Genomic DNA, 56,179 nt, shown 5'->3' on the forward strand with positions numbered 1-56,179 from the left:
GATCCAGCGCGGCGCGGCGGGCCTCGATGTCGTCGATCGGACGGCGGGCGCTGCTGGCGGGCGCGGCGTCGCGGGCCGGTGTTTCCCGGGAGGCGCCGTTCTGGTCGGCGGAAAGGGCGCGGATGCGTTCGCCCAGCCTGTCGAGGGAATCGATGATCCGCCCCACGGCCGGCTCGGCGGGTCGCGGTGCGGCGGCCTGGCCGAAGGCGGCGCTGGCGCCCTCCTGCGAGGTCGCCGCACGCATCATGCCGCTGCCACCATCCGTGTAGCTGCCCTGATACGGCGCGGATCGCGAGTTCATCCCGTCTCTCCCCATGGCGCAAGGCCTGTCCGGCACGCGCCGGACCAATCCCGCCGGGACCGTCCCCTGACGGCCCGCCGGCGCACCGGCCGCCGAGCGGATGCTGCCGGACGACAGACCGACCGGGCCGATGCTTCACCCTCGACTTTCGCCAAACAGGGTAAACGAGTGGTAAACATTTCCGGGCCATTGTCGCATTCCGGTAAGAACCATGAAGATTTCCTTCCTTTTCTGCCTCATCCCGGCCGCCGCCCAGCCGAACAACCCGGGCTGATGGACTGGACGTTGACGCAAACGTAAGCTATGCCAGTCGCTTCACGCCAATGCCGCCGGCCGCACGGCCGGTCGGCCGCAAGGGATGTGTTGCGACGATGACGGAAAAGCTTTCGATCGCCCAGGCATCGGCGATCGCCGCGGAGGACTTCGCGGGCGAGGGGGACGACACCTCGAAGTCCAACATGTTCACCATCGGTGATCTGGCCCGCGAGTTCGGCGTGACGCTGCGCACGCTGCGCTTCTACGAGGACAAGAACCTGATCACGCCGCATCGCGACGGCCTGAACCGGCTCTACACCCGCCGCGACCGCGCGCGCCTCAAACTGGTGCTGATGGGCAAGCGCGTGGGGTTTTCCTTGAGTGAGATCAAGGACATGCTCGACCTCTACGACTTGCGTGACGGTCAGGTCACCCAGCTCAAGGTCGCGCTCGGCAAGTTCAACGAGCAGATCTCGATCCTCGAGCGCCAGAAGAAGGACATCGAGCAGGCGCTGACCGAACTGCGGCGCACCGTGGCGGTGGTCTCCGGTCTCCTGAAGGAAAAGGAACAGGCCGGCGCCACCTGACGACGGTGGCACCGGCCGCGTGACGCTGCCGGACCGGATCTGCCGTCTTGACGTTTACGCAAGCGTCATCATCTGCGTGAAAGGCTTTCGTTGCAGAATGCAACGATCGCCGCCGCCAGAATGCAGATCCGCCGCCCCCGGCGTCGAAACGAAAGGTCCGGAGCGTCCCATGCCCTCCTATCGTATTCCCGCCGCCGACGTCCGGTTCCTGCTCGCCGATGTCCTGCGCCTCCCGGACCATGCGGACCTGCCGGGTTTTGCGGATCTCGCGCCCGACACCGTCGACGCGATCCTGTCGGCCAGCGGGCGCTTCTGCGAGGAGGTGCTGCTGCCGCTGAATCTCTCCGGCGACGCCGAGGGCTGCCTGCGCCAGGCCGACGGATCGGTGACCACGCCCACCGGCTTTCGCAAGGCCTTTGCGGAGTACCGCGCACAGGGATGGATGGGCCTGTCGACCGACCCGGACCATGGTGGCAGCGGCCTGCCCTATCTGATGACCGTCGTCCTCAACGAGTTCGCCAGTTCGGCCAACATGGCGTTTGCCACCTATACCGGCCTGACCCAGGGCGCCATCGCCACGCTGGCGCGCCACGGGTCGGACGCGCAGAAGGCCGCCTATCTGCCGAAGATGGTCGACGGTGCCTGGACCGGCACGATGAACCTCACCGAGCCCCATTGCGGCACCGATCTCGGCCTGATCCGCATGAAGGCGGTGCCGCGCGACGACGGGACGTTCGCGCTGACCGGCACCAAGATCTTCATTTCCGGCGGCGAGCACGACCTTGCCGAGAACATCGTCCATCTGGTGCTGGCCCGCATCGAGGGCGCGCCGGAGGGCACCCGCGGCATCTCCATGTTCGTCGTCCCGAAACACCTGCCGGGGCCGGACGGGGAGCCGGGCGCCCGCAACGCCGTCTCCTGCGGATCGCTGGAGGACAAGATGGGCCTCCACGCCAGCGCCACCTGCGTGATGAACTATGACGGCGCCATCGGCTCCCTGGTCGGTGAGCCCGGCGCGGGCCTTCGGACCATGTTCACGATGATGAACGAGGCCCGGCTCGGGGTGGCGGTGCAGGGGCTGGCGATCTCGGAGATCGCCGGCCAGAACGCCGCCCTCTGGGCCCGCGAGCGGCTGCAGGGCCGGGCGATCACGGGTGCTGCCGCGCCCGAGCGGCCCGCCGATCCGATCATCGTCCACGCCGACGTGCGCCGGATGCTGATGACGATCCGCGCCACCACCGAGGCCGGCCGCGCCCTCCTGCTGTGGACCGCGCTGCAGTCGGACATCGCCGCGCGGTCGCCGGACCCGAAGACCGCCGCTCGCGCCGGCGACATGCTCGGCCTGCTGACGCCGGTGGTGAAGGGCGTCCTCACCGACCGCGGCTTCGAGAATGCCGTGACCGCCCAGCAGGTGTTCGGCGGCCATGGCTACATCACCGCCTCGGGCATGGAGCAGTTCGTGCGCGATGCCCGGGTCGCCATGATCTACGAGGGCGCCAACGGCATCCAGGCGCTCGACCTCGTCGGCCGCAAGCTGCCGAAGGACGGCGGCCGGGCGATCATGGCCGTCCTCGCCGAACTCGGGCTCGCCATCGCGGCGGCCAGGGACGACGAAACCCTCGCCCCCCTTGCCGCGGCGCTTGCGCGCGGCGTGCAGGATCTTCAGGCGGCCACCATGTGGTTCATGGCCAACGCCATGAAGAAGCCCGACAATGCGGCGGCGGGCGCCACCGACTACATGCATCTCTTCGGCCTCGTCGCCTTCGGCTGGATGTGGCTGAAGATGGCGCGGGCGGCAACGGAGCATCTTGCGGCCGGCGAGGGCGACCGGGCCTTCTACGAGGCGAAGATCCTCACCGCCCGCTTCTTCATGGAGCGGCTTCTGCCGGAGACGGCCCTGCGCCGGACCCGGATCGAAAGCGGCGCGGCGGCGACGATGGCGCTGCCCGCCGACCTGTTCTGAACGCGTCTTGAGGCGCGCCGCGGAGGAAAGCATGGCCGAGGCCTTCATCTACGATCACGTGCGCACCCCGCGCGGCCGCGGCCGCAAGGACGGCGCGCTCCACGAGGTCTCGTCCGTGAAGCTGGCCGCCGCGCCGCTGGCAGCGCTGGAACGGCGCAGCGGCCTCGACACCCGGCTCATCGACGACGTGATCCTCGGCTGCGTCGATCCGGTCGGCGAGGCCGGGGGCGACATCGGCCGCGCGGCGGTGTTTGCCGCCGGCTGGGCGATCGAGGTGCCCGGCATGCAGATCAACCGCTTCTGCGCCTCCGGCCTCGACGCGGTGAACCTTGCGGCTGCCGGCATCATGTCCGGCCAGAGCGATCTCGTGGTGGCCGGCGGGGTGGAATCGATGAGCCGCGTCGGCCTTGGAGCCTCGGGCGGGGCGTGGCCGATGGACCCGGCCGTGGCTCTCCCGTCCTATTTCATGCCGCAGGGCGTCTCGGCCGACCTCATCGCCACCAAATACGGATTCTCGCGCGACGACGTCGACGCCTACGCCGTGGAGAGCCAGCGGCGGGCCGCGGCCAGCTGGGCGGAGGGCCGCTTTGCCCGCGCCGTGGAGCCGGTGCGCGACGGCAACGGTCTCATGATCCTCGACCGCGACGAGCACATGCGCCCCGGCACCGACATGCAGAGCCTTGCCGCGCTGAAGCCCGCCTTTGCCATCTTCGGCGAAATGGGCGGCTTCGACGCGGTGGCGATCGCCGCCCATCCGGAGGTCGAGCGGGTCGAGCATGTCCACCACGCCGGCAATTCGTCGGGCATCGTCGACGGCGCCGCCGCCGTCCTCGTCGGTTCGAAGGAGGCGGGTGCCGCAGCCGGGCTCCGGCCGCGCGCGCGCATCCGCGCCTTTGCCAGCATCGGCTCCGATCCGGCCTTGATGCTGACCGGCCCGGTCGACGTCACCGAGAAGCTGCTGCGCCGCGCCGGGTTGACCATCGGCGACATCGATCTCTTCGAGGTCAACGAGGCCTTTGCCGCCGTCGTCCTGCGCTTCATGCAGCATTTCGAGGTCGATCCGGGCCGGGTCAACGTCGCCGGCGGCGCCATCGCCCTCGGCCATCCGCTCGGCGCGACCGGGGCGATGATCCTCGGCACGGTGCTCGACGAACTGGAGGCGCGCGATCTCGGCGTGGCCCTCGTCACGCTCTGCATCGGCGCGGGCATGGGCACGGCGACGCTGATCGAGCGGGTCTGAAGGAGATGGCGATGACGTACACCCACTTCACCTTCGAGGCCGGCGCCGACGGCATTGCCCTCCTCGTCTGGGACTCGCCCGGCCGGTCGATGAATGTCTTCACCGCCGAGGTGATGGACGAGATCGAGGCCGTGCTCGCCGCGATCTCGGCGGACGACGCGGTGACGGGCGTCGTCGTCACTTCAGCCAAGAGGGATTTTTCCGGCGGCGCCGATCTCAAGATGGTCGAGGCGCTGCTCGCCGACTATGCCCACCTCAAGGACGCCGACCCTGAGGCCGCGATGCAGCGGTTGTTCGTGGAAGGCGCGCGCATGTCGCGCCTGTGGCGCAGCATCGAGACCTGCGGCAAGCCGTGGGTGGCGGCCATCAACGGCACCTGCCTTGGCGGCGCCTTCGAACTGGCGCTCGCCTGCCATGGCCGGATCGCCGCCGAGGGCGACTTCCGGGTCGGCCTGCCCGAGGTGAAGATCGGCCTCTTCCCCGGTGCCGGCGGCACCCAGCGGGTGATGCGCATGGCCGAGCCGCAGGCGGGTCTCACCTTCCTGCTGCAGGGCCAGACCGTGGCGCCGAAGAAGGCACTCGCGCTGAGGCTGCTCGACAAGGTGGTGCCCGCGGCCAGCCTCGTCGCCGAGGCCCGGGCGATGATCGCCGCCGGCCTTTCGGCGAAGAAGCCCTGGGACAGTGACGGCTTTCGCGCGCCCGGCGGCGCGGTCTACTCCCCGGCCGGCTTCCAGGTCTGGCCGGCCGCCAATGCGCTCTATCGCCGCGAGACCCACGACAATTATCCGGGCGCCCGCGGCGCGCTGGCCGCCGCCTTCGAGGGCCTGCAGCTGCCGATGGATCTCGCCCTGAAGGTCGAGGCGCGGCATTTCGCCGGGGTTCTGGCCTCCCCCGAGGCACAGGCGATGATCCGTTCGCTGTTCGTCTCGATGCAGGATCTCGGCAAGGGCGCCCGCCGCCCCGTCGCCGAGCCGCCCGCCACGCCGCGCAAGGTCGCATTCTCGGCGCCGGCTTCATGGGCGCCGGCATCGCCTATGTGACGGCGGCGGCCGGGATCGAGGTCGCGATGATCGACCGGGACGCCGACAGCGCGCGGAAGGGCCACGCGCTCTGCGAGAAGCTCGTGGCCGACCGGGTGCGCAAGGGCCGCGCGAGCCCGGCCGACCGCGACGCGCTGCTGGGTCGGATCACCGCCGGCGACGACTACGCCGCGCTCACCGGCTGCGATCTCGTGATCGAGGCGGTCTTCGAGGACCGGGGCGTGAAGCGCGCGGCCATGGACAAGGCCGCTGCCGTGCTCGGGCCGGACACGGTGTTTGCCTCCAACACCTCCACCTTGCCGATCACCTCGCTGGCGGAGGGCTGGCGCGCGCCGGAGGACTTCATCGGCATCCACTTCTTCTCGCCGGTCGAGAAGATGATGCTGGTCGAGGTGATCCTCGGGGCGAAGACCGGCGACCGGGCGCTCGCCGTGGCGCTCGACTATGTGCGGGCGCTGCGCAGGACGCCGATCGTCGTCAACGACAGCCGCGGCTTCTACGCCAACCGCTGCGTGACGCGCTATCTGCTGGAGGCGCATCTGATGCTGGCCGAGGGCGTGCCGCCGGCGATGATCGAGAATGTCGCGCGGATGGCCGGCATGCCGGTCGGCCCGCTCGCCCTCAACGACGAGATCGCCCTCGATCTTGCCTGGAAGATCCTGCAGGCGGCGAAAGCCGATCTCGGCGACGACGCCGTCGATCCGCGGCAGGAGGCCCTGCTGCGCGAGATGGTGGTGGCGCGCGGCCGGCTCGGCCGCAAGAGCGGCGCCGGCTTCTACGACTATCCGGACAAGGGCCAGAAGCGGCTCTGGCCGGGCCTTGCCGAGGTGGTCGGCCCGTCCCGCCCGGCGGATGAATTCGACGTGGCCGAGCTGAAACGGCGGCTTCTCGTGACCCAGGCGCTGGAGGCGGCGCGCTGCGTGGAGGAGGGCGTCGTGACCGACATGCGCGAGGCCGACGTCGGCGCGATCCTCGGCTTCGGCTTTGCCCCTTTCACCGGCGGTACGCTGTCCTACATCGACGGCATGGGCACGCCGGCCTTCGTCGCGCTCTGCGACCGGCTCGCCGAGGCCCATGGCGCGCGCTTTGCCCCGCCCGCCCTCCTGCGCGAGATGGCGGCGCGCGGCGAGAGCTTTTACGGTCGCTTTCCCCCGTCGGTCCGGGCGGCGGCGTGAGCGGTGCATGGCGGCCGAAGGGCGTTCGCGCTAGACTTGCCGCCCGCCTGACCGCGCAGACGGGGGCCGCTTCGGGAGGAGCAGATCGATGAAGACGCCGACGATCGCCGCGCAGACGCTTGTCGTCGCGATGACATTCGTCGCCGGCGTGAGCGCCGCGCAGGCGCAGGAGGCTCCGGGCTATCGCTTTGCCAGGCCGCCCGAAGCCCAGAAGCCTGTCGCCCCGGCCGCGCCCGTTCCCACCCTCGCCGAGCAGGCCGAGCGGCGGACCCGGGCGCTGGCCGCCGATCTCGACGCGCCCGGCGCCGCAGCGCCGTCCTTGCCAGGGATCTCGCCGCGGTGACCGAACGGCTTCGCGCGATCGAGGCCGGCATGGCCGGGCGCGACACGGCGATGGCCGAACTCCGGAGCCAGGTCGAAGCCGCCGAGACGGAGGCCAGGACCGCGCGGGCGTCAGTCGCCATCCTCACCGGCGAGCTGGAGCGGGCACGGGCGGCGATGGACGCCGATCGCACCACGCGCGACGCGGCCGCGGAGGCGCGGATCGACGAGTTGGAAGGCCGGATCGCGGCGCTGGAGGCGCGCCTTGCCGAGGTCGAGCGGCCACCCGAACCCGCCCCGGAACCGACGCCCCCGCTCGCCGAAGCCCCGCCGGAAGAGGCCCCGCGCCTGCCGGGCGCGGAGGAGCTGGACCGCGCCCTCGATTTGGCCGACCAGGCCTTCCGCCGCTTCTTCGGCATGGTCGAGGACCTGAAGCGCGATTACGACGAGCAGCGGATCTGACGGCGCGGCCTTACCCGTGGTCGGGCCCCAGCAGCCACCAGGCGCAAAGGCCCGCCGCGGCAATCCAGATCAGCACCACCGCGACCGCCCCCGCCCGGCTTCCGGGCCGCGTGGTGATCGCGTCGGCTTCGCCGCGCAGACGCGCCATCGTCGGCGGTGGGACCAGCCGGACCACGGCGAGGATGCCGAGGGGGACGAGGATCACGTCGTCGAGATAGCCGAGGATCGGGATGAAGTCGGGCACGAGGTCGAGGGGCGAGAGGGCATAGGCGGCGACGATGGCCGCGAGCAGCTTGGCAACCAGCGGCACATGCGGGTCACGCGCCGCCAGCCACAGCGCAACGACATCGCGCTTGATGCGTCGCGCCCAGTCGCGGGCTCTGCGGAGCAACGGCCTCATCCCTCGGCGCCCAGCCCCTTCAGGAAGGCGGCCATCCGCCCAAGGCTGGCGGTGGTCGCCGGGCTGTCGAAATACTGGAACACATGCGCGCCGCCGGGGGTGACGTCGAGGTCCGCCGCATTGCCGGCGGCCAGCCAGCGCCCGGCCATGAACAGGCTGTCGTCGAGCAGCGCGTCGGCGGTGCCGACCGAGAACAGCGCCGGCGGCAGGCCGCCAAGGTCGGCGTGGATCGGCGAGATGTCCGGATCGGCCCGGTCGGCGCCGTCGCCGAGGAAGCTGCGGGCGAACAGCTCCACATCCCGCGTCGTCAGGATCAGCGGCGTCGGCCCGTAGCGGCGGGCGCTGGGCGTGAGAGCAAGGTCATAGCAGCCGGCGACGAGGTTGGCGCCGTGGAACGGCTGGATGCCGTGGCGGTCGCGCAGCCTGAGCAGGGTGACGACGGCAAGATGGGCGCCGGCGCTCTCGCCGCCGATCGCCAGCCGCCGCGTGCCGAAGCGGGCGGTGCATTCGGCCAGCAGCCACAGCGCCGCGGCCTCGCAGTCGTCGGGGCCGGCCGGATAGGGATGCTCGGGCGCGAGCCGGTAGTCGACCGAGACGACGGCGTAGCCGGACAGGTCCACCAGTGGCGTGAGGATCTGGTCCTGCTGGTCGTGGGCGCCGAGCGTCCAGCCGCCGCCGTGGAAATGCAGGTAGACGCCGGCGGGCGCCGCGTCCGTCGGCGCGATCACCCTGGCCGGAACCAGGCCGTCCCGGCCGGGGATCTGGATGTCGACGGCGCGCGGGTCGCGCGGCGCGAGCGGAAACGGACCCTTGCCGGCGGCCCGGGCCGCCCGCAGGTCGGCGGGCGGGAACGCCCACTTGTCGGGCAGGGCGCCGAGCGCCGCGATGATCCGGTGATTGAGAGCCTGGGTCTCGGGCGCGATGGCCTCTGGCCGGAACAGGGCCGGATCGATGGTGAACACGGTCGGATCTCCGCTGGAAGGCATGCTTCTGCTATAGCCGATCCGGGGTGCGCAGGGCCACGGGCCGATCCGCCTCTTGCCCTCTTTGTCTCGGGCGCCCGTTGCCTCAGGTCCCCCGGCGAACGCCGTCCGCCTCCGGCCGCCGCGGGCGGCGGAACGAGCGGCCGATGGCGAAGGCGCCGGTCCAGCCGGCGGCAAAGCCGGCCGCCGCGATCGCGAGCCCGGCCGGCGTGGTCGGCACGGCCGGGGCGAAATCATCCCAGGTCTTCGAAAGGAGTTCGGGATCGGGATAGGCGACGAGTGCGGCAACCCGGCCGATCGGCCCGGCATCCTGCATCGCCGCGCGCTGGCGCTGAAGATCCTCGTAGCGATCCACCGCATAGACCGTCGAGCGCCCGGCCGCATCCTCGACGCTCGCGCCGTCGCGCTGCAGCCGGGCCAGAGCGGCGGCGCGGTCGGCGCCCTCGGCCTCGACCGCGTCGTAGAAGTTCTGGGCGATGGGCCGCAGCGCGTCGATCGCGCCGCCGATCCGCTGGAAATACTGTTGCGAGAATTCCGGCGACTGGGCGAAGCCGACGGCGACGAAGACGCCGGCAAGGATTCTCGGCAGCCCGGCAAGCATGGACATCCTCCGACAGATTGAGTGTGCAGGATAACACGCGCGGCGCGCCGAAGGTCCGTTGCATCGCCGACTGGCCGCGGGTCGCGGCCGCATCGGGCCAGGATCGGCAGATTCCGCCGTCAAAACATGTGCAAACCGCAGGGTGGGCGTTGCACTTCCCCGCGTGGCCCTGTCAATTCCGGAAGGCGCGGGAAAATCACCTGTGCCGCAGCGTTGCCGGCCGGGCGCCGGCCGCCGTCACGGTCCGGTCAAGTCAGGAAGGCGTTCCATGTTCCAGGAATTCAAGAAATTCGCCCTCCGGGGCAACGTGATCGACCTTGCGGTCGGCATCATCATCGGCGCGGCCTTCAGCGCCATCGTCTCGTCGCTGGTCGACGACGTGATCATGCCGCCGGTCGGCGTGATCCTCGGCAACGTCGACTTCTCGGACCTGTTCGTCGTCCTGCGCGAGGGCACGACCCCCGGCCCCTATCTCACCCTTGTCGCGGCCAAGGCGCGGGCGCGGCCACCTGGAACCTCGGCCTGTTCATCAATGCGATCGTCAAGTTCATGATCGTCGCCTTCGCCCTGTTCCTCGTGGTGCGCGGCATGAACAAGCTGCAGCGCAAGGAAGAGCAGGCACCGTCGGCTCCGCCGCCGCCCACCAAGGAGGAAGTGCTGCTCACGGAGATCCGGGACATCCTCGCGCGGCGGTGACCTGTGCAGGTCGGCCGGGGGGCGCGCGCGCCGGAAGTTCCTGCACGGCGCTCCTTCCTGTATCCGCCCGCTTCTGCTAGTCAGGATTGCAGAGGGTCGGTGGCCGGCCTCGCCGGTTGGGCCGGCCGGCCTCCCCCTCCAGCGCAGCCATGAACGGCAAGGCATGTTGCCGTCGAGGACGTCATGAGTCAGGACTTCGCGAGCAATCTGCGTCAGGCCGCGGTGGATGCGCCGCCGAGCGGCATCGTCGAGGTGATGAACCACGGCTTCGGCCGGCCCGGCCTCGTCGCGCTCTGGGCCGGCGAGGGCGACCTGCCGACCCCGGCCTTCATCTGCGAGGCGGCGACCCGGTCGCTCGTCGCCGGCGAGACCTTCTACACCCGCCAGACGGGCATTCCCGAATTGCGCGAGGCGCTCGCCCGCTATCACGACCGCAACTGGGGCGCGCTTGCCGGCAGGCCGTTCGATCCGGAGCGGTTCATCGTCACTGCGTCGGGCATGCAGGCGATCCAGATCGCCATTGCCGCGATCGCCGGCGCCGGCGACGAGATCCTCGTGCCGACGCCGGCCTGGCCCAACGTGGCGGGGGCGCTGGCGGTGGCCGGCGGGCGGCCGGTCGAGGTGCCGATGACCTGCGGTCCTGGCGGGTGGCATCTCGATCTTGACCTTCTTGCCGCGGCGATCACCCCGGCAACCCGGGCGATCTTCGTCAATTCCCCGTCCAATCCGACCGGCTGGACCGCGGATCTCGCCACGCTGCAGGCCCTCCTCGATCTGGCGCGCGCGCGCGGCCTGTGGATCCTCGCCGACGAGGTCTATGCCCGCTTCGTCTACGACGGCAGTCGCCGGGCGCCGTCCTTCTACGACCTGATCGAGGCCGACGACCGGGTGATCTTCGTCAACACCCTGTCGAAGAACTGGGCGATGACCGGCTGGCGGGTGGGGTGGATCTCCGCGCCACCGCAGCTGGCGGGGCTGCTGGCCAATCTCGTGCAGTATTCGACCTCGGGCGTTGCGGTGTTCCTGCAGCGGGCGGCGGCGGCCGCGCTCGACCGGGGGGATGCCTTCATCGACCATCAGGTCGCCCGGGCCCGCCGCGGCCGCGACATCATCCATGCGGCGCTGACGGGCAGCGGCCGGGTGCATGATGCGCCGCCGCCCGGCGCCTTCTACTACTTCTTCGCGATCGATGGCGAGCCGGACACCCGCCGGCTCGGTCTGCGCCTCGTCGACGAGGCCAACGTCGGCCTCGCGCCCGGCACGGCCTTCGGCGCGGCCGGCGCCGGCTACATGCGGCTCTGCTTTGCGCGCGGCGAGGAGAGCCTGACGCTGGCGGCCGGCCGTCTGCGCACCTGGCTGGATGCGGGCGGGCGGACGTCGACATAGGATCGCGGACGGCGGCAGAACCGCCGCCGGACGAGCCGGAATGCCGGCAGGAGTGGCGAGACGATGCGGGACAGGGCGGTCGAGGGAGACGACAGCGGAGCGGGCGAGCCCGGCCCCGGGTCCACCGTGTCCGGCGCCCGCTTTGCCAGCGTGCTCGACACCGCGGTCGACGGCATCGTCGTGATCGACGACCGGGCGCGGATCCTCGCCTTCAACAAGTCCTGCGAGAAGATGTTCGGCTATGCCGCGGCGGACGTGATCGGCGAGAACGTCAAGATCATCATGCCGCCGTCCTTCTCCGTCCATCACGACGGCTATCTCAACCATTATCTCGCCACCGGCGAGCGGCGGATCATCGGCATCGGCCGCGAGGTGACCGGCCAGCACCGCGACGGCACGGAATTTCCGGTGGAGCTCTCCGTCGGCGAGGCCGAGACGCCGGAGGGCCGCCAGTTCATCGGCATCCTGCGCGACCTGCGCAGCCGCAAGGCGGTGGAGCAGCGGCTGATCGAGCTGCAGGCGCAGGTGGTCCACATGGCCCGGCTGTCGGCCATGGACGAGATGGGCGCGGCGATGGCCCACGAACTCAACCAGCCACTGACCGCGCTCATGCTCTATCTGCAGGCGGTCACCCGGCAGGCGCGCCAGGCCGGCACGGCCATGTCGCCGACGCTGGTGCAGATCCTCGAGAAGGCGCTGCGCGAGGCCGAGCGCGCGGCCGGCATCATCGAGCGGATGCGCAACTTCGTGGAGCGGCGCGAGCCGGAGCGCCAGCCGGTGGATCTGGTCGCGGCCGTCGCCGAGGCGCTGGACCTGATCATGGTGGTCGCCCAGGGGTCGACGGTGCCGGTGCATTTCGTGCCGCCGGACGCGCCGGTGATGGTGGATGTCGATCCGATCCAGATCCAGCAGATCGTGGTCAATCTGGTGCGCAACGCCGTCGAGGTCGCGCGCAACATGGCCGACAAGTGGGTTCGGGTCGAGCTGGAGGCGGACGAGGAGCAGGCGCGGGTGATCGTCACCGATTCCGGGCCGGGCATCCCGAAGGACGTGGCGCGGACCATGTTCCGCACCTTCGCCACGACCAAGAAGACCGGCATGGGGCTGGGCCTCGCCATCTCGCGCTCGATCGCGCAGAATCACGGTGGTGATCTCACCGTCGTCCCGGGCGGCAACGGCACGGGTGCGCGCTTCGTGCTGCATCTGCCGCGCCCGGACAAGAAGGCGGACGGCAGGGACGACAAGCCGCCGGGTGCCGCGTGAGCGGCCGGCGAGACTGACAGAGAGGACTGGGAGATGACCGCAGAGGCAAGGGACAGCGTCTTCATCGTCGATGATGACCCGGCGGTACGCGATGCGCTGTCGGTGGTGCTCGAGCTGGAGGGGTTCGACACGCGCGGATTCGACGGCGCGGAACCCTTCATCGAGGCCCTCAAGATCCAGCAGCCATCCTGCGTGCTGCTCGACGTGCACATGCCCGGCCGCTCCGGCCTCGACGTGCTGAAGGCGATCGACGTGGCGCATTTTCCGGCGCCCGTGTTCATCATCTCCGGCCAGGGCGACATTCCGATGGCGGTCAACGCCATCAAGCTCGGGGCCTTCGACTTCATCGAGAAGCCCTTCGACGCTGACTTCGTCGTCGGCCGGATCCGCGAGGCGCTGGCCGCCTTCCGCCAGGAGCCTTCGGGGGTGCCGGCGGCCGTGTTTCCCGGCAGCGAGACCCTGACCCCGCGCGAGCGCGACGTGCTGGCCGAGATCACCGCGGGCGCCTCCAACAAGGAGGCCGGCCGCCGGCTCGGCATCTCGCCGCGCACCATCGAGGTGCACCGTGCCCGGATCATGGAAAAGCTCGGCGCGCGCAACGCCGCCGATCTGGTGCGGATCGTCCTGACCTCCGGCGCCTGATGCCCTGGCCGTGACATCACGCCTCGATACGCGGTCTCACGGATAACGCCGGCCCGGCGGACGATGCACATTCGTGCCAGGTTCGCCGAACGGGCGGCCGGGTCGAAGGGTACGTCCTGTGAGGATCATCGTCATCGAGGATGATGCGGCCGTGGCAGACGCCCTCGCAGCCCTTCTGGCCGAGGCCGGATGCGACATCCGCGTCTACGGGTCGGCGGAGACCTTCATGGCCAGCGGGCCGCCGGTGGACGGCGACGTGGTGGTGGTCGACCTCGGCCTGCCCGGCATCTCCGGCCGCGACGTCATCCGCTGGCTCGGCGGACTTGCCGCCCGGCCGCGGGTGGTGGTGATTTCCGGCAAGGCCGAACGCGACCTCACCCGCGAACTGCAGGGCCTCGCCTTCGACGGCGTGCTGCGCAAGCCACCCTCGGTCAACTGGCTGCCCGAGATCGTTCCGGACCGCACCGCGACGCCATGACACAGGCCGGAGCCCGGGGCGTCCGCCGGCGAGTCTGCTGATAAAACGATTTACATATCCGTGGGTTAGCCTCCGTATTCCCCCTTACGTAATGGGCCCGGCTTTCGCGACGGACGCAGTTGTCTAGGGTGACGGGCGGAGGGAGCGGGCACCGGGACGGACGGGACCCCGCCTCACGCCCTCCACGACGGTTACCGGCGGGCGGACGGCCCACATGTCGGCAAGCGTCGATCTCGAGGAGGGACAGATGCTTCAGCGCTTCGCCGATGACCACACGAATTCGTCTTCCCAGGACGCCCGCGCCTTGCCGACGGGACCGGCCGCTATGCCGGCACGCACCGCCGGCCGGTGCCGCCCGACGAGGCCTGGAACCGCATGCGCAGCGCGGCCACCACCCGGGTCCAGAGCTTTGCCAACCACGAGACCGTCTTCCACGAGGACGACGCGGCCGATCGCATGTTCGAGGTCGTGGAGGGCAGCGTGATGCTCTTCCGGCTGCTCGCCGACGGACGGCGTCAGGTGGTCGACATCCTGTCGGCCGGCGACCTCGTCGGCATCTCGCTGACCGGGCTCTACGACTGCTCCGCCGAGGCGATCGGCGAGACCCGTCTGCGCATCCTCGACCGCCGCCAGATCGACGGCGACGCCGAACTGCAGCTCCACGTCAACCGCTGCCTGATGTCGCGCATCGAGACGCTGCATTCCCATGCGGTGCTGCTCGGCCGCAAGTCGGCCGCCGAGCGGGTCGCAAGCTTCCTGATGCGCTTCGTGCCGGGTCGCGGCGTCGTCGGCTGCGCCGGCCCCGCGGAGGGAGATGACTCGCGCGTCGTCGTGCTGCGCATGACGCGCCAGGAAATCGCCGACTATCTCGGGCTCACCATCGAGACCGTCAGCCGCGTCCTGTCGGACATGAAGCGGCGCGGCGTGATCTCGATCGAGAAGAACGACCACATCCGCCTTGCCAGCATCTGCCGCGTCTGCAAGCTGACCGGCATCCACTGACGCCGGCTCAGAAGCCCCGCGTGACCGTTCCGGTCACGGCCATGCCGGTGCTCTGCGCGCCGTGAACGCCGGACGCGGTCGCCGCCGGAGCGGCCTCGACCGCCCGGGCCGCCGTTCCCATCCAGCTCATCGCCAGCGCCGCGGCCGCCGCAATGGCGATCGCCGAGGCCAGTTCGCGGATCCGGCGAAGTTGCTTGGTGCGGGCTGCGTCCTGCTGCGTCGCGTCGCTCATCCTGCCGGTCTCCTGAAGGTTTCACGCTTTCGCACGGTCACGCCGGCCGGGGCCGGGCCGCGCGGGCGGCTGTGTCGTCAGGCAAACTGAGCAAACACGGTAAACAAAAGGTTAACGCGCCGAAGTCTGCCCATTCTCTGCGCAAGGCGGGCGCCGGCGCGGTGTCATGTTCGCGTCGTTTCCGTCATCCCCGCGTCAAGCGCGGACCCGGCGAGCGGCAGGGGAAAACGTTGCGGTGAGAGCCAGGGACGCACTTTGAGATGCCTTGACCCCATCCGATCCCTCGCCCGGGGAGGGCTGGATCCCCGCTTGACGCGGGGATGACGATCGAGAGGGGAATGTTCACGGCGGCTCAGGTCGCCACCGAATGCCGGGCGATCCCCGGAGCCCTGCCGGAACCGCCGCCGGCACCTGTGCCGAGATAGGCATCGAAGGCGCTGGCGACGACGCGCGCGAGTTCATGGGGCGAGTGGGTGATCGCGACCCGGTCGCGCGACACCTCGACACTGCCGAAGTCGGCCAGCGGCGCCAGCCGGGCGAGGCTCTGGTCGAAGTAATCGACATCGACGCCATGGGCGGCGCGCAGCCCGGCCAGATCCGCCTTGAAGCTGCAGAGGATCTGCTCGATCACGGCGGCGCGCAGCCGATCGTCGGCCGTCAGCCGGAGGCCCTTGACGATCGCCGGCCGTCCGGCCGTGATCGCGCTCTCCCACGCGCTCATGTCGGTGGCGTTCTGCACGTAGCCGGCGGGCGTGCGGCCGATCGACGACAGGCCGAGGCCGATCAGCGTCATCGCCCGGTCGGTGGTGTAGCCCTGGAAATTGCGGCGCAGGCGGCCATCCCGGGCGGCCAGCGCCAGGCTGTCGTCGGGCCGCGCGAAATGGTCGATGCCGATCGCGTCATAGCCGAAGGCATCGATCGTGGTCCGCGCGATCGCCGCCAGCTGGCGCCTCTGGGTCGCCCCCGGCAGGGCGCTCTCGTCGATCAACCGCTGATTGGCCTTGAACCACGGCACATGGGCGTAGCCGAACAGCGACATCCGCGCCGGGGCAAGGCCCGAAGCCATCATCGCCGTGCGCCGGATCGAGGTCTCGGTCTGGCCCGGCAGGCCGTACATCAGGTCGAGATTGATCCCGTCGATCCGGGCGCTGCGCAGCGCCGAGACGGCGGCCTCGACCACCTCGAGCGGCTGGATGCGGCCGATCTGCGCCTGCACCGCCGGATCGAGATCCTGCACGCCGAGGCTGGCGCGGTTGACGCCGAGGCCGGCAAGATGCCGCGCGCCCTCGCGGGTCACATGGCGCGGATCGAGCTCGATCGCGTGTTCGGCGTCCGGCAGGATCCGGAACAGCCGGTGGAGATCGCCGACGATCATGGAAAACTCCGCCGGCGGCAGCAGGTTGGGCGTGCCGCCGCCCCAGTGGATGTGGCTGACCTCGACGCTGCGAGATGATCGGCGACGAGCGCGATCTCCTGCCGCAGCAGCGCCGCGTAGCGGGCCATCGGCGCGTCGCGCCGACTCGCCTTCGTGGTGCAGCCGCAATAGTGGCAGATGCTGCGGCAGAAGGGGACGTGGAGATAGAGCGAGACCGGACCGGTCGTCGCTGCGGCATCGAGCCAGGCGAGATAGTCGTCCGGGCCGACGGCGGCCGAAAAATGCGGCGCCGTCGGATAGGACGTGTAGCGCGGCAGGTTGCGGTCGAGGAAGGGGGTGAGGCGATGGTCGAGCATGGGGCGATCCTGTCACCACCCGGCGAAGGCCACCTTGATCTTCCTCAAGCCGGCAAGAAAAGCGTCGAACCAGGGTCCGGCGCCCGGTCTGCGTGACGCGCAGGGCAGATCTGCGAGCAATTGCAATCGGCTCGCCTTCGCGCTAACCGGCGCATCGGGGCGAGACAACGACGGTTGCGGATTCGCGGTCGGGTCATCGAGCCGGTCGCGCCGGGGCGGAGGCGAGGAGAAGAACAACATGCCATCGCCGTCCGGCGCCCTCTGGCGGCTTGCCCTTGCCCTGTGCGCCGGGGCTCTCGGCGGCACCCTGTTCGCCCTGATCGGCCTGCCGGCGCCGTGGCTGTCGGGATCGATGCTCGCCGTCGGCGCGCTCGCCCTGTCCGGCTTCCGGGCGAGGATGCCGACCCCGGCGCGCAATGCCGTGTTCATCCTGCTCGGCACCTCGATGGGCAGTGGCGTCACGCCGGACCTCGTCGGCGATGTCGCGCTCTGGCCGTTCAGCCTGGTCATTCTCACGGTCACCGTCGCGGCCATCGGCACCGCCACCTATCTCTGGCTGCGCCGGGCGAGCGGCTGGGACGCGCCCTCCGCCTTCTTTGCCGCCGTCCCCGGCGCGCTGTCCTATGTGCTGGTGCTGGCCGAGGAGAGCCGGGCCGATGTCGCCCGGGTCGCCCTGTCGCAGACGATCCGGGTCTTCCTGCTGGTGGCCGTGCTGCCGGGCCTCGTCACGGCGCTCGAAGGCGTGGTCGGAGGGGCGCGCGTCGTTCCGGTCCGCGCGGCGGCCGGGGGCCTCGATCTGGCGCTGATGGCGGCGGCGGGGCTTGTGGCCGGTCTTGCGGGCCTGAAGGCGCGGCTGCCGGCCGGCGCGCTGGTCGGCGCCTTTGCCGCCAGCGCGGCCTTGCACGGCTTCGACATCGTCCACGGCGTGCTGCCGCCGGGTGTTCTCATTGCCGGCTTCGTCTTCCTCGGCACCTTCATGGGCCTGCGCTTTTCCGGCACGCGCTGGCGCGATCTCTTCGCCGGGCTTGCCCCGGCCCTCGGCGCCTTTGCCGTCGGCGCCGCGGTGTCGGTCGCGGGCGCCGGTCTTGTCTCGCTGCTGCTCGGCCTGCCCTTCGGCCAGTCGCTGGTCGCCTTTGCGCCGGGCGGCCTCGAGGCGATGATGATCCTCGCCTTCACCCTCGGCTTCACCCCGCCTATGTCGCGACCCATCAACTCATCCGCTTCCTCGTGATGATGCTGGTGTTGCCGGCGGTCGCCCGCCTCGTCCTCGGGCGCGACTGGAACCAGCGCCCCCGCGCTTAGTCAGGCCTCCCGTCGCCCGATTGATCCACGTCAAGGCGGCTCTCGCCGTTCCCCCCTAGTCATGAACCGGATGCGCGGGCACTCGCCCGGCGCGACCCTTTCGGTTTCACACGACTTCGGGGCCTACCATGACAGCTTCAGGATCGGGACGGTCGATGTCCCTCGAGGAGACGGGCTTCACCCTGTTTCTCGGCCTGGTCGCACTCGCCTGCCTGTTCATCGCCGGCAAGGCGGTCGATCCGGTGATGGCCTTCCACGCCATGATCGGTGCGATCTCCACCGGCGCCGGCGCCACCTTCCTCGTCCACCGGGCGATGAACGGCGCCGTGCCGGCGCCGGCCGAGATCGGCGGCAAGCCCAACTACAACTTCGGTCCGGTCAAGTTCGGGTCGATCATGGCGATGTTCTGGGGCGTCGCCGGCTTTCTCGTCGGCGTGATCATCGCCAGCCAGCTTGCCTTCCCGGCGCTGAACCTCGACCTGCCGTGGACAAGCTTCGGCCGCCTGCGCCCGCTCCACACCTCGGCGGTGATCTTCGCCTTCGGCGGCAACGTGCTGCTGGCCACCTCGCTCTACGTGGTGCAGCGCACCTGCCAGGTGCGCATGCCCGGCACGGTGACGCGTGGTTCGTGATGATCGGCTACAACGTCTTCATCCTGATCGCCGGCACCGGCTACCTGCTGGGCGCCACCCAGTCCAAGGAATATGCCGAGCCGGAATGGTACGCCGACCTGTGGCTGACCGTGGTCTGGGTCGCCTACCTGCTGGTCTTCCTCGCCACCGTCTGGCGGCGCAAGGAACCCCATCTCTACGTGGCCAACTGGTTCTACCTCGCCTTCATCGTCACGATCGCGATGCTGCACATCGTCAACAACCTGGCGATGCCGGTCACCCCCTTCGGCATCAAGTCCTATCCGATCTTCTCGGGCGTGCAGGACGCGCTGGTGCAGTGGTGGTACGGCCACAATGCGGTGGGCTTCTTCCTCACCGCCGGCTTCCTCGCCATCATGTACTACTTCATTCCGAAGCGGGCGAACCGGCCGGTCTATTCCTACCGCCTGTCGATCGTGCACTTCTGGGCGCTGATCTTCATCTACATCTGGGCCGGTCCCCACCACCTCCACTACACGGCCCTGCCGGAATGGGCCTCCACCCTCGGCATGACCTTCTCGATCATCCTGTGGATGCCCTCCTGGGGCGGCATGATCAACGGCCTGATGACCCTGTCGGGGGCCTGGGACAAGCTGCGGACCGATCCGGTGCTGCGGATGATGGTGGTGTCGGTCGCCTTCTACGGCATGTCGACCTTCGAAGGTCCGCTGATGTCGGTGAAGGCGGTCAACAGCCTCAGCCACTACACCGACTGGACCATCGGCCACGTGCATTCCGGCGCGCTCGGCTGGGTCGCCTACATCTCCTTCGGCGCGCTCTACTGCCTGTTCCCCTGGCTGTGGAAGAAGAAGCTCTACTCGCTGAAGCTCGTGGACTGGCACTTCTGGATCTCGACCCTCGGCATCGTGCTCTACATCACCTCCATGTGGGTGTCGGGCATCATGCAGGGCCTGATGTGGCGCGCCTACACCGAACTCGGCTTCCTCGAATACTCGTTCATCGAGACCGTCGAGGCGATGCACCCCTACTACATCATCCGTGCTCTCGGCGGCGTCCTGTTCCTCGCCGGCTCGCTGATCATGGTCTTCAACCTCTGGATGACCGTCGCCCGTGGCGAGGAGGCCCAGACCTCCACCACCGGCCTTGCGGCCATTCCCGCCGAGTGAGGCACCTGCCATGTCCCTTTTTGCCAAGCACCAGGTCCTCGAGAAGAACTCGATCCTGCTCCTCGTCGGCATCCTCATCGCGGTGGCCATCGGCGGCCTCGTGGAGATCGTGCCGCTGTTCTACCTGAAGTCGACGATCGAGAAGGTGGAGGGCGTCAGGCCCTACACCCCGCTCGAGCTCGCCGGCCGCAACATCTACATCCGCGAGGGCTGCTATCTCTGTCACAGCCAGATGATCCGGCCCATGCGCGACGAGATCGAGCGTTACGGGCATTTCTCGCTCGCCGCGGAATCCGTCTACGACCACCCCTTCCAGTGGGGCTCCAAGCGCACCGGTCCGGACCTCGCCCGCGTCGGCGGCAAGTATTCCGACGAATGGCACCGCGATCACCTGATCAACCCGCGCCAGGTGGTGCCGGCCTCGATCATGCCGGGCTATCCCTTCCTCGCGACCACGCCGCTGAAGGACGAGAGCATCGCCGACGACCTCGTCGCCAACGCGGCCGTCGGCGTGCCCTACAGCCCCGAGATGATCGAGAACGCGCGGCTGGACGTCTACGCCCAGGTCAACCCCGACGGCGACCGGCTCGACGACTTCCTCGCCCGCTATCCGAAGGCGGTGGTCCGCAACTTCGACGGCAACGCGGCCAAGGTCACCGAGCTCGACGCGCTGATCGCCTACCTGCAGATCCTCGGCACGCTCGTGGACTTCTCGGTCTACGACGACAAGGCCAACCTGCGCTGAGGGAGAGGAACCATGTCCACCTACGATCAATTCGCCGGCTTCGCCCAGACCTGGGGCCTCCTCTACTTCTTCCTGATCTTCACGGGCGTCGTGATCTACGCGCTCTGGCCGAGAAACCGGAAGACCTTCGAGGCCGCCGCCCGCATTCCGCTCAGTGAGGATTGAGCCATGGCTCATCATGACGATATCGACGAGGTCTCCGGCGTCTCCACCACCGGACACGAGTGGGACGGGATCCGGGAGCTCAACAACCCGCTGCCGAAGTGGTGGCTCTACGTCTTCTACGCCTCGATTGTGTGGTCGGTCGGCTACTACTTCGTCTACCCGTCCTGGCCGATGGTCACGGACTACACCCGCGGCTTCCTCGGCTATTCCCAGCGCGAGGCGGCGCTGGCCGACCACGCCGCCGGGATCGAGACGCGAATGGCGGCCGGTGCCGGCCTGTCGGACGCCAGCATCGCCGAGATCCAGGCGACACCGGAGCTGCTGACCTTCGCCATGGCCAACGGCAAGGCGGCCTTCGGCGACAACTGCGCGCCCTGCCACGGCTCGGGCGCCACCGGCTCGAAGGGCTATCCCAACCTGCAGGACGACGACTGGCTCTGGGGTGGCTCGCTGGAGGCGATCGAACAGACGATCGCCGTCGGCATCCGTTCCACCAGCGACGACACCCGCCTCAGCGACATGCCGGCCTTCGGGCGCGACGAGCTGCTGGACAAGGACCAGATCCGGCTGGTGGCCAACTACGTGCGCTCGCTGTCGGGCCTCGAGACCGCGGCCGACCTCGATCTCGCCGCCGGCGGCCAGGTCTATGCGGAAAACTGCGCCGCCTGCCACGGCGAGACCGGCGAGGGCAACCCGGAGCTCGGCGCGCCGCGCCTCTCCGACGCGATCTGGCTCTACGGCTCCGACCAGGCGACGATCGTCGAGACCGTCACCAACTCCCGGATGGGCGTGATGCCCACCTGGACCGGCAAGCTGGACCCGATCACCATCAAGTCGCTGGCGGTCTACGTCCACAATCTTGGTGGTGGTCAGTGACGGCGCCACAGCGCTTGATTCGCCCGGCCGTCTGATCGGGCGGCTCCTTCCGGAGGCACTCAGCCCCGAAAGGCAACTCGACGCCGGCGCCCCGCGCCGGCGTTTCCTTTTCCGCGCCTCCTCAATCCGCCGGCATGGCGCGGTCGGGATAAAACAGCTCGAAATCCGCGCGGTAGCGGGCGAGCACCAGGTCGGCGAGGCCGGGGTCGGCGGCGTAGAGGGCGGCGACCGGGGGGCGCAGACCGGAGGTCTTGACCAGCGTGTTGGCGAGCGCGCCGAGGCGCGGCCCGCCTCTTGCGGCAATCGCGGTGCGGATCGCGGTCCAGTCGGCGTCCAGCGTCTCGACCCGGCCGACGAGATCGGGCACCAGCCGGCCCTTCTCGGAGAGGATGCGGCTCTGGCTGCAGAGGTGGATGTCGATCAGGTCGTCGCCGACCACGGCCGTGCGCTCCACGAAAGCGCGAAAGCTCATGGTCTTGGAATAGCCCGTCCGCCGCATGGCGCCGGGAAGCTCGTCGCGGGCGATGATCTTGTCGTAATAGGCCGAGACCACCCGGGCGAAGGGATTGCGCACCACGGTGAAGGACGTGAAGCCGGGGTAGACCCTGAGGAACCGCCCGCAGGTGGTCATCTCGGCCCTGGCGCCGAATTCCCGGCGCCAGAAGCGGTCGCGGTTGATGTTGGGAACGGACGGATAGGCGGCAAAGGCCGGGTCCGTCACCTCGCCGGCGGTCATCAGGTGGTGCAGCGCCTGCTTGATCGACGAGTTGGCGGCCTTCGGCACCCGCACATAGGCGAGCCGCCACGGCTTCAGCACGATCACCGACCGCATCCGGTGCGGATGCCGCAGATAGGTGAGCACCCTCGCGCCGAGGGTGCCGATCTCGTCGAACATGCGGACCAACCTCGGCACGCGCCGCAGCGCCGGAAAGGACGAAAACGCCTTTCGCGTTGTCGCCGATCGATCCGCCCGGTGCAAGCATCCCGGTTGCGCCGCACACGGGGAAAGGGGAAAGCCTCTCTCCCGACCGGGCGGCCCGCAGGTCATGCCGTGGGCCGGCGGCTCGGGAACCGGTTCCTCAGCCCGACGCCGGCGCCCCGCCATCCTTCGGCAGGAAGGCCATCGCCACGCCGTTCATGCAGTAGCGCTTGCCGGTCGGCGGCGGCCCGTCGTCGAAGACATGGCCGAGATGGCCGCCGCAGCGCCGGCAGTGCACCTCGGTCCGGCGCATGAACAGACTGTCGTCGGCCCGTGTGCCGACGGCGCCGGCGATCGGGGCGTAGAAGCTCGGCCAGCCGGTGCCGCTGTCGTATTTGGTCGCGGATTCGAACAGCGGCAGGTCGCAGCCGGCGCAGACGAAGGTGCCGGCGCGCTTCTCGTCGTCCAGCGGGCTCGATCCGGGCCGCTCGGTGTCGTGGCCGCGCAGGACCCGGTATTGCGCCGGCGTCAGCAGGCGGCGCCACTCCTCCTCGCTGCGCGTCACCTCGAAACCGCCGGCCACTGCCGGCGTGCTGCCGGCAAGGCGCCATCCGGCGCCGGCCAGCCCGAAGGCGAGTGCCGTGCCGCCGGCCAGCGCGAACAGCCCGCGCCGCGAAACCCTGTCGTCCATGACGTCGTCTCCTCGTTCCCTGCGGGTGCGTCAGCTGCGCCCGTCACCTTGTTTCGTGGCCGCAGCCTGCGCCCGGCCGGGCCATCGTGCCAGACACGTCTTTTCACGTCGTCGTGAGGGTCCTGCGGTCCGGGCTTTGATCTGGCGCAAGGCGGAGCGGCGCAATTGCGGGCAGGGTGCGAGCCTGCCGGGGAAGGGACGGGCTTGTCCGGCGCGACAGACGTGCTGCGATCCGAGGAGGGTCGACCCATGAACATGCATCCATCGCCGGCGGAGGAGGATGTCCTCTACGCCAGTGCCAAGAAGATCTATCCGATGGCGGTCCACGGCCGGCTGCGGAAGATCAAGTGGGCGGTCCTCGCGATCACGCTCGGCATCTACTACTTCCTGCCCTTCATCCGCTGGGATCGCGGGCCGCACGCGCCCGACCAGGCGGTGCTGATCGACCTGGCCGGGCGGCGCGCCTATTTCTTCTTCATCGAGATCTGGCCGCAGGAGGTCTACTATCTCACCGGCCTGCTGATCCTCGCCTCGCTGGCGCTGTTCCTGATGAACGCGCTCGCCGGCCGCATCTGGTGCGGCTACCTCTGTCCGCAGACGGTCTGGACCGACCTGTTCCTCGCCGTGGAACGCTTCGTGGAGGGCGATCGCCGCGAGCGGATGATCTTCGACAAGGCGCCATGGACCCTCGCCAAGGCGGCGCGGCGGGTGACCAAGCATTTCCTCTGGCTGATGATCGCCTGGTGGACCGGCGGTGCTGGGTGCTCTACTTCGCCGACGCGCCGACGCTGGTGGCGGACCTGGCCACCGGCGCAGCGCCCTTCTCGGCCTATCTGTGGATCGGGATCCTCACCTTCACGACCTACGTGCTCGCCGGCCACATGCGCGAGCAGGTCTGCCTCTACATGTGTCCGTGGCCGCGCATCCAGGCCGCCCTCACCGACGAATGGGCGCTCAACGTCACCTATCGCGCCGACCGCGGCGAGCCGCGCATGTCGGTCAAGGCGGCGAAGAAGGCGGAGGATCTCGGTCTGCCGGCCGGCGACTGCGTGGACTGCCTGCAGTGCGTCGCCGCCTGCCCGACCGGGGTCGACATCCGCGACGGCATGCAGCTCGGCTGCATCCAGTGCGGCCTGTGCATCGACGCCTGCGACACGGTGATGACCAAGCTCGGCCGCGAGGACGGGCTGATCGCCTATGACACCGACATGAACATCGAGCGCCGCGAGCAGGGCCTGTCACCGGTCTATCGCCTGGTGCGGCCGCGCACGGTGCTCTACACGGCACTGATCGTCGTGGTCGGCGCGGTGATGGTCTACGCCCTTGCCACCCGCGGCTTCACCGGCGTCAACGTCCTCCACGACCGCAACCCGATCTTCGTCACCCTGTCCGATGGCGGCGTGCGCAACGGCTACACCATCCGCATCCTCAACAAGCGGCCGATCGAGCGGCACTATTCGCTGCTGATCGAGGGCCTGCCGGAAGATGCCACGGTGGATGCGGTCGGCCATCCGATCATGGTCGCCGGCAAGCCGATGATCACGGTCGGCCCGGACACGACGGAGGAGATCCGCGTGCTGATCGCCGTGCCGGCGGACAGCGGCCTGACGAAGTCTTCCGACATCGTCTTCCGCGTCGTCGATACCGCCAGCGGCGAGAGCGCCACGGCCAGCGACTTCTTCCGCATCGAGTGACGCCGCCGGAGGCGGGGCCCTGGTCCCGTCTCCGGTCTCCCGCACGCCAACGAGGACACGGACATGGCTCCCCTTGCCATCGACCCCACCGATCACGACGACGGCGTCACCGGGCGCCGCTTCACCGGCTGGCACGTGCTCGCCTGCTTTGCCGCCTTCTTCTTCATCGTCTTTGCCGCCAACGGTGCGCTGGTCTACATGGCGGTCTCGACCTTCTCCGGGGTCGAGGTCGCCAGCTCCTTCAAGGCCGGCCAGGAATTCCCGGAGGAACTCGCGCAGGCCCGCGCCCAGGCCGGCCGCGACTGGCATGTGGACGTGCGCCCCGTGCTCGGCGCCGACGGCCGGCTCGAGCTGACCGCGCAGTTCGCCGACCACGACGGCGCCGCGCTCTACGGACTGGAGGTCACGGCGCTGCTCGGACATCTCGCCGACCGGCGCCTCGACCTGACGCTGGTGCTCGAGCCGGTCGGCGGCGGCCGCTATGCCGCGTCGGCCGAACAGGTGCCGGCAGGCGCCCGCGAACTGGTGATCGAGGCGCATCGTGGCGGCGCGCGGCAGTTCCTCAGCCGCGGCAAGCTGTTCCTCAAGGCGGACGGCGGCTGACATGACCACCGTTCTCGACCTTGCGGCGCCGATGCGCTCGACCCCGGCTGCGGCCGGCACGGTCGCCCGCGACTGGACGGCCTTCGCCGCCACCGACGCCTCCGGCGTCTGCCGCATGGAATTCGCCCTGGAGGGGATCACCTGCGCGGCCTGCATGACCGAGATCGAGCAGGCGTTGCGGCCGCTCGCCGGTGTCGAGACCGCGCGGGTCAATCTCTCCAACCGCCGTCTGGCGCTCGCCTGGAGGCCGGACGCGATCTCACCGGATACCGTGCTCGCCCGCCTTGCGGCGCTCGGCTACCCGGCCCGTCCCTTCGATCCGGCGCTCGCCACCGGCGGCAGCAGCGCCGAGCAGCGCCGGCTGCTGCGCGCCATCGGCGTCGCCGGCTTTGCCGTGATGAACGTGATGCTGCTGTCGATCTCGATCTGGTCCGGCAACGTCACCGACATCACCCCCGAGACCCGCGACTTCTTCCACTGGGTGTCGGCGCTGATCGCGATGCCGGCGGTCGCCTATGCCGGCCAGCCGTTCTTCTCCAGCGCGCTGAGTGCCCTCCGCCACGGCCGGGTCAACATGGACGTGCCGATCTCGCTCGGCGTGCTGCTGGCGGTCGGCCTCTCCTTCGTCTCGACCCTGACCCACGGCACGGAAGCCTATTTCGACAGCGCGCTGATGCTGCTGTTCTTCCTGCTCACCGGCCGCTTCCTCGACGAGAACATGCGCCGGCGCACCGCCGTGGAGGCCGAGACGCTGGCCGCGCTCCGGGCCGACACGGCGATCCGCCTCGGCGCGGACGGCAGCCTCGCGGACGTGCCGGTCTCGGCGATCCGTCCGGGCGAGCGCGTGCTGGTCCGTCCGGGCGAGCGTGTCCCGGTCGACGGCATCGTCCTCACCGGCGCCTCGGAGATCGACGTCGCCCTCGTCACCGGCGAGACCCTGCCCGAGGCGGTGGCGCCCGGCGCGGCGGTGCATGCCGGCACGCTCAACATCTCCGGCGTCCTTGTCGTCCGCGTCAGCGCCGGCGCCGCCGACACGCGGCTTGCCGAGATCGAGCGGCTGCTCGCCAACGCGGCGGCGGCGAAGTCGGCGACCATGCGGCTGGCCGACCGGGTCGCCCGTGCCTATGCGCCGGTGGTCCATGCCGTCGCGCTGTCCACCTTCGTCGGCTGGACGCTCGCCGGCACCTCCTGGACCGAGGCGCTGGTGATCGCGATCGCGGTGCTGATCATCACCTGTCCCTGCGCGCTGGCGCTCGCCGTCCCGGCCGTGCAGGTGGTCACCGCCGGCCTCCTGTTCCGCGCCGGGGTGCTGCTCAATGCCGGCGACGCCATCGAGCGGCTGGCCGCGGTCGACACCGTCGTCTTCGACAAGACCGGCACGCTGACGCTGCCGGATGCGGATCTCGCCGGCGCCCTTGATCCGGACGCGGTCCTGCGGGCCGGGGACCTCGCCGGTGCCAGCCGCCATCCGCTGGCGGCCGCCCTCTACCGGGCGAGCGGCATCGGCGCGCCCCTCGAGGACCTGCGCGAGGTGCCCGGCTGCGGCGTCGAGACCTCGGCCGGCCCCGGGCGCCGGCTCGGCAGCCCGGCCTTCTGCGGCGTGGCCGAGGCGGATCTCGCGGCCTTCCGCGATGCCCATCCGGGCGCCTCGGTGATCGCCTATGCGGAGGAGGGGCGCGCGCCCGTGCTGTTCGCCTTCGCCCAGCGGCTGCGTCCCGGCGCGGCTGCCGTGATCGCGGCGCTCCGGGCCGAGGGCATCGCCGTGGAAATCCTCTCCGGCGACACGGTGGCCGCCGTGGCCCGCACGGCCGCCGACCTCGGCCTCGACACCTTCACCGGCGCCGCCGACCCGGCCGCCAAGATCGCCCGGCTGGCCGCCCTGAAGGCGCAGGGCCGGCGGGTGCTGATGGTCGGCGACGGGCTCAACGACGCGCCCGCGCTCGCAGCCGCCCATGTCTCCATGGCCCCGGCCTCCGGCGCCTCGCTGGCCAAGGTCTCGGCCGACGCGGTGTTCCTCGGGGAGGGGCTTGGCGCCGTGCCCGAAAGCCTGCGCCTGTCGCGGGCGGCGCTGCGCGCCATGCGGCAGAATCTCGCCATTGCGCTGGTCTACAATCTGGTGGCGGTGCCCGTTGCCATCGCCGGCCACGTCACGCCGCTGATCGCGGCGCTTGCCATGTCCGGGTCGTCGCTGATCGTGACCGTCAACGCCCTGCGCCTGCGCCTTGCCCGCCGGCGCGGCGCGGTGCAGGGGCAGCACAGCCCGGCCGGGGCCACGCCCCCCGGCGCAACGGAGGCCGCCGCATGAGCGTGCTCGTCTACCTGGTGCCGATCGCCCTCCTGCTCGGCCTTTCCGGCCTCGTCGCCTTCCTCTGGTCGCTGAGGAGCGGCCAGTATGACGATCTCGAGGGCGCCGGCTGGCGCATCCTCGACGACGGCGACGTTTGACGTACCGGGATTGGTTCAGCCGCCGAGCGTGCGTTCCAGCACCCGCAGCCAGTTGCCGCTGCAGATCTTGGCGAGCAGCGCTTCGCCATAGCCGTGGTCACGCATCGCCCGCACCAGCACCGGCAGGCCGGCGGCGTCGCCGATCGCCTGCGGCACCTCGGCGCCGTCGAAATCGGAGCCGAGGCCGACATGGTCCTCGCCGGCCACCGCGATCAGGTGGTCGAGATGGCGCAGCATCACGTCGACGCCGGTCGCCTCGTCCATCTGCCCGTCCGGCCGCAGGAAGGCGGTGGCGAAGTTGAGGCCGACGAGACCGCCCGACGCGCGGATCGCATCAAGTTGCGCGTCCGTCAGGTTGCGGGCATGCGGGCAGACCGCGTGGGCGTTGGAATGGGTGGCCACCAGCGGCGCATTGGACAGCCGCGCCACGTCGTCGAAGCCCGCGGCATTCAGATGCGACAGGTCGAGCAGGATCCTGAGTTCGTTGCAGCGCGCAACCAGCGCCTTGCCGGCCGGCGTCAGCCCCGGCCCGATGTCGGGGCCGGAGGGAAAGCGGAACGGCACGCCGTGGCCGAACACGGTCGGCCGGCTCCACACCGGCCCGAGCGAGCGCAGCCCGGCGGCGTGCAGCACGTCCAGCATCCGCAGTTCCGGGTCGATCGCCTCGGCGCCCTCGATGTGGAGGACGGCGGCCAGCGCGCCGCGCGCCATGGTCTCGCGGATCTCGCCCGCCGTGCGGCAGATCTTCACCGCGCCCGCCGAGGCGCGCTCGATCCGCAGCATCAGCGAGATCATGCGGATGACGTAGCCGCGCGCCGCCTCCGGGTCGAGCGGTGGCGGCAGCGGCAGGTCGTAGCGCGTGCCCGACATGCTGCCGGAAAAGCCCGCCCCGTGGCGCGGCGAGGGGCTGTAGCAGGCGAAGATCGCGCCGCGCAGGCCGCCGCGGATCGCGCGCGGCAGGTCGATGTGGCCGAGACCGTCGCCGCCGATGAAATCACCCACCGCGTCGTTCGTCACTTTCTCGATGAGGCGCAGGAGCGTGTCGTTGTGGCCATCGAAAACGGCGTGAGACGAGGGACCGGTCATGGATCGTCCTTGGCGAGGGCAGGCGGTGTTCGCCGGGGCCGGCCGGGGCCGGCGCCAACAAAAAGCCCCGGGCGGGGCCGGGGCAATTTGATCGTTGTTCGCAGGCGAAGGAAAGCGGGAAATTCAGCCGCCGGCCGCCCGGAAGATCTGCTGGCGCACGGTGCCGTCTTCCATCGGAACCGGCGTGTCGAGCGGCAGGTCCAGCGCGTGCCACACGTCGGTCAGCGCGTCGGCCAGATGCTCGATCAGCCCGTCCTCGTGGAAGGGCGTCGGGGTGATGCGCAGCCGCTCCGTGCCGCGCGGCACGGTCGGGTAGTTGATCGGCTGGATGTAGATGCCGTGCTTTTCGAGCAGCATGTCCGAGGCGCGCTTGCACTTGTCCGGATCGCCGACCAGCAGCGGCACGATATGCGTCTCGCTCGGCATCACCGGCAGGCCGGCGGAGGCGAGCACGGCCTTGGTGCGCTCGGCCTGGCGCTGGTGGCGCGCGCGCTCCTCGCTGCTCGCCTTGAGATGGCGGATCGAGGCCTTGGCCGCCGCGCAGATCGCGGGGGGGAGCGAGGTGGTGAAGATGAAGCCCGGCGCATAGGAGCGCACCGCGTCGATCAGCGCGGCCTTGCCGGTGATGTAGCCGCCGACGACGCCGTAAGCCTTGGCCAGCGTGCCCTCGATCACGTCGATGCGGTCCATCACGCCGTCGCGCTCGCAGATGCCGGCGCCGCGCGGGCCATACATGCCGACCGCATGCACTTCGTCGATGTAGGTCATCGCGCCGTACTTGTCGGCCAGATCGGCGATCCGCTCGATCGGGGCGATGTCGCCGTCCATCGAATAGACGGATTCGAACACGACCAGCTTGGCCCGCTCGCGGCCGGCCTTCTTCAGCATCTCTTCCAGATGGTCGAGATCGTTGTGGCGCCAGACCTGCTTCGAGACGCCGGAATTCTTCACGCCGGCGATCATCGAGGCGTGATTGAGCGCGTCGGAGAGGATCAGGCAGTCCGGCAGCAGCCGGGCGATCGTCGAGATCGCCGCCTCGTTGGACACGAAGCCGGAGGTGAAGACGAGGCCGGCTTCCTTGCCGTGCAGGTCGGCGAGCTCGGCTTCCAGCTGCACCAGCGGATGGCTGGTGCCCGAAATGTTGCGCGTGCCGCCGGCGCCGGCGCCCATCCGGGTCGCCGTGTCGGTCAGCGCCGAGATCACGGCCGGATGCTGGCCCATGCCGAGATAGTCGTTCGAGCACCACACGGTGATCTCGCGGACGTCGCCGTCGCGGCGCCACAGCGCCGTCGGGAAGCGACCGGCCACCCGCTCGAGATCTGCGAAGACACGGTAGCGCTGCTCGTCCTTCAGCGCCGCCACGGCGTTCTCGAAAATCGCGTCGTAATTCATGTCGCTGTCGATGTCCTCCGGGTCGCGGCACTTTACAGTGCCCGGCCCGCCCTGTCGAATGACGAAAGCGCGCATCAGATTCTCCCGCAGCGAGGTGGCGCGTCGCGTCCTCGTGCGGCGAGGCTTTCGTCGATGGGATCCCGCCTCGCGGCCAGTTTGCACATCTGGCACCCTCGCCGCAATGCGGGTCGTTACGACCCTGACCTGCATGCACCCCGCCCGCCTTGATCCCGATCAAGCCGCCGCGCTTTTTGTGCGCGGTTGCGGCGCAGCGACAGGCGGGGGCGCCCCGGCCTGCGGGTCGACCGACCAGACGTCGGCGCGCACGCTGGTCTCCTGCTCGTTCAGCCGCTGATCCGCGGGACTGTCGTAGACGACGAGCCAGTCGTCGCCCCAGGCGACGAGGCCCTCCGGATGGTCCACCGCGCCGCGATAGGGCAGTTCCACCACATGGACGAGATCGGTCTCGGGATGGACCATGGAGGTGCGACACCGGACCGCATCCGTCCAGCGCAGCACATGGGCCGGTCCGTCGCCGGCCATGACCGGCCCGGTCAGCACCAGGAGATCGTCGCCGTCGAAGGCGAGATCGCGGATGCCGAGGCGCGGGTGGGCAGCAGGTGCTTGCGGTAGCGGCGGCGACCATCGATCCTTTTCGCCTTGAGACCGCTCTTGCCGGTCACCTTCATCTCCAGCTCCAGGATCACCGCATAGCCGCGCAGAACCGGGCCGCGCAGGCCGAGCCAGACGCGCAGGCCGCGCGCGGCGATGCCCTCGATGTCGAGGCCGTTTTCCTTGGAGGGCAGCGACAGGAACGGGGCGAGATGCGGATCCTTGCCGAGCCAGCGCATCAGGCGGCTCTTCGTCTTGCCGAACCGCACATGCTCGGCGCGGCGGCTGCCGGCGCGGCGTACCGGCCGAAGGTCGCCGTCGGCGCCCGACAGCGGAAACCGTCCGAGAAAATAGCGGTTGGCTTCGCGCGTGACGGCGGTCATGGCGGCAAGATTGGTCGCCCCGTCATCCTCGGCATCCGGCTTCTTGCGCTTGAGCGCATGGGAGCCGACCACCCACAGCCAGTCGTCGTCGCAGCACAGGCCCTCGATGTCCATTTCGCCGGCCGGTCCGTCCGGCAGGTCGAGCAGTTCGCCGAGATTGAAGTGGCGATGGTCCCCCCAGTGCCCGTCCTGCTCGGTCAGCCGGTCCACCCCGGCGGTCTCGTCGCAGGACAGGAACAGGCAGCCCCGGGAGAAGGTGGCGGCCGAGAGATCCGACTGGATCGGATCGTCGACGTGGCGCAGCATGTCCGGCGTGCTGAACTTCAGTTCGATCGCCCTGCGGGCATGGTGGACGGTCATGGCAACTCCTCTTGCCGGAATCTCCCTCCCGCGGGCCGCCCGAAATCGTCGGGAACGCCGGGTGCGGGGTCGATCACACATGACGCCCGGATCGGTGGCGCTGTTCCATCCCGGGCCTAACGGCTTTTTCACGTTTGCAGGCGATCCTCGCCAGACGGGGCGGCAGTCGTTCGTCCCGGAGGTTGATCCGACCGCGTGCCGGCGCCCCTGCCGGCGTCATTGGCCAACGGCCGGGAGAAGGCGCTCGCCGTGCAGCTCGATCTATCGTCCCTGACCTTTCTCGTCGTGGAGGACAGTGCGTATATGCGCACGATCCTGCGCACGATGCTGCAGGGCTTCGGGGCACGCCGGATCGTCGAGGCCGAAGACGGCGCCTCCGGCCTCGAGGCCATGGACCGCGCCAACCCGGACATCCTGATTCTCGACTGGGTGATGCCGATCCTCGACGGCGCCGACATGGTGCGGATGATCCGCTCGCCGAAGAACCCCTTCGCCTACATCCCGATCATCATGGTCACCGGCCACACCGAGCGCAGCCGGATCGTCGAGGCCCGGCGCCTCGGCATCCACGAACTGCTGTGCAAGCCGATCTCGGCGAAATCGCTCTACCAGCGCGTCCAGAGCGTGATCGTCGCCCCGCGCGACTTCGTGAAGACGCCGACCTATTTCGGCCCCGCCCCGCGCGAGATCCGCAACCGCCAGAACATCTGGCAGGTGCACAAGGACGTCGCCTGAGACGGTGCCGCAGCGTCGCTGAAACACGATCGACCGGTGGCTGTCGCGGGCCCGCCCGGATGAAGCCGGCCCGATGCACCTCCGCGCCCGCACGATTTTCTGCGGAACAATCCGGGCCCTCCTCTCATTGAAATCGCGAAGCTGCTGCCTTCTGGCCACGCTTCGCGGTGCCGCTGCGGCCGCCCGCCCTCTCGGACGGCGTCACCGGCACTGTGCAATCTGGACCGTTTCCCTCTTGTGATCCGCGGATTTCAGGAGCGAAGCGATCTTTGCCGTGCGGGTCGCTGGCAGCCGGTCAGCGTTGATTCCTGGGATTGGTGCCGATAAGGCCAGATGATCCGTACACATTTCGCAAGCCGGATGGATGAGCCGACGAAGATCCGGCGCGTCCGGCAGGACAGGAATTTGCAGTCGCCGGGTTGTGCCGGGGGGATCCCTGACCTAGGGTCGCCCTGCCGTCGGACGGCTCGACATGGACTTCAGGAGAGGCCGACGATCATGTGTGGAATCTGTGGTGAACTCAATTTCGACGGCCGCATGGCGGATGTCGGAGCAATTTCCCGCATGAACGACGCGATGGCGCCGCGCGGTCCCGACGCCTCGGGCGTGCTGGCGCGTGGCCGGGTGGCCCTCGGCCATCGCCGGCTGATGATCCTCGATCTCTCGTCCCGCTCCGAACAGCCGATGGCCGACCCGGATCTCGGGCTCGCCATCGCCTTCAACGGCTGCATCTACAATTTCCGCGAATTGCGCGCCGACCTCGTCGGGATGGGCTACCGCTTCTTCTCCGACGGCGACACCGAGGTGATCCTCAAGGCCTGGCACGCCTGGGGGCCGGACTGCGTGAAGCGCTTCCACGGCATGTTCGCCTTCGCGATCCACGAGCGCGAGACCGGCCGCGTGGCGCTGGTGCGCGACCGCTTCGGCATCAAGCCGCTCTATCTCGCCGAGACCCCCGGCCGCCTGCGCTTTTCCTCCTCACTGCCGGCGCTGCTCAAGGCCGGCGACATCGACACCTCGGTCGATCCGGCGGCGCTGCATCACTACATGAGCTTCCACGCCGTGGTGCCGGCGCCGCGCACGATCCTCAAGGGCGTGCGCAAGCTGCCGCCCGCCACCATCCGCATCATCGAGGCGGACGGCACCTTCCGCGACGAGGTCTACTGGCGGCTCGATTTCGGACGCGGCGCGGATGAAGAGCGCGTCTCCTCGGAGGAATGGCAGGACCGGGTTCTCGCCAGCCTGCGCAAGGCGGTCGAGCGGCGCATCGTCGCCGACGTGCCGGTCGGCGTGCTGCTGTCGGGCGGCGTCGATTCCAGCCTGATCGTCGCGCTGCTGGCCGAGGCCGGCCAGACCGGGCTCAAGACCTTCTCGGTCGGCTTCGAGAGCGTGGGCGGCATGGAGGGCGACGAGTTCCGCTACTCCGACATCATCGCCGACCGCTACCAGACCGACCACACCCGCATCTTCGTGCCGTCGTCGGACATGATCGCCGCGCTGCCGGGCGTGTTTGCCGCCCAGTCCGAGCCGATGGTCTCCTACGACAACGTCGGCTTCTATCTCCTGTCGAAGGAGGTGGCCAAGCACGTCACCGTGGTGCAGAGCGGGCAGGGCGCCGACGAGGTCTTCGCCGGCTACCACTGGTATCCGCCGCTGGCCGGCGCCAACGATCCGGTCGGCGACTATGCCCGCGTGTTCTTCGACCGCGACCACGCCACGCTGGCCGGCCAGCTGTCGCCGGAGTTCATGGCGGACCGCGACGAAAGCCTCGCCTTCATCGCCGCCCACATGGGCGAGGCGGGCGCCGAGGAGGCGGTCGACAAGGCGCTGCGGCTCGATTCCACGGTGATGCTGGTCGACGATCCGGTGAAGCGGGTCGACAACATGACCATGGCCTTCGGCCTCGAGGCGCGCGTGCCCTTCCTCGACCACGAACTGGTGGAACTCGCCGCCCGCATCCCGCCGCGCCACAAGGTGGACGCCGGCGGCAAGAAGGTGCTGAAGGACGTGGCCCGCCGCATCCTTCCTGCCGAGATCATCGACCGCAAGAAGGGCTATTTCCCCGTGCCGGCCCTGAAATACATCGAGGGCGAGGTGCTGGAGATGGTGCGCGACGCGCTGTCCTCGCAGGCCGCCCGCGAGCGCGGCATCTTCCGCCCCGGCTACGTGCAGCAGCTGATCGACGACCCGAAGGCGGCGATCACGCCGCTCGGCGGCTCCGAACTCTGGCAGGTGGCGACCCTTGAGATGTGGCTGCAGGCCCAGGCCGCCTGACCAGCTTCCTGCGTCGCCGGGCCCGGATCGCGTCTCTCGTGGTGGCCCGGCGATGTCCGCGACAGACGTCAGCGACGACGAAGGACGAGTTCCATGACCTCACCCATCCCCGTGACCGAAAGCGCGACCGAAGCCGGCGCCAGTGCCGCGCCGCAGGGCCGGCCCGCCATCGTCGACTGCGGCTGGGGCCGCCTGCTGTTCGGCCCGACCTTCGCCGACCCGGCGGCCCTCGTGGACGCCATGCGCGAGGAGGCGCCCGGCCGCCGCGACATCGCCTTCTACATCTCCGACCCGCATGTGGTGCTGGCCGGCGCGCCGCACGAACTGTTCCTCGATCCCTCGCACACCTTCCGCCTCGACCTTGGCGCCACCGCGGCCTCCGACCGGGAGACGCACAATTTCACGATCCGTCCGGTGACGGGGTCGGCCGACGCCGAGGCACTCGACCGGATCTACGGCGCGCGCGGCATGGTGACGATCCCGCCGCACGAGATCGACCGCCTCGCCGACGATCCGGCGGTGGAGATCCTCGTCGCCGAAAGCACGGCGACCGGCGCGATCCTCGGCACGGTGATGGGCGTCGACCATGTCCGCGCCTTCGGAGATCCGGAAGCGGGCTCGTCGCTCTGGTGCCTGGCCGTCGATCCGCAGGCGACCCTGCCGGGCGTCGGCGTCGCGCTGGTCGAGGCGCTGGCCGACCTGTTCCGGCAGCGGAGTACCCGCTTCATGGACCTGTCGGTGATCCACGACAACGCCGAGGCGATCGCGCTCTACGAGAAGCTCGGCTTCGAGCGGGTGCCGTATTTCACCCTGAAGCGCAAGAATTCCTTCAACGAGAAGCTGTTCGCCGGGCCGCTGCCCGAGGCGGGCCTCAACCCCTATGCCCGGCTGATCGTCGACGAGGCGCGCCGGCGCGGCATCGACGCCGAGATCACCGACGCCGAGGGCGGCTTCTTCCGCCTCAGCTTCGGCGGCCGCGCGGTGCATTGCCGCGAAAGCCTCAGCGAACTTACCTCCGCCGTCGCCATGTCGATCTGCGACGACAAGGCGGTGACGCGGCGCGTCGTGGAAAAGGCCGGAGTCGTCGTGCCGAAGCAGATCGAGGGCGACGATCCGGAACGGCTCGAGGCCTTCCTTGCCGAACACGGCGCGCTGGTGGTGAAGCCGGCGCGCGGCGAGCAGGGACGCGGCATCTCGGTCGGCGTCGAGACGCCCGAGGCGCTGGAGGCGGCGATCGGGATGGCCAAGGCCGTCTGTGACCGGGTGATCGTCGAATCCTGCGCGAGCGGCGAGGACCTGCGCCTGATCGTCATCGGCTACCGGCTGGTGGCCGCCGCCGTGCGCCGGCCGCCCCGGGTGTTCGGCGACGGCAACCGCACCATCCGCGACCTGATCGAACGCCAGAGCCGGCGGCGGGAGGCGGCGACGGCCGGCGAATCGTCGATCCCCGTCGATGGCGAGACCGAGCGCTGCCTCGCCCGCGCCGGCCTGTCGCTCGACGACGTGCCGGACGAGGGCGTCGAGGTGGTGGTGCGCGGCACCGCCAACCTCCACACCGGCGGCACGATCCACGACGTGACCGACATCGTGCACCCGGTTCTCGTCGATGCGGCGATCAAGGCCGCCCGCGCCATCCAGATCCCGGTGGTCGGCATCGATTTCATCATCACCGCCCCGGACAAGCCGGAGTATGTCTTCATCGAGGCCAACGAGCGGCCCGGCCTGGCCAATCACGAGCCACAGCCGACGGCCGAGCGCTTCGTCGACCTGCTGTTCCCGCAGACCATGCCGGCCGCAGCAAGGCTGGCGGGACGCGCGGCCCGGAGTTGAGGCGCGGCGGTTGCCCGGAAGGAAGACAGAATGCCCAGGCTTGCCATTGATTCCGACTATCTGCTGAAGCGGCTCGACACGCTGCTGTCGATCCCGAGCCCGGCCGGCTACACCGACATGATCGTGCGGGAGTGCTCGGCCGAACTGGAGCGGCTCGGCGTCAAGCCGGAACTGACCCGGCGCGGCGCGATCCGCGCGGTGACGCGCGGCAAGGCGCGCCGGCCCGGCCGGGCGATCATCGCCCACGTCGACACGCTCGGCGCGCAGGTCAAGGCGATCAAGGACAACGGCCGGCTGGAACTGGTGCCGATCGGGCACTGGTCGGCGCGCTTTGCCGAGGCGCGCGCACCACGATCTACACCGAGAAGGGCGCCTGGCGCGGCACGATCCTGCCGCTGAAGCCTCCGGCCACACGTTCAACCAGGAGGTCGACACCGCGCCGGTCGGCTGGACCCATGTGGAACTGCGCATCGACGCGCTGGTGCGCAGCAAGGCCGACTGCGAGAAGCTGGGCTTTTCGGTGGGCGACTTCGTGTCGATCGACCCGCAGCCGGAATTCCTCGACAACGGCTTCCTCGTCTCGCGCCATCTCGACGACAAGGCCGGCGTGGCGGTGATGTTCGCGGCGCTGGAGGCGATCCTGCGCGAGGGCGTGGAACTGCCCGTCGACGGCTACTGGCTGTTCTCGATCGCCGAGGAAATCGGCGTCGGCGCCTCGTCGGTGCTCTCGTCGGACATCGCCTCGCTGGTGGCGATCGACAACGGCACGGCGGCGCCGGGCCAGGCGTCGGACGAGTTCGGCGTCACCATCTCCATGGCCGACCAGACCGGGCCCTTCGACTATCACCTCACCCGCAAGCTGATCCGGCTCTGCCGCGAGAACGACATCCGCTACCAGCAGGACGTGTTCCGCTACTACCGCTCGGACAGCGCCTCGGCGATCGAGGCCGGCGAGGACGTGCGCACCGCGCTGATCACCTTCGGCGTCGATGCCTCCCACGGCTACGAGCGCACCAACATCCACGCCCTGCGCTCGCTGGCCGAACTCGTCACCGCCTATCTCACGAGCCCGGTGGAGATCCAGCGCGACGCCTGGGAGGTCTCCGGCATCGAGGGCTTCACCACCCAGCCGATGGAAGAGGCGAAGGCCGCCCACGAGCCGGTGGTGCCGCGGCCGCACCGCACGGATGCGTGAGCCCGGTTCGCCGGCGCTGAGACCGGGTCCGACGAAAAAGCCCTCCCCGACGACGTCGGGGAGGGCTTTTTCATGTCGCGAGGGGCAGGGCCGAACCGACCGCCGCCAGGGTCACTCCGCCGGGGCGGGCGCCGGGCCGTGGCCCGGCACCTCGTCGTCCTCGTCCACATGGGCCCGGTCGGGATGACCGAGGAACGAGTAGAACATCGGCACCACGAACAGCGTGAACAGCGTGCCGATCGACATGCCCGTGGCAATCACCAGGCCGATCGAGTAGCGCGCCGCGGCGCCCGCGCCCTCCGCGACGATCAGCGGGAACATGCCGACCACCATCGCCGCCGTGGTCATCAGGATCGGGCGCAGGCGCACCTTTGCCGCCTCGATGATCGCGTCGTGCTTGGAGAGGTGATGCTCCTCGCGCTGCTGGTTGGCGAACTCCACCATCAGGATGCCGTGCTTGGTGATCAGGCCGACGAGGGTGATCAGACCCACCTGCGTGTAGATGTTCAGCGTGCCGAGGCCGATGTTGAGGAAGATCAGCGCACCGAAGATCGACAGCGGCACGCTCATCATGATGATCAGCGGGTCGCGGAAGCTTTCGAACTGCGCCGCCAGCACCAGGTAGATCACGATGACGGCAGCGCCGAAGGCGATCAGCAGCGTGTTGCCGGCCTCGATCTCGAGGCGCGACTGGCCCGCATACTCGACGAAATAGCCCTCCGGCATCACCTCCTGGCCGATCCGCTGCAACTCGGCGAGGCCGTCGCCGGTCGAGACGGTGGGCAGCGGCAGGGCCGAGATGGTGGCCGAGTTCAGCTGGTTGAACTGCTCGACCGCCGGGGCGGAGGGTACCGTCTCGATGGTCACCACCGACGACAGCGGCACCATCGCCCCCGACTGGCTGCGCACGAAGAACTCGCGCAGGTTTTCCGGATTCTGCCGGTACTTCTGCGGCACCTGGGTGATGATGTCGTAGGAGCGCGAGTCGCGGTCGAACTTGGAGATCGAGCCGCCGCCGACCAGAAGGTTCAGCGTCGTGCCGATCTCGCTCACCGCGACGCCGAGCGAGGCGGCGCGGTCGCGGTCGATCAGCACCCGCACCTTCGGCGCCTCGAAGGACACCGAATTCTGGACGATGATGAACTTGCCGGAGGCCTGGGCCTTCTGCTTGATCTCCTCGGCGATCTCGAACACCCGCTCCGGGGCGTTGGTCGACTGCACCACATACTGCACCGGCAGGCCGCCGCCGGAGCCCGGCAGGGTCGGCGGGGCGAAGACGAAGGCGTCGAGGCCCGCGTTCTTCGTGAGCCGGCCCTGGATCTCCTGCATCACCGCGGCCTGGCTGCGCTCGCGCTCGGACCATTCCTTGAGGCCGAAGCCGGCAAAGCCCTGATTGCCGGCATCGGCACCGGTGATGGCAAAGCGCGCCTCGATCTCCGCGATGTCCTCGACGAGCGGACCCTGGATCTGGTCGACATACATCGACGTGTAGTCCGAGGTCGCATATTGCGGCCCGGTGACCACGCCGAACATGAAGCCCTGGTCCTCTTCCGGCGCCAGTTCCGTCGTGGTGTTGACGAACATGAAGCCGGTGGTGGCGAGCAGGGCGACGACCACCAGCAGCGTCACCGGCCGGTAGTCCAGCGATCCCTCGAGCCGCCGGCCGTACCAGTTGGCGAGCTTCTCGAACTTGCCGTCCACATAGCTCTGGAAGCGGCTGCCGCCGTGGGTGAGCAGGCGGCCGGCCATCATCGGCGACAGCGTCACCGCGACGAAGCCGGAGATGATCACCGCGCCGGCCAGCGCCACCGCGAACTCGCGGAACAGCGAGCCGGTCAACCCTTGCGTGAAGGCGATCGGCGCGTAGACCGCGGCCAGCGTGACGGTCATCGCCACCACCGGGCCGAAGATCTCGCGCATGCCGATGATCGCCGCCGGGATCGGCCGCTTGCCCTCCTCGATGTGGCGGTGGATGTTTTCCACCACCACGATCGCGTCGTCGACGACGAGGCCGATCGCCAGCACCATGGCGAGCAATGTCAGCGTGTTCAGCGAATAGCCGAGCGCATAGAGCAGGAAGCAGACGCCGATCAGCGACAGGGGAATGGTCGCGATCGGGATCAGCACCGAGCGGAACGAGCCGAGGAACAGGAGGATGACCACGATGACGATCACCACCGCCTCGCCGATCGTCTTGAACACCTCCTCGATCGACGCGGTGATGAACTTGGTCGAATCATAGACGATCTGGATGTTGGTGCCGCGCGGCATGTCCGCCTGGATCCGCGGCACCGCCTCGGTCACCGCCGCGGCGGTGTCGAGCGGATTGGCGGACGGCGAGGCGAGGATGCCGATGAACACGCCCTCCTTGCCGTTGAAGCGGACCTTGACCTCGTCGGATTCGGCGGCGAGCTCGATGTTGGCGACATCGCGCAGACGCACCACCTCGTCGCCGTTGGAGCGGATCGGCAGGGCGCCGAAGGCCTCGGGCGTCTGCAGCGTCGTCTGGGTCTCGATCGCATAGGCGACGAAGCTGTTCTTGGTCTTGCCCGGCGCCGAGAGGAAGTTCGAGCCGCTGATCGCCGTGAACACGTCGGCCGCGGTCACCTCGCGGGAGGCGAGCCGCGTCGGGTCGATCCAGACCCGCATGGCGAAATCCTGCCCGCCCAGCACCTGCGCCTCGGCGACGCCCGGCACGGTGGCAAAGCGCGGCTGCACCACGCGGGTGATGAACTCGGTCAGCTGCTGCGGCGTCATCACGTCGCTCTGCAGCGACAGGTACATCAGCGCGAACTGCTGGCCGGTGCCCTTCTGGATCACCGGATCCTCGGCATCCTCCGGCAGTTCGCCGCGCACCTGCTGCACCTTGGAGATCACCTCGGTCATCGCCGAATCCGGATCGGTGTTGAGGCGCATGTGCACCTGCACGATCGAGGTCGACGGACGGCTGGTCGAGGTGATGTAGTCGACGCCTCGGAGGAGGCGACGGCTTTCGCCATCGGCGTGGTGATGAAGCCCTGGATCAGGTCGGCGCCGGCGCGGGATAGGTGGTCGTGACGGTGACGACCGTCTCCTCGACCTCCGGATACTGGCGGATCGACATGTTGAAGATGCCCTGCACGCCGAGGAGCAGGATCATCAGGCTGACGACCGTCGAAAGGACCGGTCGCCGGATGAAGATCTCGGAAAAGTTCATGAATCGCTCCCGACGCCCGCGGTCTTCGTCGGGTCGATCGTGTTGTCGATCACGACGAGCGTGCCGTTGGACAGGCGGTTCTGCCCGGCCGTGACCACCTTCTCGCCGGCCTTGAGGCCGGTGACGATCTCGATTTCCGGGCCCGAGCGCCGGCCGGTCTGGACGAAGACCTGCTCGACCGAAAGGCCCGCGTCGCCGCCCTCTTCCTTGGCCGGCTGTTCCTTGATCACGTAGACGTAGGAGCCGTAGAGGCTGGTCGTCACCGCGGTCTGCGGCAGGGCGATCACCTCGTTCTCGACCGGCATCATCACCCGGGCGAAGATGAACTGGCCGGGGCGCAGCTTGCCGTCGGAGTTGTCGAGCCGGGCCTGCACCGAGACGAGGCGCGAGGCCGGGTCGATCTTCGGATCGATGCCGGTGATCTCGCCCTCGTAGGACATCTCGTCGGCAATCAGCCCGAAGCGCACCGTCTGGCCGATGACGATCTCGCCGAGCCGCTGCTCGGGCACGGTGAAGTCGACCTTCATCGTCTCGAGGTCCTGCAGGGTCGCGATCATGGTGCCGGCGCTGACGAACTCGCCGATGTCGATCTTCGGAATGCCGATCGTGCCGCCGAACGGCGCCTCGATGCTCTTCTGGTCAAGGGTCGCCTGCAGGCTCTGGAGCTGCGAGCGCGAGGCGTCGAGCGCCGCCTGGGCGTTTTCCAGATCGGCGGCCGAGCTGATGCCGCGCCGTGTCAGTTCGGCGGCGCGGTCGAGCGCCTGCTGGTCGCGGGTGACGGCGGCCTGGGCGGCAATCAGGTTCGCCTCCTCGATGGCGCTGTCGATCTGCACCAGCAGCTGACCCGCCTCGACGCGGTCGTTGGCCTTGAACTCGATCTGCTTGACGACGCCGCCGGTCTCGGCCGAAACGTCGACGCCCTTGTCGGCCGACACCGTGCCGATGGCGTCGATACCGGGCGTCCAGGTCTCGGCGACGACGTCCACGGACGAGACCGTGACGGTCGGCGCCTGCATGTTCGCAAAGAAATCGTCGATCATCATCGAGCGGAAGAAGTTGAAGCCGACGATGCCGCCGCAAACGATCGCGATCAGAATGATGGCGATAATCAATCTCTTGACCATTACACTCGGCTCCGCCTCGCGTGATCGGTGAACGTTTCGCGGGAATTGCTGTCTATCTGCGGGCAGTCTGCGCCCACATGTGCCGGAATGGCTCGATATACAGTGAAAAATGGCCCGCGCGCAGGGGTGCCCCGCATGGTTCCCCTTGACATGTGAGCCTATTTCTTTACCGTGCAGACGGTTATGTCAACGCCCCTTTTTCAGGGGGTGTGGGTGATCTTACGGATGTTGCTGCTGTGCAACATGACACGCCGACCCCGCCACGGCCGCGGGTCGGAGGCGTCTCCCGGGCCATCCCGGTGGATGCGTGGCAACGAGCGAGGTTGATCGGCCGATGGGAAAGACCAGGGGACGTCCGAGTTCACGCAGCCGCATCGTCACGGCGGCGGAAGACCTCGTCCGCTGCGAGGGCGCGGCCCGGCTGTCGCTCGACGCCGTCGCCGAGCGCGCCGAGATCTCCAAGGGCGGCCTGCTCTACAATTTTCCGACCAAGTGCGAACTGCTCCGGGCGATGATCGGCGAATACGTCCAGCGCATGACGCAGGAATGCGCCGATGCCCGTGCGCGGATCGGCGAGGCCGGCCCCAATGCCCATGCCCGCGCCCATGTGGCCGCGTCCGATGCGATCTGCCAGAAGGAAGGGCCGCCGCCGGCGGGCCTGCTCGCGGTGATCGCCGAGCAGCCGGAACTTCTCGATCCGCTGCGGGACTATTACCGCGGCCTGTTCGAGAAGATTGCCGGCGATCGCGATCCCGACCTGTCGCTGATCGCCTTCCTCGCCGTGGAGGGCATGTGCTCGCTGGAACTGTTCGACACCTATCCGCTGCGCCCGAGCAGCGGCAGCGGATCACCGCCATGCTGGAGGCGATGCTGGCGCGCACGCCGCTCGCCACCGCGTGACACCCCGGCATCCGCATCATTCCAGCCGCTTTTGGCGCCGCGCTTGCCCCGCCGTCGGAATTCGACAAGGATCGCGTCGGCTGGATGCAGGTAGACTTGGCCGGGTTCGGACTTCTCTCTGCAAGAGGGTCGTCCGGCCGGATCGGCGCCCGCCCGGCGCCGCGGCGGCGTCCGCAACAGGGAGCGGCCGGTGATCAGCGTCTTCGAGTTGTTCAAGATCGGCATCGGCCCGTCGTCGTCGCACACGGTCGGCCCGATGAAGGCCGCCCATGCCTTCGTCGTGCATCTGGCCGACGCCGGGGTGATGGGCGAGGTCGCCTCCGTCCGCGTCGACCTGTTCGGCTCGCTCGCCTGGACCGGGCGCGGCCATGCCACGGACAAGGCGGTGATCCTCGGACTTGCCGGCGAACTGCCCGAGACGGTCGATCCGGACCGGGCCGACGCCATCGTTGCCGAGATCGCGTCGCGCGGCCGGCTGCGGCTCGGCAACGGGCCGGGCGTGCCCTTCGTCGAAGGCACCCACCTCGTCTTCGACGGGGTGACCGAGTGCCTGAAGCATCCCAACACGCTGGCCTTCACCGCGTTCGATGCCGCCGGCAACACGCTGCTCGGCGAGCGCTGGTGCTCCGTCGGCGGCGGCTTCGTCGTGCCCGAGGACGAGGTCGGCGCGCCGCCGCCCGCCAGCGCGGTGGCAGTCCCCTATGATTTCCGCTCCGGCCGGCAACTGCTGGAGTTCGGCGAGGCGAGCGGCCTCTCGATCGCCGCGATGGTCATGGCCAACGAACTGGCCCTGCGGCCGGCCGACGAGATCGAGACCCATCTCGCCCGGGTGATCGACACCATGATGCTGTGCGTCGACCGCGGCCTCGCGGCCGAGGGCGAACTGCCGGGCGGGCTGTCGGTCAAGCGCCGGGCCCGGCGGATCCACGAGAAGGTCGAGGCCGGACGCGGGCGCAACCTCAAGCGCGCCCACGAGCCGATGGACTATGTCTCGGTGTTCGCCATCGCCGTCAACGAGGAGAATGCCGCCGGCGGCCGGGTCGTCACCGCGCCCACCAACGGCGCGGCCGGCGTGGTGCCGGCGGTGCTGCGCTACTACCGCGACTTCTGCGAAGGCGCCGATGCGGCCGGCCTGCGCACCTTCCTGCTGACGGCGACCGCCATCGGCGGTCTGTTCAAGATGAACGCCTCGATCTCCGGCGCCGAGGTCGGCTGCCAGGGCGAGGTCGGGGTGGCCTGTTCCATGGCGGCGGCGGGTCTCGCTGCGGCGCTCGGCGGCAGCAACGCCCAGATCGAGAATGCCGCCGAGATCGGCATGGAGCATCACCTCGGCATGACCTGCGACCCGGTCGGCGGCCTCGTCCAGATCCCCTGCATCGAGCGCAATGCCTTCGGCGGCATCAAGGCGATCAACGCCGCCTCGCTCGCCCTGCACGGCGACGGCCAGCACATCGTCTCGCTCGACAAGGTGATCGCCACCATGCGCCAGACCGGCCTCGACATGCAGTCGAAATACAAGGAGACCTCGCTCGGCGGTCTCGCGGTCAACCTCGTGGAGTGCTGAACAGGCTTTGGGGCTGCCCTTTGCCGTCGCGGATCGGGCGATTGTTTCCTCTCGGGAACAAAGAGTCGTCAGATGTGCGATTCAGGCGTAGATTTTCCGTCTTCCCATGGCGGAGGGTCAGGCTCATGTTCTTCAGCAGCGCCGCATTCACCACCCTGCACGTCCTCATCAGTCTCGCTGCCATCGTCGCCGGCCTCGTCGTGCTGGCCGATCTTCTCGCCGGCCGGCATCGCCGCCGCCTCGTGGCAAGCTTCCTCGGCCTGACGGTGCTGACCAGCCTCACCGGTTTCCTGTTTCCCATCAGCGTGTTCACGCCGGCCCTCGGCTTCGGCGTGATCTCGATGGTGCTGCTGGCGCTCGCCTGCTACGCGCTCTATGTCCGGCGGCTCTCCGGCCGCTGGCGGGTAATCTACGTCGCGACCGCACTGTCAGCGCTCTACCTCAACGTCTTCGTGCTGGTGGTGCAGGCCTTCCAGAAACTGCCGGCGCTGAACGCGCTGGCGCCCACCGGCGCCGAGCCGCCCTTCGCCGTGGCGCAGGGCCTGGTGCTGGCCGGCTTCGTGGTGTCGGGCTGGCTGGCGCTGCGCCGGTTCCGGCCGGGCGTCGTTGCCTGACGGGATCCGGTGAAGCCTGAACCGAAAGATTGTGACCGGCGGGCTGCCCTCAGGCGCCGGCCTCGCGCCGGGCCGCGCCGAACGTTTCCTCGATCGCCTCGCGGCTGGCGCGGATCACGCCGCGCTCGGTGATCAGGCCGGTCACCAGCCGGGCCGGCGTGACGTCGAAGGCATAGTTGGCGGCCGGCGAGCCCTCCGGCACGATCGTCACCGTCTCGATCCGTCCGCTGGCGGTGCGGCCGGTGATCCGGGTCACCTCCTCCGGCGCGCGCTGCTCGATCGGGATCTCGGCGAGACCGTCGGCAATGGTGAAGTCGATGGTCGGCGAGGGCAGGGCGACATAGAAGGGCACGCCGTTGTCCTGCGCGGCCAGCGCCTTCAGATAGGTGCCGATCTTGTTGCAGACGTCGCCGCTGGCCGTGGTGCGGTCGGTGCCGACGATCACCATGTCGACCAGCCCGTGCTGCATCAGGTGGCCGCCGGTGTTGTCGGGGATCACCGTGTGCGGCACGCCGTGCCGGCCGAGTTCCCAGGCGGTGAGGGCGGCGCCCTGGTTGCGCGGCCGGGTCTCGTCGACCCAGACGTGGACGTTGAGCCCGGCGTCGTGGGCCATGTAGATCGGCGCGGTGGCGGTGCCCCAGTCGACGGTGGCGAGCCACCCGGCGTTGCAGTGGGTGAGGATGTTGACCGGCGCGCCGTCGGCCTTGGCGGCGGCGATCTCCGCGATCAGCGCCAGGCCGTTGCGGCCGATCGCCCGGTTGATCTCGACATCCTCGTCGCAGAGCGCCGCGGCGCGCGCATAGGCGGCGGTCGTCCGGTCGCGCAGGCTGTGGCGGCGCAGGGTGAGCATCATCTCGCCCAGCGCCCAGCGCAGGTTGACCGCGGTCGGCCGGGTGGACAGCAGCAGTTCGTGGCAGTCGGTCAGCCAGGGCTCGGCCGGGTCGGCATAGGCGGCAAGGCACATGCCGTAGGCGGCCGTGGCGCCGATCAGCGGCGCCCCGCGCACCTGCATGTCGCGGATCGCCCGGGCGGCATCCTCGACGGTCTCCAGCCGCACCGTCTCGAAGCGGTGCGGAAACCGGGTCTGGTCGATGATCCGCACGGCCCAGCCGTCCGGTTCGAGCCAGATCGTGCGGGTGGGAACGCCATCGACCTTCATGGGGCTTCCTTCGCCTGTCGTTGCGCGCCCGGCGCCATGCCGGTCCGCGCGCCGATCTTGTCCAAATGGGTCTCGGACCCCAAGGGGTATCGGGGACGGGAGACGCGATCAACCGCCTTGCGTCCGGCGGCGGCAGTGCCGGTGACGGTATGACGAGACGGTACGATAGGAAGATCGCATGACAGGCCGATGGCCGCTCACGCCTTGGCGGCCAGCGCCTCGAGGCCGGGACCGTCGAGGTCCAGCAGCCGGTCGCTGCGCACCAGATCGGCGAGGGTGACGCCTTCCATCGACAGCAGCGTCGCTGCGTAGATGTCGCCGAACACCTTGCGGATCGCGCAGGCCGGCTCGTCGGCGCAGTCGGGGCAGGGGCGGTAGGCGGTCTTCGACAGGCAGGGCAGCGGCGCGATCGGCCCGTCGATCATCCTGAGCACCTGGCCGAGGGACACCTCGGCCGGATCCTTGATCAGGATGTAGCCGCCGTTGCGGCCGCGCCGGCTGGCGATCAGGCCGCTGTGCTTCAGGTTCAGGAGGATGTGTTCGAGGAACTTGCGCGGAATGCCGGTGCGTCCGGCGATGTCCTCGACCTGGGCGGGTTCGCGGCCATCCGCCTTGCAGAGATACAGCAGCGCCTTGAACGCGTATTTCGCCTTCTGGGTGATCACACCGGCCCGTCCCGCAGTGTCTGGTCCGGCACTCCGGCTGGCGTGCCCGCGCTGGCCGTGCGCGCCGCGGGGCGTTCGGGACCGGCTGCGGGAACCGCCATGGGCCGCGCCGACACGCGCGCGGTGCTTACGGAGTGCATCCGCTCTATGTGCGTCCAAAGCCGCGCAAAGGCAATGCCATCCGCCGATTTCGCCGCATCCGGCAACGGGATGCGGCGAAATCCGATCATGCGGCCGGATCAGTTTGCCCGGATCACTCGGCTTCGTCGGCCGAGACGGCGTTGAGCAGGCCGTAGCGTTCCACGCCGAGCTTCTCGAGCAGGCCGAGCTGGGTCTCGAGGAAGTCGATGTGGCCTTCCTCGTCCGCCAGGAGTCCCTCGAACAGCGCCATCGTCACGAAGTCGCCCTCCTCGCGGCAGATCTCGCGCGACTTGGAATAGGACGCGCGGGCGTCATACTCGCCGGCCAGATCGCACTCGAGGATCTCCTTGATGTTCTGGCCGATGCGCAGCGGCGACAGGGTCTGCAGGTTGGGATGCCCGTCGAGGAAGATGATGCGCGCGATGATCTTGTCGGCGTGCTGCATCTCCTCGATCGACTCGGCGCGCTCCTTCTTGGCGAGCTTCAGGAAGCCCCAGTCCTCGAGAAGCCGGTAGTGGAGCCAGTACTGGTTGACCGCGCCGAGTTCGAGGAACAGGGCCTCGTTGAGGCGGGCGATGACGTTTTCCGAGCCTTTCATGGCATTCTCCGCAAGTCTGGTTGCCAGATTTCATGTCTTTGGCCGCACGCCGGGCAAACCGCGCCGGCGGCGGATGATGTCGTCCCTCCGCAGGCCTCCGGACGGAGCTGCGTCTGGATCGGGGGAAATGGGTGGCCGTACCCCCGGCCGGAGCCGGTCACGACGGCTCGCACTCCTGATCTAGCCCACTCCGGAACGATCCGAAAGAGGTGTTTCTGGAGTGATTCTAAGTTGGGGCGACGCACGGCGACGCCGGTCCGTGCCTGGTCGGCACGAACCCGGACGCGAATGGGCCGGAATCAGGCGAAATGCGAGGGAGGATGACCGGGGGAGCCGCCTTGCACGTCTGCCCGGCAGGGGCAGGAGGTCGCGCGTGGCCGCGAAAAAAATCGCACGGCGCAAACGACCAAATCCCCGCGGCCCTCCCGATCCGGACGGCGACGGGGTTCAGATCACGGGGCGGCACGACCGTCACAGGGCCCGTTGCACCGGTCTCAGCCGATGCGGCGGGCCCGGGCGGGAACCGGCTGCGCCACTTCGTGCGGCACGCCCTGCGGATGCTCGCGACGATGGCGGGCAAGATCGTCCCGCTCGCGGCAGAAGTCGACGTAGCGGTTGATCACGGCGATCGCATTGGGGAAGCAGCCGCAGCAGCGGCCGCGCTTGCCCATCGTCATGTAGACGAGGCCGGGCGTCAGCATGCGCAACGGATCTTCGGCGAGCAGCTCGTCGACCGTGCGCTCCAGATCGTCGCGGGAGATGACATTGCAGTGACAGACGATCATGCGCGCGCACCCGAACGGATCGGGGCGAGGGCGGCGACAGGACCGGCAGCGCGGCCGTCGCGGGCACGTGAGAGGGCGGCGGGCCGCCCGAAGCCAGGTTTCATCATCACAACTCTCCGTCTTCCGGAGGTCAAGGCTCCGGCGAGGGAATGCTGAATGTTATGCGCAACAATAAGCCGAGGTCAAGTCATCCTCGCGCGACCCTGCCGCGTCGGGCGGCTGCGGTCAGTTGACCGCGACCGCCTGCATCGGCAGATCCAGCAGGAAGCGGATGTCCGGCCGGGCCTCCGACAGGTCGGCGATCGTCTTGGTGTCGAGCACCGCAAGGAAGGCCGCCAGCGCCTGATGCAGGATCTGGTTGTAGTCGCAGGCCGAGATCAGCGGACAGTCCTGCTTGGACTCGTCGAAACAGTCGGTGAGGGTGAAATTCTCTTCGGTCACCCGCACCACCTGCCCGACGGTGATGTCCTGCGGCGGCTTGGCCAGCAGCACGCCGCCCTTGCGACCGCGGATCGTCTCCACGAAACCGCCGTCGACCAGAACCTTCAGGATCTTGAACAGATGAAGTTCGGAGATGCCGAAGGTCGACGCGATGTCGCCCACCTTCGACGGCCGCCCATCGGAGGCCGCGCAGTAGATGAGAAGGCGGATGGCGTAGTTGGTCTGCTGGGTAAGGCGCATGGCCGGAATATGGGGGGCGCGCAGGAAACCGTCAATCGGCAACATCACGCAGATCGATCACGAATCGGGAAGAAATTCCCGGTTCGTCGCGGGCGGCATCACGGTTGGAAAAACAATAACGGCTCCGAAACGAAGATGCGGTTATGCTCGGCGTCCGGTCGCGGAGGTCCGCCGGCCGCAGGAGGAGGAGCCGCAGGGTGGAGATGCGTCCCAGCCAGGCGCTGAAGTTGTGGCACGACGTGACGCTCGATCTCGTGCGTGACGACGTGACCGACCTCACCGCGCGCCAGACGGCGATCCTCCTGACCATCTATCTGGAGCCGCCGCCCCATACGGTGCGCGGCCTTGCGGCCAAGCTGGCCGTGACCAAGCCGGCGATCACCCGGGCGCTTGACACCATGGGCCGCGCCGGGCTCGTCTCGCGTCGGCGCGACGAGAGCGACCGGCGCAATGTCGTCGTCCAGCGCACGGTCGCGGGCGCACTGTTCGTGGAACAGCTCGGCGATCTCGTGGTCGCCCGGGGCAGGGAGTTGCCGAGATGACCAAGTTCGATCGACGGATCACCCCGCGCGCGCCGATCTCGCCGCCGAAAAACTGCGCGGCCTCGTCGAGGCGCCCCGCTACGTGGAGGGCACGGCGCGGCGGATCGTGGCGCCGGTCGTCGACCTGCGGCCCGAGCCGCGCTCCGACAAGGGCATCGACACCCAGATGGTGCGCGGCGAGCCCTTCACCGTCTACGACGTCAACGCCGAAGGCTGGGCCTGGGGACAGGCGGAGATCGACGGCTACGTCGGCTGGCTGCCCGCCGAGGCGCTCGGCCCGGCCGATCCGGCCCCGACCCACCGGGTCGCGGTCGCCAGCACCTTCGTCTATCCCGGCCCCGACATGAAGCTGCCGCGCGGCGACCTGCTGCCGCTCGGCGCCGCGCTCGCCGTGATCGGCACCCGCCGCGTCCGCGATCTCGACTACGGCATTCTCCCCGACGGCGGGGCTGTGGTGCTGACCCATCTGGAGACCGTCGGCGCGCCGCCGCAGCCCGATTTCGTCGCCGTGGCGACGGGGCTCGCCGGCACGCCCTATCTCTGGGGCGGGCGCACCGCCTTCGGTCTCGACTGTTCCGGCCTCGTGCAGTTGGCGCTGGCGCGGGCCGGCGTGCCCGCGCCGCGCGACAGCGACATGCAGGCGTCCGGCCTCGGCGAGGCGGTCGAGCCCGGCGATCTTGCCGCGCTGCGCCGCGGCGATCTGCTGCACTGGAAGGGCCATATCGCCATTGCCGAGGGCAACGGCCGCATGGTCCACGCCAACGGCCACCACATGCTCACCGTCAGCGAGCCGCTGCAGGCCGGCGTCGCGCGCATCGCCGCCGCCGGCGTACCGCTCGCGGGCGTGCGCCGGATCCCCGGCGCCCCCATCGGGCAATGAGCGGGTGAGGCGTCAGTAGCCTCGGCTGCGGTCCACGACATTCTGCAACGGCTCGCCGCGCTCGAAGCCGGCGATCTGGCTGGCGACATAGCGGCCGATCGCCATCGGGTCGCTTTCGGCGGCCACATGCGGGGTGATCACCAGCCGGTCGTCGGCCCACAGCGGGCTGTCGGCCGGCAGCGGTTCGGTCTGGAACACGTCGAGGCTGCCGCCGACGAGAGTGCCCGCCTGCAGGGCCGCGAGAATGTCCGTCTCCACCTGCAGTCCGCCGCGCCCGGCGTTGATCAGCACCGGTCCGCCGAGGCGTCCGCCCTGCGCGAGCTTGGCAAGCAGCGCGCCGTCGAGGAGGCCGCGCGTGTCCGGCGTCAGCGGCAGCAGCACGACGAGGATGTCGGTGCGGGCAAGGAACAGGTCGAGGCCGGCCTCGCCGTGGAAGGCCGGAAAGTCGAGCTCGCCCTTGACCGTCCGGCTCCAGCCGGCGACGTCGAAGCCCAGCGCCATCAGCGCCTTCGCCGCATCGAGGCCGAGCACGCCGAGGCCCATCACGCCCACCCGGATCTCGCGGGCGGCGGGCTGCGACAGGTCGCGCCAGACCCGGTCGCGCTGCTGGCGGTCGTAGAGGCGCTGGCGGCGGTGATGCATCAGCACCTGCAGCACCACCCATTCGGTCATCCGGCCGGTGAGATCCGGATCGACCACGCGCACGACGGGCGCCCCGGGCAACGTCGGGTCGCCCATCAGATGGTCGACGCCGGCGCCGAGCGAGAAGATCGCCTGAAGGTTCGGCAGGTCGGCGAGCAGGCCCGGCTGGGGCTTCCAGACGAGGGCGTAACGGATCGTCGCCGGGTCGCAGGCTTCGCCGGCCACCACGACGGGCAGGTCGGGCGCGGCGGCGGCAAGCGCGTCGCGCCAGGTCTCGATGGTGACGCCGCGAAGGGCGAGGAGCATCGTCATGCCGGGGGTCTCGCAGGCTGGATGTGGGGAATCGCCCGGCGATGCGGGCAGGTCATGGCGATGTGATATCAGCCCGCCGCGCGCGCGGAAACCGGCTGGCCGCGATCCTGGCTGCGGTCGGGGCCACGATCCTGTCCCTGATCCCGGCCGGCATCCTCGAAGCCGAGCGCGTCGATCCGCCCGCCGCGGCGGGAAATCTTCTCCGACGAGATCAGGATCTGGTCGAGATCGCCGGTCGCCTGCCCGAAATGCTTCTGCAGGTTGAGGCAGCGCTCGCGCAGGCGGCCGACGTCGTCCAAGAGATGGCTGACCTCGGTGCGGATCAGGTGGGCCTGCTCCTTCATCCGCGTGTCGCGCAGCACCGACTGCACCACCTGGATCGACAGCATCAGCAGCGAGGGCGAGACGATCAGCACCCTGAGCCGCGTCGCCTTGTCGACGACGTCGGCAAAATGCTCGTGGATGTCGGCGAAGATCGCTTCCGAGGGCACGAACAGGAAGGCGGTGTCGAAGGTCTCGCCGGGGATGAAATAGCGCTGGCGGATGTCGCCCACATGCTTGGCAAGGTCGCGCCTGGCCTGGATGCCGGCGGTGTGCCGGCTTTCCTCGTCGCGGGCCGCCCGCCGCCGCTCGAAGGCCTCCAGCGGAAACTTGGCGTCGACCGCCAGCGCCGGGGCGCCGCCGGGCAGGAACACGAGACAGTCGGGCCGGGTGCCGTTGGACAGCGTTGCCTGGAAGCTGTAGCCGCCGAGCGGCAGCGCGTCGGCGACGATCGCCTCCATCCGCCCCTGGCCGAAGGCGCCGCGCAGCTGCTTGTCGGCGAGAATGCCCTGCAGTTCCATCACCTCGCCGGCGAGATCGGCCATCACCGTCTGCGCCCGGTCGATCACCGCCATCCGCTCGTGGAGGCGCGACAGCTGCTCGCCGGTCGCCCGGGTCGTCTCGGCCATGTTGCCGCCGACCTTGTGGGCGAGCCCGTCGATCCGCTCGCCGAGCGCACGGGCAAGGTCGCCCTGCCGGGTGGAGAAGATCTCGGCCATGGTCTGCATCCGGCCGGTCATCTCGCTCTGGAGCCGCATCAGCTCGCCGATCCGCGCCTCGCTGTCGGCCAGCGCCCGGCCGCGTCCTGCGCGGCCGAGGCCATAGACGAGGATCAGCAGGCCGAGGCCGAGGGCCGCGGCGAGAAGAAGCTCCGGATCGGCGGCGCGGAATCGGGCGAGAAGGTCGGACATCGCCGAGATCTAGCATGACCGCCGCGCGGCCGGAACATAAAAAGAACGGCAGGCGCGCGCAATGACGGTGGAGCGCCGGTTTCCGCGGCGCGGCCACCAGTTGACCGGAACCGGGCGATCCCATATTTGAGCGCAATGACCATACGCCCGCTCGTCATCCTGCCCGATCCGCTGCTGCGCAAGCCCTGCGACCCCGTTGCCGTCGTCGACGACGAGGTGCGGGCGCTTGCCGACGACATGCTCGACACCATGTATGATGCGCCCGGCATCGGCCTTGCCGCCTGCCAGATCGGCGTGATGCGCCGGGTGGTCGTGCTCGACGTCGCCCGCGAGGAGGACGAGCCGGCGCCGATGGTGCTGGTCAATCCGCAGATCGTGTGGTCGTCGGAAGAGACGAGTGTCTACCAGGAGGGCTGCCTGTCGATCCCCGATTTCTTCGAGGATGTGGAGCGCCCGGCCGCGGTGCGCGTCACCTTCCTCGATCGCAACGGCGAGCCCCGCGAGATCGAGGCCGACGGCCTGCTCTCGACCTGCATCCAGCACGAGATCGATCACCTCAACGGCGTGCTGTTCATCGACCACATTTCCAAGCTGAAGCGTGACCGGGTGACCCGCAAGTTCGCCAAGGCGGCGAAGGAAGCCCAGCGCCAGTCCGACGACGCCTGATCCTCGTCGCGGCTCTGACGCAGGCCCGCCGCGGGCCCGGCATCCATCCTTACAACAGCGGGTCCAGCACGAAGGGCTTGTCCGGCGCCTTCTCGTCCGGCGCGTCGTCCGGTGCGCTGCGCCCGAGCGGCGCGGTGATCAGCGACGGCGTTTCCAGCTGGCGTTCCTCGCTGCCCGGCGGCTGCAGGGCGCCACGCCGGCCGCATCCGGCAACAAGCAGGGCTGCTGCCAGCGGCAGCAGGATCAGCGCCCGCAGGGCGCGCGAGGAGGGGCGGGTCGCGGTCATCGCCATGTCGATCCTGACTGTCCTGCGGGAACCCGCCCTGCCGTGACGGCAGGAGCGGAGGAAGGCTCTGCCGCTCCATAGCACAGGCCCCGGGCTTTGGGGATAGCGCTGTGCGGGCCGCGAGGCGGCGAGGGATCGTCCGCATCACCGATTGTTGATGGCCGGCAAGCCGTTGTCCGTCAAGGGGTTGGCCGGGTGCCGGGCTCTCCCGGCCCCCTTCGTCTTGCCGGTGATGCACCGCTGTTGTCTCCTTGGCCCGAAGTTCGCGGGTCCATCCGCCCGTTGTCCCGGGTGCGGAGGATCGCGCGGACGGCCAGGGAGGACATCATGACCCGCATGAAGGCGAGCGACTTTCCGCAGGAGCTGCTCGAGATCTACGACGGCTATGCCCATGGCCTGATCTCCAAGCGCGAATTCCTGGAGCGGGCCGGCAAGTTCGCCGTCGGCGGCGTCACCGCGCTCGCCCTGCTCGACATGCTGAAGCCGACCTATGCGCTGGCGATGCAGGTCGCGCCCGACGATCCGCGCATCGTTTCCGAGCGGATCACCTATCCCTCGCCGGAGGGCCACGGCACGATCAATGCCCTGCTGGTGCGGCCGGCGGATGCCGCCGGCAAGCTGCCCGGCGTGGTGGTCATCCACGAGAACCGCGGCCTCAACCCCTATATCGAGGATGTCGCGCGCCGCACGGCGGTCGCCGGCTTCGTGGCGCTCGCGCCCGACGGCCTGACGCCGGCCGGCGGCTATCCCGGCAACGACGACGCCGGCCGCGAGATGCAGGCCAAGCTCGATCCGGCCAAACTGATGGAGGATTTCTTCGCCGCCTACGAATTCCTCGACGCCCATGAGGCGACGACGGACAGGATCGGCTGCGTCGGCTTCTGCTACGGCGGCGGCGTGTGCAACGCGCTCGCCGTGGCCTATCCGAAGCTCGCCGCGAGCGTGCCCTTCTACGGACGCCAGGCGCCGGTGGCCGAGGTGCCGAAGATCGAGGCGCCGCTGCTCCTCCACTATGCCGGGCTCGACACCCGGATCAACGAGGGCTGGCCGCCCTATGAGGAAGCGCTGAAGGCCGCGGGCAAGACCTACACCGCCCACATCTACGAGGGCGTCAACCACGGCTTCCACAACGACACGACCCCGCGCTACGACGAGGCGGCGGCAACGCTGGCCTGGGAGCGCACCATCGCCTTCTTCAAGGAAAAGCTGGGCTGAGGAGAGGTCTCGTCCCGGCGGGGAGAGGGGACGAAGAAGGGCAGGGCGCCGTCCGCGCGACCTCTCGCCGAAACGGAAGGCCGTCTTGCGAAAGCCGTTCCAATCCGGCGTCCCCTCGCCCCATCGGGGGTGAGACCGAAGGTCGAACGCCGAGGGGCACGCGACCCGAGGCCGGCAGGGACAGGGTGAGGGGGCGCCGCACACGAGGCGCCTGCCTTCAACCCGTTGTCATGTCCCCGAAAGCCGGGCCTGCCAGCGTGCCACCATGGCCCGGACGTTGCCCGGCGCCGTGCCGCCGTAGCTGGTGCGGCTTCTCACCGAATCATCGACGGTGAGCACCTCGAACACCGCGTCCGTGATCCGCCGATCCACCGCCTGCATGTCGGCCAGCGGCACGTCGGCCAGCTCGATGCCGCGGTCGGCGGCGATCGCCACGATCCGGCCGGTGATGTGGTGGGCGTCGCGGAACGGCACGCCGCCGGCGCGCACCAGCCAGTCGGCAAGGTCCGTGGCGGTGGAAAAGCCCGAGCCGGCCGCGGCCCGCATCGCCGCCTCGTTCACGGTCATGTCGGCGATCATGCCGGTCATCGCCGCGATCACCAGCGAGAAGCTCTGCAGGCAGTCGAAGGTCTGCTCCTTGTCTTCCTGCATGTCCTTGGAATAGGCGAGCGGCAGGCCCTTCATCACGATCAGGAGGCCGTTGAGGTCGCCGATGATCCGGCCGGACTTGGCGCGCACCAGTTCGGCGGCGTCCGGATTGCGCTTCTGCGGCATGATCGACGAGCCGGTGGAGAAGCGGTCGGACAGCCGGACGAAGCGGAACTGCGCCGACGACCAGATCACGATCTCCTCCGCCAGCCGCGACAGGTGCACCGCCGCGATTGCCGCCGCCGCCATCACCTCCAGCGCGAAGTCGCGGTCGGACACGCTGTCGAGCGAATTGGCGGTCGGCCGGTCGAAGCCGAGGGCGGCCGCCGTCATCTCCCGGTCGATCGGGAACGAGGTGCCGGCGAGGGCCGCGGCGCCGAGCGGGCATTCGTTGAGGCGGCGGCGGGCATCCACCAGCCGGCTGCGGTCGCGCTCGAACATCTCCACATAGGCCATCATGTGGTGGCCGAAGGTCACCGGCTGGGCC

51 protein-coding genes and 6 pseudogenes (1 of these 57 cut by a window edge) are annotated in these 56,179 nt (G+C 69.4%); 32 read left to right on the forward strand and 25 right to left on the reverse strand.

Features of this window, described 5'->3' with window-relative positions:
• On the reverse strand, positions 1–301 hold a 301-nt coding region (locus tag A6302_RS01140; protein ID WP_141703354.1), incomplete at its 3' end, for a hypothetical protein.
• A gap of 371 nt (positions 302–672) precedes the next feature.
• Here A6302_RS01140 and A6302_RS01145 point away from each other — a divergent pair.
• From A6302_RS01145 to A6302_RS21855, 6 genes and pseudogenes are all read left to right on the forward strand, one after another.
• Positions 673–1,143 carry a MerR family transcriptional regulator gene (locus A6302_RS01145; protein WP_069305549.1) on the forward strand — a complete coding sequence of 157 codons (471 nt, stop codon included), beginning with the start codon at positions 673–675 and terminating at the stop codon, positions 1,141–1,143.
• Positions 1,144–1,312: 169 nt separating this feature from the next.
• Positions 1,313–3,106: an acyl-CoA dehydrogenase C-terminal domain-containing protein gene (locus A6302_RS01150; RefSeq protein ID WP_069305505.1), complete on the forward strand. Its 1,794-nt coding sequence runs from the start codon at positions 1,313–1,315 to the stop codon at positions 3,104–3,106.
• Positions 3,107–3,137: 31 nt separating this feature from the next.
• On the forward strand, positions 3,138–4,346 hold the full coding sequence (locus tag A6302_RS01155; RefSeq protein ID WP_069305506.1) for an acetyl-CoA C-acetyltransferase: 1,209 nt from the start codon (positions 3,138–3,140) through the stop codon (positions 4,344–4,346).
• An 11-nt stretch (positions 4,347–4,357) separates the two neighbouring features.
• Positions 4,358–6,561, forward strand: a pseudogene (locus tag A6302_RS01160) (3-hydroxyacyl-CoA dehydrogenase NAD-binding domain-containing protein).
• Positions 6,562–6,649: 88 nt separating this feature from the next.
• Positions 6,650–6,904, forward strand: a complete 255-nt coding sequence (locus tag A6302_RS01165; protein WP_069305507.1) for a hypothetical protein — start codon at positions 6,650–6,652, stop codon at positions 6,902–6,904.
• Entirely contained in the window at positions 6,901–7,344 is a 444-nt protein-coding gene (locus A6302_RS21855; protein WP_069305508.1) for a hypothetical protein, read from the forward strand. Before A6302_RS01165 ends, A6302_RS21855 begins: the two co-directional genes overlap by 4 nt.
• A gap of 10 nt (positions 7,345–7,354) precedes the next feature.
• On the opposite strand, the gene A6302_RS01175 is transcribed toward A6302_RS21855, so the two are convergent.
• The 3 genes from A6302_RS01175 to A6302_RS01185 all read right to left on the reverse strand — a co-directional run bounded on the left by A6302_RS01175 (position 7,355) and on the right by A6302_RS01185 (position 9,328).
• Entirely contained in the window at positions 7,355–7,735 is a 381-nt protein-coding gene (locus A6302_RS01175; RefSeq protein ID WP_245293848.1) for a YkvA family protein, read from the reverse strand.
• Between the two features lie 5 nt (positions 7,736–7,740).
• Positions 7,741–8,730 carry an alpha/beta hydrolase gene (locus tag A6302_RS01180; RefSeq protein WP_069305510.1) on the reverse strand — a complete coding sequence of 330 codons (990 nt, stop codon included), beginning with the start codon at positions 8,728–8,730 and terminating at the stop codon, positions 7,741–7,743.
• Positions 8,731–8,812: 82 nt separating this feature from the next.
• Entirely contained in the window at positions 8,813–9,328 is a 516-nt protein-coding gene (locus A6302_RS01185) for a DUF2937 family protein (RefSeq protein ID WP_069305511.1), read from the reverse strand.
• A 268-nt stretch (positions 9,329–9,596) separates the two neighbouring features.
• Between A6302_RS01185 and mscL the strand changes: the two are divergent.
• The 6 genes and pseudogenes from mscL (at position 9,597) to A6302_RS01215 (ending at position 14,795) form a co-directional block, all read left to right on the forward strand.
• A pseudogene (mscL, locus tag A6302_RS01190) lies at positions 9,597–10,024 on the forward strand (large-conductance mechanosensitive channel protein MscL).
• Between the two features lie 183 nt (positions 10,025–10,207).
• Positions 10,208–11,410: a pyridoxal phosphate-dependent aminotransferase gene (locus A6302_RS01195; protein WP_069305512.1), complete on the forward strand. Its 1,203-nt coding sequence runs from the start codon at positions 10,208–10,210 to the stop codon at positions 11,408–11,410.
• 63 nt (positions 11,411–11,473) lie between these two features.
• Positions 11,474–12,673 carry a PAS domain-containing sensor histidine kinase gene (locus tag A6302_RS01200; RefSeq protein ID WP_069305513.1) on the forward strand — a complete coding sequence of 400 codons (1,200 nt, stop codon included), beginning with the start codon at positions 11,474–11,476 and terminating at the stop codon, positions 12,671–12,673.
• A gap of 33 nt (positions 12,674–12,706) precedes the next feature.
• Positions 12,707–13,315 (forward strand): response regulator transcription factor, encoded by a 609-nt coding sequence (locus A6302_RS01205; RefSeq protein WP_069305514.1) that lies wholly within the window; start codon positions 12,707–12,709, stop codon positions 13,313–13,315.
• Positions 13,316–13,433: 118 nt separating this feature from the next.
• Entirely contained in the window at positions 13,434–13,793 is a 360-nt protein-coding gene (locus A6302_RS01210; RefSeq protein ID WP_069305515.1) for a response regulator, read from the forward strand.
• Between the two features lie 375 nt (positions 13,794–14,168).
• Positions 14,169–14,795 carry a helix-turn-helix domain-containing protein gene (locus A6302_RS01215; protein ID WP_069305550.1) on the forward strand — a complete coding sequence of 209 codons (627 nt, stop codon included), beginning with the start codon at positions 14,169–14,171 and terminating at the stop codon, positions 14,793–14,795.
• Positions 14,796–14,802: 7 nt separating this feature from the next.
• Here A6302_RS01215 and A6302_RS01220 read toward each other — a convergent pair whose 3' ends face one another.
• The 4 genes from A6302_RS01220 to A6302_RS22575 form a co-directional block, all read right to left on the reverse strand.
• Positions 14,803–15,027, reverse strand: coding sequence for a hypothetical protein (locus tag A6302_RS01220; protein ID WP_069305516.1), 225 nt, complete (start codon positions 15,025–15,027; stop codon positions 14,803–14,805).
• A 352-nt stretch (positions 15,028–15,379) separates the two neighbouring features.
• Positions 15,380–16,453 carry an oxygen-independent coproporphyrinogen III oxidase gene (hemN, locus tag A6302_RS01225; protein ID WP_342586184.1) on the reverse strand — a complete coding sequence of 358 codons (1,074 nt, stop codon included), beginning with the start codon at positions 16,451–16,453 and terminating at the stop codon, positions 15,380–15,382.
• Positions 16,399–16,758, reverse strand: a complete 360-nt coding sequence (locus A6302_RS25505; protein ID WP_342586183.1) for an oxygen-independent coproporphyrinogen III oxidase — start codon at positions 16,756–16,758, stop codon at positions 16,399–16,401. The genes hemN and A6302_RS25505 overlap by 55 nt, the downstream gene beginning before the upstream one ends.
• A gap of 12 nt (positions 16,759–16,770) precedes the next feature.
• The gene (locus tag A6302_RS22575; RefSeq protein ID WP_169833463.1) at positions 16,771–16,998 is read right to left on the reverse strand and encodes a hypothetical protein; all 228 of its coding nucleotides are present in this window, start codon (positions 16,996–16,998) and stop codon (positions 16,771–16,773) included.
• On the opposite strand from A6302_RS22575, the gene A6302_RS01230 reads away from it, so the two are divergent.
• The 5 genes and pseudogenes from A6302_RS01230 to ccoP all read left to right on the forward strand — a co-directional run bounded on the left by A6302_RS01230 (position 16,997) and on the right by ccoP (position 21,623).
• Positions 16,997–17,989, forward strand: a complete 993-nt coding sequence (locus tag A6302_RS01230) for an AbrB family transcriptional regulator (RefSeq protein ID WP_169833464.1) — start codon at positions 16,997–16,999, stop codon at positions 17,987–17,989. The two genes, A6302_RS22575 and A6302_RS01230, sit on opposite strands and share 2 nt — an antisense overlap.
• A gap of 226 nt (positions 17,990–18,215) precedes the next feature.
• Positions 18,216–19,837: pseudogene (gene ccoN, locus A6302_RS01235) on the forward strand (cytochrome-c oxidase, cbb3-type subunit I).
• A 10-nt stretch (positions 19,838–19,847) separates the two neighbouring features.
• Positions 19,848–20,582: a cytochrome-c oxidase, cbb3-type subunit II gene (ccoO, locus tag A6302_RS01240; protein WP_069305517.1), complete on the forward strand. Its 735-nt coding sequence runs from the start codon at positions 19,848–19,850 to the stop codon at positions 20,580–20,582.
• Positions 20,583–20,594: 12 nt separating this feature from the next.
• Positions 20,595–20,747 carry a cbb3-type cytochrome c oxidase subunit 3 gene (locus A6302_RS01245; protein WP_069305518.1) on the forward strand — a complete coding sequence of 51 codons (153 nt, stop codon included), beginning with the start codon at positions 20,595–20,597 and terminating at the stop codon, positions 20,745–20,747.
• 3 nt (positions 20,748–20,750) lie between these two features.
• Positions 20,751–21,623, forward strand: a complete 873-nt coding sequence (ccoP, locus tag A6302_RS01250) for a cytochrome-c oxidase, cbb3-type subunit III (RefSeq protein WP_069305519.1) — start codon at positions 20,751–20,753, stop codon at positions 21,621–21,623.
• A 121-nt stretch (positions 21,624–21,744) separates the two neighbouring features.
• Here the strand turns inward: ccoP and A6302_RS01255 are convergent, their stop codons facing one another.
• Both A6302_RS01255 and msrB read right to left on the reverse strand, forming a co-directional pair.
• Complete coding sequence (locus A6302_RS01255) at positions 21,745–22,518, reverse strand: sulfotransferase family protein (protein ID WP_169833465.1); 774 nt, start codon at positions 22,516–22,518, stop codon at positions 21,745–21,747.
• Between the two features lie 184 nt (positions 22,519–22,702).
• Positions 22,703–23,233, reverse strand: coding sequence for a peptide-methionine (R)-S-oxide reductase MsrB (gene msrB / locus A6302_RS01260; protein ID WP_069305520.1), 531 nt, complete (start codon positions 23,231–23,233; stop codon positions 22,703–22,705).
• A 249-nt stretch (positions 23,234–23,482) separates the two neighbouring features.
• Here msrB and ccoG point away from each other — a divergent pair.
• The 4 genes and pseudogenes from ccoG (at position 23,483) to ccoS (ending at position 27,975) form a co-directional block, all read left to right on the forward strand.
• Positions 23,483–24,927 (forward strand): annotated as a pseudogene (gene ccoG, locus A6302_RS01265) (cytochrome c oxidase accessory protein CcoG).
• Between the two features lie 63 nt (positions 24,928–24,990).
• A complete protein-coding gene (locus A6302_RS01270; protein WP_069305521.1) occupies positions 24,991–25,530 on the forward strand; it encodes a FixH family protein in 540 nt (179 codons plus the stop codon).
• A 1-nt stretch (position 25,531) separates the two neighbouring features.
• The gene (locus A6302_RS01275) at positions 25,532–27,835 is read left to right on the forward strand and encodes a heavy metal translocating P-type ATPase (RefSeq protein WP_245293850.1); all 2,304 of its coding nucleotides are present in this window, start codon (positions 25,532–25,534) and stop codon (positions 27,833–27,835) included.
• A complete protein-coding gene (ccoS, locus tag A6302_RS01280) occupies positions 27,832–27,975 on the forward strand; it encodes a cbb3-type cytochrome oxidase assembly protein CcoS (protein ID WP_069305522.1) in 144 nt (47 codons plus the stop codon). The genes A6302_RS01275 and ccoS overlap by 4 nt, the downstream gene beginning before the upstream one ends.
• Before the next feature lie 15 nt (positions 27,976–27,990).
• On the opposite strand, the gene A6302_RS01285 is transcribed toward ccoS, so the two are convergent.
• From A6302_RS01285 to A6302_RS23870, 4 genes are all read right to left on the reverse strand, one after another.
• Positions 27,991–29,061 carry a dipeptidase gene (locus A6302_RS01285; RefSeq protein WP_069305523.1) on the reverse strand — a complete coding sequence of 357 codons (1,071 nt, stop codon included), beginning with the start codon at positions 29,059–29,061 and terminating at the stop codon, positions 27,991–27,993.
• 123 nt (positions 29,062–29,184) lie between these two features.
• A complete protein-coding gene (hemA, locus tag A6302_RS01290; RefSeq protein WP_069305524.1) occupies positions 29,185–30,453 on the reverse strand; it encodes a 5-aminolevulinate synthase in 1,269 nt (422 codons plus the stop codon).
• 234 nt (positions 30,454–30,687) lie between these two features.
• Positions 30,688–31,014 carry a DUF3616 domain-containing protein gene (locus A6302_RS25080; protein ID WP_069305525.1) on the reverse strand — a complete coding sequence of 109 codons (327 nt, stop codon included), beginning with the start codon at positions 31,012–31,014 and terminating at the stop codon, positions 30,688–30,690.
• Positions 31,008–31,808: a DUF3616 domain-containing protein gene (locus A6302_RS23870; RefSeq protein ID WP_069305526.1), complete on the reverse strand. Its 801-nt coding sequence runs from the start codon at positions 31,806–31,808 to the stop codon at positions 31,008–31,010. The genes A6302_RS25080 and A6302_RS23870 overlap by 7 nt, the downstream gene beginning before the upstream one ends.
• Positions 31,809–32,003: 195 nt before the next feature.
• On the opposite strand from A6302_RS23870, the gene A6302_RS01305 reads away from it, so the two are divergent.
• From A6302_RS01305 to A6302_RS01320, 4 genes and pseudogenes are all read left to right on the forward strand, one after another.
• A complete protein-coding gene (locus A6302_RS01305) occupies positions 32,004–32,543 on the forward strand; it encodes a response regulator (RefSeq protein ID WP_210183238.1) in 540 nt (179 codons plus the stop codon).
• 498 nt (positions 32,544–33,041) lie between these two features.
• Positions 33,042–34,817: an N-acetylglutaminylglutamine amidotransferase gene (locus A6302_RS01310; RefSeq protein ID WP_069305527.1), complete on the forward strand. Its 1,776-nt coding sequence runs from the start codon at positions 33,042–33,044 to the stop codon at positions 34,815–34,817.
• Positions 34,818–34,910: 93 nt separating this feature from the next.
• A complete protein-coding gene (gene ngg / locus A6302_RS01315) occupies positions 34,911–36,647 on the forward strand; it encodes an N-acetylglutaminylglutamine synthetase (protein ID WP_083255395.1) in 1,737 nt (578 codons plus the stop codon).
• 30 nt (positions 36,648–36,677) lie between these two features.
• A pseudogene (locus A6302_RS01320) lies at positions 36,678–37,842 on the forward strand (osmoprotectant NAGGN system M42 family peptidase).
• A gap of 111 nt (positions 37,843–37,953) precedes the next feature.
• On the opposite strand, the pseudogene A6302_RS01325 reads toward A6302_RS01320, so the two are convergent.
• A pseudogene (locus tag A6302_RS01325) lies at positions 37,954–41,038 on the reverse strand (efflux RND transporter permease subunit).
• Positions 41,035–42,162 carry an efflux RND transporter periplasmic adaptor subunit gene (locus tag A6302_RS01330; RefSeq protein ID WP_069305529.1) on the reverse strand — a complete coding sequence of 376 codons (1,128 nt, stop codon included), beginning with the start codon at positions 42,160–42,162 and terminating at the stop codon, positions 41,035–41,037. Before A6302_RS01330 ends, A6302_RS01325 begins: the two are co-directional and overlap by 4 nt.
• 334 nt (positions 42,163–42,496) lie before the next feature.
• Here A6302_RS01330 and A6302_RS01335 point away from each other — a divergent pair, with 334 nt between their 5' ends.
• The 3 genes from A6302_RS01335 to A6302_RS01345 all read left to right on the forward strand — a co-directional run bounded on the left by A6302_RS01335 (position 42,497) and on the right by A6302_RS01345 (position 45,240).
• Positions 42,497–43,156 carry a TetR/AcrR family transcriptional regulator gene (locus tag A6302_RS01335; RefSeq protein WP_069305530.1) on the forward strand — a complete coding sequence of 220 codons (660 nt, stop codon included), beginning with the start codon at positions 42,497–42,499 and terminating at the stop codon, positions 43,154–43,156.
• Between the two features lie 96 nt (positions 43,157–43,252).
• Positions 43,253–44,626, forward strand: coding sequence for an L-serine ammonia-lyase (locus A6302_RS01340; protein ID WP_069305531.1), 1,374 nt, complete (start codon positions 43,253–43,255; stop codon positions 44,624–44,626).
• Between the two features lie 125 nt (positions 44,627–44,751).
• Complete coding sequence (locus A6302_RS01345) at positions 44,752–45,240, forward strand: hypothetical protein (RefSeq protein ID WP_069305532.1); 489 nt, start codon at positions 44,752–44,754, stop codon at positions 45,238–45,240.
• Positions 45,241–45,289: 49 nt separating this feature from the next.
• Here A6302_RS01345 and mtnA read toward each other — a convergent pair whose 3' ends face one another.
• The 5 genes from mtnA to rirA all read right to left on the reverse strand — a co-directional run bounded on the left by mtnA (position 45,290) and on the right by rirA (position 49,269).
• Positions 45,290–46,399 (reverse strand): S-methyl-5-thioribose-1-phosphate isomerase, encoded by a 1,110-nt coding sequence (gene mtnA / locus A6302_RS01350; RefSeq protein ID WP_069305533.1) that lies wholly within the window; start codon positions 46,397–46,399, stop codon positions 45,290–45,292.
• Between the two features lie 197 nt (positions 46,400–46,596).
• A complete protein-coding gene (locus tag A6302_RS01355; RefSeq protein ID WP_069305534.1) occupies positions 46,597–47,064 on the reverse strand; it encodes an RrF2 family transcriptional regulator in 468 nt (155 codons plus the stop codon).
• Between the two features lie 253 nt (positions 47,065–47,317).
• A complete protein-coding gene (gene bfr / locus A6302_RS01360; protein ID WP_069305535.1) occupies positions 47,318–47,803 on the reverse strand; it encodes a bacterioferritin in 486 nt (161 codons plus the stop codon).
• A 494-nt stretch (positions 47,804–48,297) separates the two neighbouring features.
• A complete protein-coding gene (locus A6302_RS01365) occupies positions 48,298–48,588 on the reverse strand; it encodes a (2Fe-2S)-binding protein (RefSeq protein ID WP_069305536.1) in 291 nt (96 codons plus the stop codon).
• A 225-nt stretch (positions 48,589–48,813) separates the two neighbouring features.
• Entirely contained in the window at positions 48,814–49,269 is a 456-nt protein-coding gene (gene rirA, locus A6302_RS01370; protein WP_069305554.1) for an iron-responsive transcriptional regulator RirA, read from the reverse strand.
• A gap of 143 nt (positions 49,270–49,412) precedes the next feature.
• Here rirA and A6302_RS01375 point away from each other — a divergent pair, with 143 nt between their 5' ends.
• Positions 49,413–49,811: a MarR family transcriptional regulator gene (locus A6302_RS01375; RefSeq protein ID WP_069305537.1), complete on the forward strand. Its 399-nt coding sequence runs from the start codon at positions 49,413–49,415 to the stop codon at positions 49,809–49,811.
• Positions 49,812–49,893: 82 nt separating this feature from the next.
• Complete coding sequence (locus tag A6302_RS01380) at positions 49,894–50,691, forward strand: C40 family peptidase (RefSeq protein ID WP_245293851.1); 798 nt, start codon at positions 49,894–49,896, stop codon at positions 50,689–50,691.
• Between the two features lie 12 nt (positions 50,692–50,703).
• On the opposite strand, the gene A6302_RS01385 is transcribed toward A6302_RS01380, so the two are convergent.
• Complete coding sequence (locus A6302_RS01385) at positions 50,704–51,645, reverse strand: 2-hydroxyacid dehydrogenase (protein WP_069305538.1); 942 nt, start codon at positions 51,643–51,645, stop codon at positions 50,704–50,706.
• Positions 51,646–51,713: 68 nt separating this feature from the next.
• The gene (locus A6302_RS01390) at positions 51,714–52,877 is read right to left on the reverse strand and encodes a DNA recombination protein RmuC (RefSeq protein ID WP_069305539.1); all 1,164 of its coding nucleotides are present in this window, start codon (positions 52,875–52,877) and stop codon (positions 51,714–51,716) included.
• Between the two features lie 135 nt (positions 52,878–53,012).
• Between A6302_RS01390 and A6302_RS01395 the strand changes: the two genes are divergently transcribed.
• Positions 53,013–53,543: a peptide deformylase gene (locus A6302_RS01395; protein WP_069305540.1), complete on the forward strand. Its 531-nt coding sequence runs from the start codon at positions 53,013–53,015 to the stop codon at positions 53,541–53,543.
• A gap of 49 nt (positions 53,544–53,592) precedes the next feature.
• On the opposite strand, the gene lptM is transcribed toward A6302_RS01395, so the two are convergent.
• Entirely contained in the window at positions 53,593–53,829 is a 237-nt protein-coding gene (gene lptM, locus A6302_RS01400) for an LPS translocon maturation chaperone LptM (protein ID WP_141703355.1), read from the reverse strand.
• 327 nt (positions 53,830–54,156) lie between these two features.
• Between lptM and yghX the strand changes: the two genes are divergently transcribed.
• Entirely contained in the window at positions 54,157–55,044 is an 888-nt protein-coding gene (yghX, locus tag A6302_RS01405; protein WP_069305542.1) for a YghX family hydrolase, read from the forward strand.
• Positions 55,045–55,272: 228 nt separating this feature from the next.
• On the opposite strand, the gene argH is transcribed toward yghX, so the two are convergent.
• Positions 55,273–56,179, reverse strand: the 3' portion of a protein-coding gene (argH, locus tag A6302_RS01410; protein ID WP_069305543.1) for an argininosuccinate lyase. The gene runs 479 nt beyond the window's last position; 907 of the gene's 1,386 nt are visible here — the last part of the coding sequence; the start codon falls outside the window, past its right edge — the gene reads right to left on this strand; it ends in the stop codon at positions 55,273–55,275.

The organism is Methylobrevis pamukkalensis (assembly GCF_001720135.1).
Lineage (GTDB): Bacteria > Pseudomonadota > Alphaproteobacteria > Rhizobiales > Pleomorphomonadaceae > Methylobrevis > Methylobrevis pamukkalensis.

Bases quoted from the DNA above. Each gene is read 5' to 3' on its own strand.
- A6302_RS01145 (WP_069305549.1), top strand. From the start codon at position 673: ATGACGGAAAAGCTTTCGATCGCCCAGGCATCGGCGATCGCCGCGGAG.
- A6302_RS01150 (WP_069305505.1), top strand. From the start codon at position 1,313: ATGCCCTCCTATCGTATTCCCGCCGCCGACGTCCGGTTCCTGCTCGCC.
- A6302_RS01155 (WP_069305506.1), top strand. From the start codon at position 3,138: ATGGCCGAGGCCTTCATCTACGATCACGTGCGCACCCCGCGCGGCCGC.
- A6302_RS01165 (WP_069305507.1), top strand. From the start codon at position 6,650: ATGAAGACGCCGACGATCGCCGCGCAGACGCTTGTCGTCGCGATGACA.
- A6302_RS01180 (WP_069305510.1), bottom strand. From the start codon at position 8,730: ATGCCTTCCAGCGGAGATCCGACCGTGTTCACCATCGATCCGGCCCTG.
- A6302_RS01185 (WP_069305511.1), bottom strand. From the start codon at position 9,328: ATGCTTGCCGGGCTGCCGAGAATCCTTGCCGGCGTCTTCGTCGCCGTC.
- A6302_RS01195 (WP_069305512.1), top strand. From the start codon at position 10,208: ATGAGTCAGGACTTCGCGAGCAATCTGCGTCAGGCCGCGGTGGATGCG.
- A6302_RS01200 (WP_069305513.1), top strand. From the start codon at position 11,474: ATGCGGGACAGGGCGGTCGAGGGAGACGACAGCGGAGCGGGCGAGCCC.
- A6302_RS01205 (WP_069305514.1), top strand. From the start codon at position 12,707: ATGACCGCAGAGGCAAGGGACAGCGTCTTCATCGTCGATGATGACCCG.
- A6302_RS01215 (WP_069305550.1), top strand. From the start codon at position 14,169: ATGCGCAGCGCGGCCACCACCCGGGTCCAGAGCTTTGCCAACCACGAG.
- A6302_RS01220 (WP_069305516.1), bottom strand. From the start codon at position 15,027: ATGAGCGACGCGACGCAGCAGGACGCAGCCCGCACCAAGCAACTTCGC.
- A6302_RS25505 (WP_342586183.1), bottom strand. From the start codon at position 16,758: ATGCTCGACCATCGCCTCACCCCCTTCCTCGACCGCAACCTGCCGCGC.
- A6302_RS01230 (WP_169833464.1), top strand. From the start codon at position 16,997: ATGCCATCGCCGTCCGGCGCCCTCTGGCGGCTTGCCCTTGCCCTGTGC.
- A6302_RS22575 (WP_169833463.1), bottom strand. From the start codon at position 16,998: ATGTTGTTCTTCTCCTCGCCTCCGCCCCGGCGCGACCGGCTCGATGAC.
- ccoO (WP_069305517.1), top strand. From the start codon at position 19,848: ATGTCCCTTTTTGCCAAGCACCAGGTCCTCGAGAAGAACTCGATCCTG.
- A6302_RS01245 (WP_069305518.1), top strand. From the start codon at position 20,595: ATGTCCACCTACGATCAATTCGCCGGCTTCGCCCAGACCTGGGGCCTC.
- ccoP (WP_069305519.1), top strand. From the start codon at position 20,751: ATGGCTCATCATGACGATATCGACGAGGTCTCCGGCGTCTCCACCACC.
- A6302_RS01255 (WP_169833465.1), bottom strand. From the start codon at position 22,518: ATGTTCGACGAGATCGGCACCCTCGGCGCGAGGGTGCTCACCTATCTG.
- msrB (WP_069305520.1), bottom strand. From the start codon at position 23,233: ATGGACGACAGGGTTTCGCGGCGCGGGCTGTTCGCGCTGGCCGGCGGC.
- A6302_RS01270 (WP_069305521.1), top strand. From the start codon at position 24,991: ATGGCTCCCCTTGCCATCGACCCCACCGATCACGACGACGGCGTCACC.
- A6302_RS01275 (WP_245293850.1), top strand. From the start codon at position 25,532: ATGACCACCGTTCTCGACCTTGCGGCGCCGATGCGCTCGACCCCGGCT.
- ccoS (WP_069305522.1), top strand. From the start codon at position 27,832: ATGAGCGTGCTCGTCTACCTGGTGCCGATCGCCCTCCTGCTCGGCCTT.
- A6302_RS01285 (WP_069305523.1), bottom strand. From the start codon at position 29,061: ATGACCGGTCCCTCGTCTCACGCCGTTTTCGATGGCCACAACGACACG.
- hemA (WP_069305524.1), bottom strand. From the start codon at position 30,453: ATGAATTACGACGCGATTTTCGAGAACGCCGTGGCGGCGCTGAAGGAC.
- A6302_RS23870 (WP_069305526.1), bottom strand. From the start codon at position 31,808: ATGACCGTCCACCATGCCCGCAGGGCGATCGAACTGAAGTTCAGCACG.
- A6302_RS01310 (WP_069305527.1), top strand. From the start codon at position 33,042: ATGTGTGGAATCTGTGGTGAACTCAATTTCGACGGCCGCATGGCGGAT.
- ngg (WP_083255395.1), top strand. From the start codon at position 34,911: ATGACCTCACCCATCCCCGTGACCGAAAGCGCGACCGAAGCCGGCGCC.
- A6302_RS01330 (WP_069305529.1), bottom strand. From the start codon at position 42,162: ATGGTCAAGAGATTGATTATCGCCATCATTCTGATCGCGATCGTTTGC.
- A6302_RS01335 (WP_069305530.1), top strand. From the start codon at position 42,497: ATGGGAAAGACCAGGGGACGTCCGAGTTCACGCAGCCGCATCGTCACG.
- A6302_RS01345 (WP_069305532.1), top strand. From the start codon at position 44,752: ATGTTCTTCAGCAGCGCCGCATTCACCACCCTGCACGTCCTCATCAGT.
- mtnA (WP_069305533.1), bottom strand. From the start codon at position 46,399: ATGAAGGTCGATGGCGTTCCCACCCGCACGATCTGGCTCGAACCGGAC.
- bfr (WP_069305535.1), bottom strand. From the start codon at position 47,803: ATGAAAGGCTCGGAAAACGTCATCGCCCGCCTCAACGAGGCCCTGTTC.
- A6302_RS01365 (WP_069305536.1), bottom strand. From the start codon at position 48,588: ATGATCGTCTGTCACTGCAATGTCATCTCCCGCGACGATCTGGAGCGC.
- rirA (WP_069305554.1), bottom strand. From the start codon at position 49,269: ATGCGCCTTACCCAGCAGACCAACTACGCCATCCGCCTTCTCATCTAC.
- A6302_RS01375 (WP_069305537.1), top strand. From the start codon at position 49,413: ATGCTCGGCGTCCGGTCGCGGAGGTCCGCCGGCCGCAGGAGGAGGAGC.
- A6302_RS01385 (WP_069305538.1), bottom strand. From the start codon at position 51,645: ATGACGATGCTCCTCGCCCTTCGCGGCGTCACCATCGAGACCTGGCGC.
- A6302_RS01390 (WP_069305539.1), bottom strand. From the start codon at position 52,877: ATGTCCGACCTTCTCGCCCGATTCCGCGCCGCCGATCCGGAGCTTCTT.
- A6302_RS01395 (WP_069305540.1), top strand. From the start codon at position 53,013: ATGACCATACGCCCGCTCGTCATCCTGCCCGATCCGCTGCTGCGCAAG.
- lptM (WP_141703355.1), bottom strand. From the start codon at position 53,829: ATGACCGCGACCCGCCCCTCCTCGCGCGCCCTGCGGGCGCTGATCCTG.
- yghX (WP_069305542.1), top strand. From the start codon at position 54,157: ATGACCCGCATGAAGGCGAGCGACTTTCCGCAGGAGCTGCTCGAGATC.